The sequence below is a fragment of the Streptococcus sp. oral taxon 061 genome, from assembly GCF_964211575.1.
Lineage (GTDB): Bacteria > Bacillota > Bacilli > Lactobacillales > Streptococcaceae > Streptococcus.
Map to the genome: position 1 here is coordinate 1 of NZ_CAXOQQ010000007.1, position 57671 is coordinate 57671.

52 protein-coding genes and 3 tRNA genes (1 of these 55 running past the window's edge) are annotated in these 57671 nt (G+C 36.6%); 32 read left to right on the forward strand and 23 right to left on the reverse strand.

The features are described 5' to 3' along the window. Positions 1–157: 157 nt before the first annotated feature. The 15 genes from ftsH to AB8E63_RS06220 all read right to left on the reverse strand — a co-directional run bounded on the left by ftsH (position 158) and on the right by AB8E63_RS06220 (position 16507). Complete coding sequence (gene ftsH / locus AB8E63_RS06150) at positions 158–2116, reverse strand: ATP-dependent zinc metalloprotease FtsH (RefSeq protein ID WP_036756480.1); 1959 nt, start codon at positions 2114–2116, stop codon at positions 158–160. 16 nt (positions 2117–2132) lie between these two features. Beyond that, positions 2133–2675 (reverse strand): hypoxanthine phosphoribosyltransferase, encoded by a 543-nt coding sequence (gene hpt / locus AB8E63_RS06155; RefSeq protein ID WP_006149113.1) that lies wholly within the window; start codon positions 2673–2675, stop codon positions 2133–2135. A 4-nt stretch (positions 2676–2679) separates the two neighbouring features. Further along, on the reverse strand, positions 2680–3957 hold the full coding sequence (gene tilS / locus AB8E63_RS06160; protein ID WP_368910425.1) for a tRNA lysidine(34) synthetase TilS: 1278 nt from the start codon (positions 3955–3957) through the stop codon (positions 2680–2682). After that, positions 3954–5222 (reverse strand): serine hydrolase, encoded by a 1269-nt coding sequence (locus tag AB8E63_RS06165; RefSeq protein WP_061863859.1) that lies wholly within the window; start codon positions 5220–5222, stop codon positions 3954–3956. The genes tilS and AB8E63_RS06165 overlap by 4 nt, the downstream gene beginning before the upstream one ends. Next, entirely contained in the window at positions 5215–5337 is a 123-nt protein-coding gene (locus AB8E63_RS06170; protein ID WP_004250924.1) for an SP_0009 family protein, read from the reverse strand. Before AB8E63_RS06170 ends, AB8E63_RS06165 begins: the two co-directional genes overlap by 8 nt. A gap of 6 nt (positions 5338–5343) precedes the next feature. Continuing rightward, entirely contained in the window at positions 5344–5712 is a 369-nt protein-coding gene (locus AB8E63_RS06175) for a septum formation initiator family protein (protein ID WP_368910426.1), read from the reverse strand. Next, on the reverse strand, positions 5705–5971 hold the full coding sequence (locus tag AB8E63_RS06180) for an RNA-binding S4 domain-containing protein (RefSeq protein ID WP_368910427.1): 267 nt from the start codon (positions 5969–5971) through the stop codon (positions 5705–5707). Before AB8E63_RS06180 ends, AB8E63_RS06175 begins: the two co-directional genes overlap by 8 nt. Before the next feature lie 65 nt (positions 5972–6036). Further along, positions 6037–9540 (reverse strand): transcription-repair coupling factor, encoded by a 3504-nt coding sequence (gene mfd / locus AB8E63_RS06185; RefSeq protein WP_368910491.1) that lies wholly within the window; start codon positions 9538–9540, stop codon positions 6037–6039. After that, the gene (gene pth, locus AB8E63_RS06190) at positions 9533–10102 is read right to left on the reverse strand and encodes an aminoacyl-tRNA hydrolase (RefSeq protein WP_004250929.1); all 570 of its coding nucleotides are present in this window, start codon (positions 10100–10102) and stop codon (positions 9533–9535) included. The genes mfd and pth overlap by 8 nt, the downstream gene beginning before the upstream one ends. A 72-nt stretch (positions 10103–10174) precedes the next feature. Then, positions 10175–11290 (reverse strand): redox-regulated ATPase YchF, encoded by a 1116-nt coding sequence (ychF, locus tag AB8E63_RS06195; protein WP_195184356.1) that lies wholly within the window; start codon positions 11288–11290, stop codon positions 10175–10177. 84 nt (positions 11291–11374) lie between these two features. Beyond that, positions 11375–11569, reverse strand: coding sequence for a DUF951 domain-containing protein (locus tag AB8E63_RS06200; protein ID WP_004250933.1), 195 nt, complete (start codon positions 11567–11569; stop codon positions 11375–11377). Positions 11570–11635: 66 nt separating this feature from the next. Beyond that, on the reverse strand, positions 11636–12772 hold the full coding sequence (dnaN, locus tag AB8E63_RS06205) for a DNA polymerase III subunit beta (protein ID WP_368910428.1): 1137 nt from the start codon (positions 12770–12772) through the stop codon (positions 11636–11638). A 158-nt stretch (positions 12773–12930) separates the two neighbouring features. After that, complete coding sequence (dnaA, locus tag AB8E63_RS06210; protein WP_368910429.1) at positions 12931–14289, reverse strand: chromosomal replication initiator protein DnaA; 1359 nt, start codon at positions 14287–14289, stop codon at positions 12931–12933. A gap of 212 nt (positions 14290–14501) precedes the next feature. Next, on the reverse strand, positions 14502–15266 hold the full coding sequence (locus tag AB8E63_RS06215) for a ParB/RepB/Spo0J family partition protein (protein WP_368910430.1): 765 nt from the start codon (positions 15264–15266) through the stop codon (positions 14502–14504). Positions 15267–15322: 56 nt separating this feature from the next. Beyond that, positions 15323–16507 carry a S1C family serine protease gene (locus tag AB8E63_RS06220; RefSeq protein ID WP_368910431.1) on the reverse strand — a complete coding sequence of 395 codons (1185 nt, stop codon included), beginning with the start codon at positions 16505–16507 and terminating at the stop codon, positions 15323–15325. A 184-nt stretch (positions 16508–16691) separates the two neighbouring features. Here AB8E63_RS06220 and rlmH point away from each other — a divergent pair, with 184 nt between their 5' ends. The 7 genes from rlmH (at position 16692) to AB8E63_RS06255 (ending at position 19864) form a co-directional block, all read left to right on the forward strand. Continuing rightward, entirely contained in the window at positions 16692–17171 is a 480-nt protein-coding gene (gene rlmH / locus AB8E63_RS06225) for a 23S rRNA (pseudouridine(1915)-N(3))-methyltransferase RlmH (protein ID WP_368910432.1), read from the forward strand. A gap of 41 nt (positions 17172–17212) precedes the next feature. Further along, a tRNA-Arg gene (locus AB8E63_RS06230) sits at positions 17213–17286 on the forward strand. A gap of 164 nt (positions 17287–17450) precedes the next feature. After that, entirely contained in the window at positions 17451–17576 is a 126-nt protein-coding gene (gene comC / locus AB8E63_RS06235) for a competence-stimulating peptide ComC (protein WP_223334365.1), read from the forward strand. A gap of 17 nt (positions 17577–17593) precedes the next feature. Continuing rightward, entirely contained in the window at positions 17594–18913 is a 1320-nt protein-coding gene (gene comD / locus AB8E63_RS06240) for a competence system sensor histidine kinase ComD (RefSeq protein WP_368910433.1), read from the forward strand. After that, positions 18910–19662: a competence system response regulator transcription factor ComE gene (gene comE / locus AB8E63_RS06245; RefSeq protein WP_178895632.1), complete on the forward strand. Its 753-nt coding sequence runs from the start codon at positions 18910–18912 to the stop codon at positions 19660–19662. Before comD ends, comE begins: the two co-directional genes overlap by 4 nt. Positions 19663–19713: 51 nt before the next feature. Continuing rightward, positions 19714–19785, forward strand: a tRNA-Glu gene (locus AB8E63_RS06250). Between the two features lie 5 nt (positions 19786–19790). Continuing rightward, a tRNA-Asn gene (locus tag AB8E63_RS06255) sits at positions 19791–19864 on the forward strand. Positions 19865–19901: 37 nt separating this feature from the next. Here AB8E63_RS06255 and AB8E63_RS06260 read toward each other — a convergent pair. Further along, positions 19902–20444: a TetR/AcrR family transcriptional regulator C-terminal domain-containing protein gene (locus AB8E63_RS06260; RefSeq protein ID WP_368910434.1), complete on the reverse strand. Its 543-nt coding sequence runs from the start codon at positions 20442–20444 to the stop codon at positions 19902–19904. 127 nt (positions 20445–20571) lie between these two features. Here AB8E63_RS06260 and AB8E63_RS06265 point away from each other — a divergent pair, with 127 nt between their 5' ends. Then, a complete protein-coding gene (locus tag AB8E63_RS06265; RefSeq protein ID WP_368910435.1) occupies positions 20572–23226 on the forward strand; it encodes a YhgE/Pip family protein in 2655 nt (884 codons plus the stop codon). A 91-nt stretch (positions 23227–23317) separates the two neighbouring features. Here AB8E63_RS06265 and AB8E63_RS06270 read toward each other — a convergent pair whose 3' ends face one another. Further along, entirely contained in the window at positions 23318–24940 is a 1623-nt protein-coding gene (locus AB8E63_RS06270; protein ID WP_368910436.1) for an ATP-binding cassette domain-containing protein, read from the reverse strand. A 207-nt stretch (positions 24941–25147) separates the two neighbouring features. Between AB8E63_RS06270 and trpS the strand changes: the two genes are divergently transcribed. After that, positions 25148–26173, forward strand: a complete 1026-nt coding sequence (trpS, locus tag AB8E63_RS06275; RefSeq protein WP_368910437.1) for a tryptophan--tRNA ligase — start codon at positions 25148–25150, stop codon at positions 26171–26173. Between the two features lie 162 nt (positions 26174–26335). Beyond that, entirely contained in the window at positions 26336–27814 is a 1479-nt protein-coding gene (gene guaB / locus AB8E63_RS06280) for an IMP dehydrogenase (protein ID WP_368910438.1), read from the forward strand. Positions 27815–27868: 54 nt separating this feature from the next. On the opposite strand, the gene recF is transcribed toward guaB, so the two are convergent. Beyond that, entirely contained in the window at positions 27869–28960 is a 1092-nt protein-coding gene (gene recF, locus AB8E63_RS06285) for a DNA replication/repair protein RecF (RefSeq protein ID WP_368910439.1), read from the reverse strand. 2 nt (positions 28961–28962) lie between these two features. Next, the gene (yaaA, locus tag AB8E63_RS06290) at positions 28963–29331 is read right to left on the reverse strand and encodes a S4 domain-containing protein YaaA (protein ID WP_368910440.1); all 369 of its coding nucleotides are present in this window, start codon (positions 29329–29331) and stop codon (positions 28963–28965) included. A 159-nt stretch (positions 29332–29490) separates the two neighbouring features. On the opposite strand from yaaA, the gene AB8E63_RS06295 reads away from it, so the two are divergent. The 12 genes from AB8E63_RS06295 (at position 29491) to tsf (ending at position 40688) form a co-directional block, all read left to right on the forward strand. Next, positions 29491–30741: a M16 family metallopeptidase gene (locus AB8E63_RS06295; RefSeq protein WP_368910441.1), complete on the forward strand. Its 1251-nt coding sequence runs from the start codon at positions 29491–29493 to the stop codon at positions 30739–30741. Continuing rightward, positions 30738–32057 carry a M16 family metallopeptidase gene (locus tag AB8E63_RS06300; RefSeq protein ID WP_368910442.1) on the forward strand — a complete coding sequence of 440 codons (1320 nt, stop codon included), beginning with the start codon at positions 30738–30740 and terminating at the stop codon, positions 32055–32057. The genes AB8E63_RS06295 and AB8E63_RS06300 overlap by 4 nt, the downstream gene beginning before the upstream one ends. A gap of 42 nt (positions 32058–32099) precedes the next feature. Further along, positions 32100–32924 (forward strand): cytoskeleton protein RodZ, encoded by an 825-nt coding sequence (gene rodZ, locus AB8E63_RS06305; protein ID WP_223334383.1) that lies wholly within the window; start codon positions 32100–32102, stop codon positions 32922–32924. An 11-nt stretch (positions 32925–32935) separates the two neighbouring features. Next, complete coding sequence (pgsA, locus tag AB8E63_RS06310) at positions 32936–33475, forward strand: CDP-diacylglycerol--glycerol-3-phosphate 3-phosphatidyltransferase (protein WP_004250966.1); 540 nt, start codon at positions 32936–32938, stop codon at positions 33473–33475. A 2-nt stretch (positions 33476–33477) separates the two neighbouring features. Continuing rightward, positions 33478–34305, forward strand: coding sequence for an energy-coupling factor ABC transporter ATP-binding protein (locus AB8E63_RS06315; RefSeq protein WP_368910443.1), 828 nt, complete (start codon positions 33478–33480; stop codon positions 34303–34305). After that, complete coding sequence (locus AB8E63_RS06320) at positions 34290–35129, forward strand: energy-coupling factor transporter ATPase (RefSeq protein WP_006153365.1); 840 nt, start codon at positions 34290–34292, stop codon at positions 35127–35129. Before AB8E63_RS06315 ends, AB8E63_RS06320 begins: the two co-directional genes overlap by 16 nt. Continuing rightward, the gene (locus tag AB8E63_RS06325; protein WP_247913078.1) at positions 35122–35916 is read left to right on the forward strand and encodes an energy-coupling factor transporter transmembrane protein EcfT; all 795 of its coding nucleotides are present in this window, start codon (positions 35122–35124) and stop codon (positions 35914–35916) included. Before AB8E63_RS06320 ends, AB8E63_RS06325 begins: the two co-directional genes overlap by 8 nt. A gap of 31 nt (positions 35917–35947) precedes the next feature. Beyond that, the gene (gene mreC / locus AB8E63_RS06330; RefSeq protein WP_368910444.1) at positions 35948–36769 is read left to right on the forward strand and encodes a rod shape-determining protein MreC; all 822 of its coding nucleotides are present in this window, start codon (positions 35948–35950) and stop codon (positions 36767–36769) included. Then, on the forward strand, positions 36766–37260 hold the full coding sequence (mreD, locus tag AB8E63_RS06335; protein WP_368910445.1) for a rod shape-determining protein MreD: 495 nt from the start codon (positions 36766–36768) through the stop codon (positions 37258–37260). The genes mreC and mreD overlap by 4 nt, the downstream gene beginning before the upstream one ends. A 93-nt stretch (positions 37261–37353) precedes the next feature. After that, the gene (gene pcsB, locus AB8E63_RS06340) at positions 37354–38562 is read left to right on the forward strand and encodes a peptidoglycan hydrolase PcsB (protein WP_223334394.1); all 1209 of its coding nucleotides are present in this window, start codon (positions 37354–37356) and stop codon (positions 38560–38562) included. A gap of 224 nt (positions 38563–38786) precedes the next feature. Then, the gene (gene rpsB, locus AB8E63_RS06345; RefSeq protein WP_045613298.1) at positions 38787–39569 is read left to right on the forward strand and encodes a 30S ribosomal protein S2; all 783 of its coding nucleotides are present in this window, start codon (positions 38787–38789) and stop codon (positions 39567–39569) included. A 78-nt stretch (positions 39570–39647) separates the two neighbouring features. Then, positions 39648–40688, forward strand: coding sequence for a translation elongation factor Ts (gene tsf / locus AB8E63_RS06350; protein ID WP_006149074.1), 1041 nt, complete (start codon positions 39648–39650; stop codon positions 40686–40688). 87 nt (positions 40689–40775) lie between these two features. On the opposite strand, the gene cysK is transcribed toward tsf, so the two are convergent. Continuing rightward, complete coding sequence (gene cysK / locus AB8E63_RS06355) at positions 40776–41702, reverse strand: cysteine synthase A (protein WP_368910446.1); 927 nt, start codon at positions 41700–41702, stop codon at positions 40776–40778. Positions 41703–41857: 155 nt separating this feature from the next. After that, on the reverse strand, positions 41858–42493 hold the full coding sequence (locus AB8E63_RS06360) for a YigZ family protein (protein ID WP_368910447.1): 636 nt from the start codon (positions 42491–42493) through the stop codon (positions 41858–41860). 55 nt (positions 42494–42548) lie between these two features. Here AB8E63_RS06360 and AB8E63_RS06365 point away from each other — a divergent pair, with 55 nt between their 5' ends. The 9 genes from AB8E63_RS06365 (at position 42549) to polA (ending at position 53287) form a co-directional block, all read left to right on the forward strand. After that, entirely contained in the window at positions 42549–43847 is a 1299-nt protein-coding gene (locus tag AB8E63_RS06365; protein ID WP_368910448.1) for a DEAD/DEAH box helicase, read from the forward strand. After that, entirely contained in the window at positions 43844–44506 is a 663-nt protein-coding gene (locus tag AB8E63_RS06370; RefSeq protein WP_223334401.1) for a ComF family protein, read from the forward strand. The genes AB8E63_RS06365 and AB8E63_RS06370 overlap by 4 nt, the downstream gene beginning before the upstream one ends. A 79-nt stretch (positions 44507–44585) precedes the next feature. Beyond that, on the forward strand, positions 44586–45134 hold the full coding sequence (gene raiA, locus AB8E63_RS06375; protein ID WP_004250989.1) for a ribosome-associated translation inhibitor RaiA: 549 nt from the start codon (positions 44586–44588) through the stop codon (positions 45132–45134). A 152-nt stretch (positions 45135–45286) separates the two neighbouring features. Continuing rightward, positions 45287–47260: a DHH family phosphoesterase gene (locus AB8E63_RS06380; protein ID WP_368910449.1), complete on the forward strand. Its 1974-nt coding sequence runs from the start codon at positions 45287–45289 to the stop codon at positions 47258–47260. Beyond that, complete coding sequence (gene rplI, locus AB8E63_RS06385) at positions 47257–47709, forward strand: 50S ribosomal protein L9 (protein WP_004250991.1); 453 nt, start codon at positions 47257–47259, stop codon at positions 47707–47709. The genes AB8E63_RS06380 and rplI overlap by 4 nt, the downstream gene beginning before the upstream one ends. 42 nt (positions 47710–47751) lie before the next feature. Beyond that, positions 47752–49110 (forward strand): replicative DNA helicase, encoded by a 1359-nt coding sequence (gene dnaB / locus AB8E63_RS06390; RefSeq protein WP_368910450.1) that lies wholly within the window; start codon positions 47752–47754, stop codon positions 49108–49110. Next, positions 49107–49373, forward strand: coding sequence for a Veg family protein (locus AB8E63_RS06395; protein ID WP_004250994.1), 267 nt, complete (start codon positions 49107–49109; stop codon positions 49371–49373). Before dnaB ends, AB8E63_RS06395 begins: the two co-directional genes overlap by 4 nt. Before the next feature lie 94 nt (positions 49374–49467). Beyond that, a complete protein-coding gene (locus AB8E63_RS06400; RefSeq protein WP_368910451.1) occupies positions 49468–50589 on the forward strand; it encodes an SH3 domain-containing protein in 1122 nt (373 codons plus the stop codon). A 64-nt stretch (positions 50590–50653) separates the two neighbouring features. Further along, entirely contained in the window at positions 50654–53287 is a 2634-nt protein-coding gene (gene polA / locus AB8E63_RS06405; RefSeq protein ID WP_368910452.1) for a DNA polymerase I, read from the forward strand. A gap of 104 nt (positions 53288–53391) precedes the next feature. Here polA and AB8E63_RS06410 read toward each other — a convergent pair whose 3' ends face one another. Further along, entirely contained in the window at positions 53392–54840 is a 1449-nt protein-coding gene (locus tag AB8E63_RS06410) for an APC family permease (RefSeq protein ID WP_223334414.1), read from the reverse strand. A 428-nt stretch (positions 54841–55268) separates the two neighbouring features. Further along, positions 55269–57353 carry a GH92 family glycosyl hydrolase gene (locus AB8E63_RS06415; RefSeq protein ID WP_368910453.1) on the reverse strand — a complete coding sequence of 695 codons (2085 nt, stop codon included), beginning with the start codon at positions 57351–57353 and terminating at the stop codon, positions 55269–55271. A gap of 169 nt (positions 57354–57522) precedes the next feature. Between AB8E63_RS06415 and AB8E63_RS06420 the strand changes: the two genes are divergently transcribed. Further along, on the forward strand, positions 57523–57671 hold the start of the coding sequence (locus AB8E63_RS06420) for a glycoside hydrolase family 125 protein (RefSeq protein ID WP_368910454.1). The gene runs 1132 nt beyond the window's last position; 149 of the gene's 1281 nt are visible here — the first part of the coding sequence; the start codon lies at positions 57523–57525; its stop codon lies off the right edge, out of view.

The window sequence follows — 57671 nt, forward strand, 5'->3', positions numbered from 1 at the left end:
TTTTTAACTCTTTCTATTATACCTGCTTTTAGAATCTTGTCAACTAGTTTGATTTGTTTTTTCTGAAATTTTTTTACTGCTTTTCATAGATTAGTTTTTATAAATAAGAAAGAGAGGATATAATAGTATCCTCTCTTTTATCTCGTCTACTAATATTTTAGTTTTCTTCAGCCATTTTTGATTTGACTTCATCATATGATAGGGCACGTGATTCCTCTTCTACTGATTCAGGCATTTTCCCTGTTTCGTAAAGAGATTTGATTTGTGTACTATCCAATGTTTCATATTTCAATAAGGCTTCTGCAATTAATTTATGCGTTTCACGATTTGATTGAATAATTTCAGCTGCTTTATTACGTGCTTCATTCAACAATGCTCGAACTTCTTCGTCAATTTCATAAGCTGTACGCTCTGAAATAGATTTTTGTGGAGTTTGAGCACCAAACATTGCATGATTTCCTTCGTATTGAACAGGTCCAAGTTTTTCGCTCATACCATACTCTGTAACCATTGCACGCGCCATTTGTGTAGCTTGCTCAAAGTCGTTTGATGCACCTGTTGTTTGGACATTAAAGATGATTTCTTCAGCAACACGTCCACCCATCAAACCAGCTAATTGTTCTTTCATATCTTCTTTAGATAGCAACATTTGATCTTCTTTTGGAAGAGCAATCATGTAACCACCTGCACGACCACGTGGAACAATTGTTACTTTATGAACGACACGCGCATTTGATAAGACTAACCCTACGATAGTGTGCCCGGCTTCGTGATAAGCAACCATTTCACGTTCTTTTTGGGAAACAGTTTTATCTTTCTTAGAAGGCCCCGCAATAACGCGGTCTTCTGCCTCATCAATATCAGAAGCATCAATGACTGATTTGTTACGACGGGCAGCAACTAATGCCGCTTCGTTCAATACATTTTCTAAATCAGCACCAACAAAACCTGGAGTTTGTTGTGCTACTAACTTCAAATCCACATCTTCTGCTAGAGGTTTATTTCTAGCATGGACTTTCAGAATTGCTTCGCGTCCTTTAACATCTGGACGACCAACCAATACTTTTCTGTCAAAACGACCTGGACGAAGAAGGGCTGGATCTAGAACATCTGAACGGTTCGTTGCCGCAATGACGATGATTCCTTCATTTCCTTCAAAACCATCCATTTCAATCAAGAGTTGGTTCAAGGTTTGTTCACGTTCATCATTACCTCCACCAAGACCGACACCACGTTGACGACCAACGGCATCAATTTCATCAATGAAGATAATAGCTGGTGCAGCTTTTTTAGCGTCCTCAAAGAGTGAACGTACACGGCTGGCACCGACACCGACGAACATTTCTACGAAGTCAGAACCTGAAATACTAAAGAACGGTACTCCAGCTTCTCCTGCTACTGCTTTAGCAAGTAATGTTTTACCAGTTCCCGGAGGTCCTTCTAAGAGAACACCAGCTGGGATACGAGCACCTAATTTTGTAAAGCGTTTTGGATCTTTCAAGAATTCAACAACTTCAACAAGTTCTTGTTTTTCTTCTTCAGCTCCTGCTACATCTGAAAAGCGTACTTTGATATCTTCCTTATTAGCAGCCTTAGCTTTACTGCGTCCAAAGCTCATCGGATTGCGTCCGCTATTTCCTCCCATATTTCCCATCATAGAAAATAGGAAGAAGAATAAAATGGCAAATGGCACTACCGAAACTAGGATGTTAATCCACATACCACTTGAGCTTTCGTGCTTGACTTCAACTTGTGTTTGGTGTTCACCAGCTAGTTTTTGCAAATCTGCTACAGTAGTATCCGATGGAAGAATAATACTTGTAAATTTTTCTACTTTTGTTGCAGAAGGTGTGAAAAACTGAATACCTGTTTCCGGTTTTTCTGTTTTAGCAGTTTTATAGACACCAGACACTTCAATAACACTACCACTTGGTTGATAGGTTATTTCTTTTACATTGTCATTAGTGATTTCCTGCACCAATTCTGAGTATTTAATTTGTTGACTGTGCCCGGCAGCTCTCCCAGCGAAAAAGTACTGGAATCCCGTTACTAGCAAGAAAATCATCAACAAATAAAGAAATGGATTTTTTATAAAACCATTATTTTGTTTTTGCATTCAACAACTTACCCTTCTATTTTGAGTAAACTTCCTCTTTCAATACGCCTACATAAGGAAGGTTACGGTAATTTTCATTATAGTCTAAACCATAGCCTACAACGAATTCATTTGGAATTGTAAAACATGTATAATCTGCTTCAATTTCTACAGTACGTCCTTCTGGTTTATCCAGCATAGTAACAATCTTAACAGACGCTGCTTCTCTCGCAGTAAACATATCTCTCAAGCTTTTTAATGTTTGCCCAGTATCAATAATATCTTCTACAAAGACAATGTGCCTACCTTTAACATCTTGAGTGACATCTTGTTTGATATTAATGACACCACTACTTACAGTTCCACCATGATAACTAGAAACCATCATAAAATCCATTTCAAGATGAGTGTCGATATATTTCACTAATTCTGCCATGAAAGGAATAGATCCTTTTAAAATTCCAACTAAAATTGGATTTTTCCCTTCATAATCTTTTGTTAATTGAGCACCTAATTTCTTAGCAGCTTCTGTAATTTCATCTTGTGAAATCAAAATCTTCTTGATATCTTGTTCTAACATGATTTTACCTATCTATTTTTTCTATATAAAGTACAGTGTTCATTATATCATTTTTCATTTTTATACTCAAATCACTGAGTTCAATTCCTAAAATTAAACAAATTTGTCCGAATTGCTCAACAATAATAGCATTTTCTCGTTTTTCTGTAGGTATTTTTAAATCAATAAAAAGTCGTCTTAATTTTTTCCGATGACCGTTTATTATCAAATAATCACCTGGCTGTCGATGCCGCAAAATCAATGATGTTTCACGGGAAACATTTATTTGTTGAACATTTTCACCTTTTAGAGGAATTCCAAATGAAAATAGAAAACCTTCATAATAAACTTGATTTTGATAGTTTAACACACACTCACTACTTTTTTCATCAGACTTTGGTCTGATTTTACTAATTTGAAAGTGCTGGTATTCTTTTATAAGTTCATAACCATTTTTTATATTATGGCGATATTGACTCTTAGTTTTTAAAATATGATGAATTTCTTGAAATTGTTCTCTTGTTACATTTAAATCAGCAAAACGAATAAGGTATTGTTGTAGTAAAACTCTTTGTGTTGCTTCGGAAAAAGATAAAAACTGAGTTAAATCTTCTACATCAACCGCTTGAGATAATTCAGCCAGAGCAATTTGATAATCAGAAACTTCTTTTCCAAACTCTAAAATTGCTTTTTTCACCTGAACATTTTCTTTTTCTAACTGTGGCAGATAGAGGTTGCGAATACGATTGCGAAGATAGTGATTTTCTTTATTCGTTGGATCTTCAAAATACTCAATTTCAGGAAAATCCTTCTTATAAAAAGACAACAAAGGACGAATCAACTCTCCCTTATCAAACATTTGTCTTTCTTTAATAGCTGATAAATGTTGTAGTCTAACACCTCTAATCAATCGCATAAAGATCGTCTCAACTTGATCATCTGCATGATGAGCTGTTACAAGAGCTGTAGATGAAGTTTTCTCCATCACTTCTCTAAAAAATTCATAGCGAAATTGACGAGCATTCGCTTCTGAAAAATCTCCAGTAAAACAAGCTACATAAATTGGAACTCCAGCTTGTTCAGCTAGTTTTCTTAATTCATTTTCTTCCTGATCTGACTCTGGTCGTTGTTTATGATTTACATGAGCTAAAAACAATTCAATACCAAGTTCTTTTTTATAGGTCAAAAGAAGTTGAAAAAGAAACATCGAATCCAATCCACCAGACAAGGCTAGCACAACTCTTGAATGTCCTTCAAAGTAACCTTTTTCTAGAAAATGATTTAAAAAATCTCGGTCTCTCATTTTAGGACCTCGTAGACATCCTTAGCAATTTTAGAAATAGTGTCGTAATCAGAATTTTTGGTAAAGATTGAAATAACGAAAGGAGAATCTGTATAGACTATTCCCACATCGTGTTTAAATTCATCTGCATCCCCAATTTTATGGGCTACCTTAGCAGAAATATTCTTAGCAATCCGCTGATTATCAAAAGATGTTTGTGAAAGAGATTCTAAAACAAAACCATTCTGATTATAAATAGATTCCATAACTTGACCAGCCGTTTTAGCTGAAGCCATCTTATCTGTCACATCCCATTCTTCACCTGCGATAGTAGCCATTTCTTTTTTAAAGGCTTCATCTGATTTATTCGTAATATAATAAGCAAGAATATTATGAGCTACATTGTCAGATTCTTTTGCAGTTTTTGTGATTAAATCTTTGATTGTGTATTCTTTATTGTCCGCTGTTTTAGGGAGACTTCCGCTTCCTTCCGGTTTATAAGAACCAGGGAAATCATTAACTTCGGAAACATACTTCAATTTCGTGTCAAGTTGGTAATCACCTTGATTGATTTTTTCCTGAACAGAATAAAGATAAGGTAATTTCATAACACTAGCAGCGTACATTTTTTGATTTTCATTAATGCCAGCTTCCTTACCTGTACTCAATTGTTTAATATAAATAGAGAACTGTTCATTTTGATAATTCGCAGATAGCAACTCTTGTACTTTCTGAATACGATTATCATCATCGGAAATATAATCCGTCGAAATCCAGCCCGTTTGCTTGATATGTAAGAATTCACGACCTTCAGCAAAAATAGACATATCTGCTTCAACTTCTTGATAAGGCGCTAAAGTAGACTTTAATTCTTGTTGATCATAAGGACTATTATAAACGACAAATCCTGGTTCTAGCCATACTCGCTTAGAAAAATCGTTTACGATGGAACTATCGTATAAAAGTCGTTTGTCAGCCATTACAAATTGATTATTCGACAATTTAAAGACAGGCTGTCCTTGTTTATTTAATCGCCATTCTAAAACAGATAATTTTGTTTCTGCATTTACTTTACCCGATTCATTAATCAGGTCTTCTGTAGAATAAACTGGCGTCTCACCATAAAATTTTGGAGATTCTATAATATCTTGATAATAAAAATGATATGGAGTATGAGTTAAAGAATAAACTTCTTGTTTTGGAATGATAACTGGATTCTCAGTGCTTACTACTTGAACGCTTTTTAGGAAAATAGGAAGTAGTAATATCACTAAAAATTTACGCATTCTTTTTCCCCTCTTCTTCTTGCAGTCGTAACAGATGATTTTTTTGAGCTAACTCATCTAATTTTTCATCTGACTGACTTAAAAATTTTTCGATAATATCTAATAAATTTTCCATTTCGCATTACCTAGGAAGTAAGTCCGGAATTGTATAAACTTCCTCCCATGTTTTTGAATAATAATATTTTGCACGGGAATATTTAGCCGCATAGGATTCATCTTTTAGCTTAGTTGCTAAACTAGCTTCTTTATCCTTTTCATCGCTCAAGTCCTGATATTGTTTTTTCAAATCAGCTAGTTGCTGGCGACGTGTGAGTAATTGTTGGTAACTTTGTGCTAAATTGTAAGTTGGTAAGATGAATAGCAACATAATCAAAATCAAAACCCAACCCATAAAACGATTACGTTTTTGACGTTCTTCCATCATGTACTTACGTCGTTGGTGTTCATTTTGAATAAAAGAGTTATTCATTTGGATTATTTTTTTATACATCGCCTTCTACCCTTGTTTCACTAATGATTTCATACATTCCAGCTGCATCTTCTTTTTTAGTGCTATCTTTCATTTCAAGCACCTTTACAAGCAACAATTTATTTCCAAAGCGAATTTCAACTTGATCATTGATTCTTAAATCTGTTGAACTTTTAGCAAGGATTCCATTTACCTTGATTCGCCCTTTATCTGCAACTTCCTTAGCCACTGTACGGCGTTTAATAATTCGTGATACTTTTAAATATTTATCTAATCTCATCTTATAATACCTCAAATTATTATTGTACCATTTTTATCCCTTTTATAGAAGAAAAAAGGTAATCCCTAATGTGACTCTTTTAAGTCTTTTATCTTCGCTAACGATTCTCCAAAGGTTAAGAGTCCTTCTAAAATCTCATAGTCTTTTTTATTTCGAATATCAAAAACAACTTCGATTAAACCTTGATTTTCAGAAATATTAGCCTTCAAACTTGTCTGAGAAAGAGCCTGGAAATAATCTTGAGTTAAAAATAGTTGTTGCGATATTTTTTCAAATTGAATGACAAGCTTATTATTTCTTCTTTCAACACGATTGACAAAAACTTTATCAAGATAAGCTTTAGCTAATCCAATTTCTAAGAGGTAAGCAACTACATCTGGATACTCTCCAAAACGGTCAATTAACTCATCTTGTAATTCTTCATAGTTGACACGGTTGTCAATCTGACGAATTCTCTTGTAAATCTCAATTTTATGTCGTTCATCCGAAATATAATCATCTGGAAGATAGGCATCAATTTGTAGAATTAATTCAGCATTACCTTTTTCACGTTTCTTAGCAGTTCCATTTTTCTTAGCAATTGCTTCTTCCAGTAATTGAGAATAGAGTTCAAAACCAACAGAATCGATAAAACCTGACTGCGAACTTCCCAAAAGATTACCCGCTCCACGAATGGATAAATCGCGCATAGCGATTTTGAAACCAGAACCCAATTCAGTGAAACCTTTAATTGCCTCCAATCTCTTCTCAGAAACTTCTGTCAATGATTTATCTGGTCGATACATAAGATAGGCATAAGCAATACGATTACTACGACCAACCCGACCTCTTAATTGATACAAGGTTGACAATCCCATGTGGTCTGCATTTTCTATAAACAAGGTATTGGCATTTGGAATGTCTACCCCTGTTTCAATGATTGTTGTTGTTACTAAAATATCATATTCACCTTCGATAAAGTCAAGTAGTGTATTCTCCAAACGAATTTCACTCATTTGACCATGAACAAAACCAATAGAAGCTTCTGGAATCAGTTCTTGTAACTCTGAAACCTTCTTTTCAATCGTGTCAACTTTATTGTAAAGATAGTAAACCTGACCACCACGATCAATTTCTCTCAATACAGCATCTCGAATGACACGATCATTCTGTTCAAGGACATAGGTTTGTACAGGATATCGATTTGTTGGGGGAGTTTCGATGACAGATAAATCTCGAATACCTAGCATAGACATATGTAGAGTTCGAGGAATTGGTGTAGCTGTTAAAGTTAAGACATCAACCTTCTTTTTTAATTCCTTCAAAGCTTCCTTATGTTTGACACCAAAACGTTGTTCCTCATCGATGATGATTAATCCTAAATCAGCAAATTCAACATCTTTAGATAAAACTCGATGGGTTCCTATCAGGATATCAACATGGCCTTTTTTCAATTTTTCAAGTGTTTCAGTCTGCTCTTTTTTACTTCTAAAACGACTTAAAACATCTATATTGACAGCAAACTGCTCAAATCTTTCCTTGAAATTACTATAATGTTGCTGAGCCAAAACTGTGGTTGGTACTAAAACAACAACCTGTTTATGATTATTGACAGCCTTAAAAGCAGCTCGCATGGCCACCTCAGTCTTACCAAAACCAACATCTCCAACCAAAAGCCTATCCATTGGTTGAGAAGCCTGCATATCCTTTTTGATTTCATCTATACTTCGAAGTTGGTCCTCAGTTTCAACATAAGGGAAAGCCTCATCAAAAGCAACCTGATCTTCATCATCTTTTGAAAATGCAAAACCTTCAAGTTGACTCCTCTCTGCATATAACTTAATTAAGTCATCTGCAATGTCTTCAACTTGATTTTTAACTTTTTGCTTAGCATTTTTAAAACGTCCATCGTTTAATTTGTTTAACTTTGGAGCCTTACCATCACTTGAAACATACTTAGATAAGGTTTGGATTTGTTCTACAGGGATAGAAATACGATCTCCATTTTGATATTGGATACTTACATAATCTCGGTGAATCCCTTTGAGTTCAATCGTTTCGATTCCTAAATATTGACCAATCCCATGAATTTGATGAACAACATAATCTCCTTTTTGGAGTTCACTATAATCCTTTAATCTTTCAGCATTGCTAATATTTTGTCTTCTGTATTTGCGTTTAATCTTCTTTTTGAATATTTCATATTCAGTGATGAATACAAGATTCTCATCCACAAAATGAAAACCATGACGAAGGTTTCCTTCAACAAGATTGACAGTTCCTTTACAGATTTCATTTTGATTACTATTGTCAACTTTAATGCTATATTCATCAAGAATCGTTAACAGTTTTTTTAGTTCTGTTTGGCTACTTGATTGAAGAATAATGGTATACTTTAATTTTTTATAGCGTTCAATTTCTTCTTTCAGAAAAGAAAACTGATTGAAGAATTCTTGCATTGGATATTGATTAAATTGATAAAGATGATCAAATTTTAGATTTCCAAGTCCCTTTTGAAAATTAGAAAAGAAGCTGGCTGGTAAATATTTTTTAAACTGACTTTCTACATCAGCAAAATATTGTAAACCTGATACAGCTTTACTATTGTGTAAATCCTCTGTAAAGTAGCTAGCTGTTTCCTTATCAAAAATATCATACTGATTCATGATTTTTTGAAAATCATCAAAGATAATAGGCGCTTGGTTCAAGTAGTCAATTAAGGTCCACTGTTTTTTATAAAAAACAGACAAAAATTTACGAATATCAGCATGAAGAACTTGCTCTTTTGCACAACTAAAAACTTCTTCTAGGTACGACTTTAATGTAGGTGAAATAGTTTTATCAATCTCATGTTCTAAGAATTGTTGACCACGATTGTAATCCTCAACAGTTAATAAAATGTCACTAGCTGGATATATAGAAATTTCTAACCGACTATCTTTTGATAATTGTGTATCTGCGTCGAATTCTCTAATCCCATCTATTTCATCACCAAAAAATTCTATTCGGTAAGGAGATAGTTGTGAAGTTTCAAAGATATCTAAAATATCCCCTCGAAGACTAAATTCACCTTGACTTTGAACTTGAGTAACTTTTTTATAACCAAGTGAAATCAATTGATTTTTTAATTCTCTTTGTTCACACTCTTCGCCAACTTCAAGTTTTAACACACTGTTATCAAAGATTTGAGGATCTGGTAAGAATAAACGGCTAGCTGCCATGTTACAAACTAATATTCCTTTTTGAGATTTATCTCTTAGAAAACGCAAGGCTTCAACTCTTGAAAAAATCTTTTCTTGAGACGATACTAAAAATTCTACCATTGGTGAATCATCTACTAAAAATGGATAAACCATATCAGTACCCAGGATAGAAATTAAATCATTTACTAGACGCTCAGCTTCTCCATAAGTAGATGTCATTACTAAAATCTTATTCTGATTTTTAACACTACTTGCAATAGCTAAAGACTTTGCTGAACCAGAAAGACCTAGTAGTAATTGTCTCTGCTTGAAAGATAAATGTTCACCCCATAATTGTATCTGCTTGTTCTCTAAAAAGAATTCGATTAATGACATTCCCTTACCCATTGTATTTCTGCATTGTTTTTTCAAAGTTTTTCTCTTGTAAATAATAATTTACAGCATCGTCAACCTTGTCAATAGACTGTAAAATACCTATATAGTCATCCTTGTCAAATTTACTCAAAACGTGGTGAACAACAGACATTCCTTTTTTAGGTCTACCGATACCAATCTTTACACGATTGAAAACCTGTGTACCAATATGTTGAATAATTGACTTGATACCATTATGACCGCCAGCTGATCCTTTAGCGCGAAGTCGAATTTTTCCTACTTCCATGTCAAGATCATCGTAAATAATCAGTAAATCTTCGATATCTAAACCATAGTAGGTTAATAAAGCATGAACTGCTTTCCCACTTTCATTCATAAAAGTTGTTGGTTTCACTAGATAAATTTTTTCACCATTAAGGAAAAATGAAGCTAATTCAGCTTGGAATATTTTATCGTGTGTAAAAGATACATTCTGTTTTTTTGCTAGTTGGTCAATCAACATAAAACCAACATTATGCTTTGTCTCAAAATATTTATCCCCTGGATTTCCCAATCCTACAAGTAATTTTGTCATTTAAATTTCCTTTCAAAAGCCAAAAGGGTTGGAATTTTTTTCCAACCTAATTGACACTATTAAAAATGTTGATTATACGTTAAAGCGGAATTCCATAATATCGCCATCTTGAACGACATATTCTTTTCCTTCTTCACGCAAGCGTCCAGCTTCTTTTACCGCCTTTTCAGAGCCGTATTTAATCAAATCATCATAAGACATAGTCACTGCACGAATAAAGCCTTTTTCGAAGTCAGAGTGGATAATACCAGCTGCTTGAGGAGCTTTCATGCCACGTTTAAAGGTCCAAGCACGAACCTCTTTTTCACCAGCCGTAAAGTAGGTTCCAAGTCCTAATAGATGGTAAGCTGCACGAGTCAACTTATCCACACCTGATTCTGTCAAACCAATAGCTTCAAGAAACTCTTTTTTATCTTCATCGTCTAATTCAGAAATTTCTTCTTCAGCACGCGCCGAAATGACCACTACCTCTGCATTTTCTGTTGCTGCGAATTCACGAATCTGCTTCACATAATCAATAGAGTCTGGGTCTCCAACAACATCCTCATCCACATTCGCTACATAAAGAACTGGTTTCGTTGTCAAGAGGAAAAGACCTTTGACAACCTTTTGCTCTTCATCGGTAAATTCAATAGTACGAGCTGATTTACCGTCTTCAAGGACAGGTTTAATCTTTTGGAGAACGTTAAATTCTGCAACTGATTCCTTATCTTTTTGCGTACGTGCCATCTTTTCCACACGCGCGTAGCGTTTATTAACAGATTCTAAGTCAGCAAGAATCAATTCTAGGTTAATGGTATCAATATCTGCTAATGGATCTACAAAAGCATCTTCACGACCTTGCTCACGCATGACATTTTCATCATCAAAGGCACGAACTACATGGACAATGGCATCCACTTCACGGATATTAGCCAAGAATTTATTACCGAGACCTTCTCCTTTTGATGCACCTTTTACAATCCCTGCAATATCTGTAAATTCAAAGGTTGTTGGGACTGTCTTCTTAGGAGTAATCATTTCAGTCAATTTTTGGAGGCGTTCATCTGGAACTTCTACCATCCCAACATTCGGATCAATGGTTGCAAATGGATAATTTGCAGCCTCTGCTCCTGCTTTTGTAATTGCGTTAAATAGGGTTGATTTACCAACGTTTGGCAAACCCACGATACCTGCTGTTAAAGCCATAGTTTCTCAATCTCCGTTCACATTTCAATCTTCAATATTATAACACAAAAAGGGAAAACTTGCTAACCCTCTAACTACTTGCATTTAGTCGATAATTTTACTCATTTTTCTTTCAAAATCATAGCGACTCATCATGACAACATGATCACAATTACTGCATTTAATTTTGATATCTGCACCTAGACGTGTAATTTCCCAACGATTCGCTTTTTTGCCTGTAGATTTGATTGTACAAGCATGTGGTTTTTTCATTTCAACAAAATTTCCAACTTGATACATACTACTCTCCTTTTCATATTTCTGATTATATCATAAAAGAGGTGAGCTAGGCTCAACCTCTTTAACTTAATTTGTACGAACTGGTGTAATCAGCTGCATGAAATCTTCATCTGTATCAGCTGGTACCAAGGTAAATGGACGAACTGCTGAAATGAAGCTGATTGTTACCTTTTCACTATTCAAGGCTTTTAGTGCTTCAATCAAGTAAGTTGGGTTAAAGCTAATAGTTAAATCTTCACCAGATACAGCAATTGTATCGATTTCTTCGTTCACTTTACCAACTTCTGGAGAATTTACATGAGCTGTAACTACTCCTTGTTTGATTTCTAATTTTACAGTTCCGTTTTGAGTAGCACTTGATAAAAGACGAGCACGTTCCATAGATTGACGTAGATTCACAACATCAAAAGTCACTGTCGTATTAAAATCTGTTGGAATCAGACGATCTGTATCAGGATAATTACCTTCTAAGAGACGTGTATAGAAACTAATATTTTCGCTTCTAAAGAGAATTTGGTTGTTTGCGAAGAAAATCTCTACTGTTTCAATATCGTCCGTAAAAACAGCTGAAAATTCGCGTAGAGAGCGACTTGGGATAACAACATCAAAATTATCACTATTTTTTTCAAGAGTTAATTTTTTCTGGCTGAGACGATGTGAGTCTGTTGCTACTGTTTTTAATTCTTGATGATTACTCAAAACAAAGTGAACACCAGTCAAGATTGGACGACTTTCTTGTAAACTAGCAGCAAAAGCAGTTTCATTGATAATTTTCTTAAGAAGTTTTGTTTCAAGAACTAGAGGATTACTTGCTGAAATTTCCTGAATACGTGGATACTGTTCGCTGTCTTTTCCTTTCAGAGTAATTTCTGATTTTCCACTTGTTAATACAATCTGATGCTGCTCAATCTCTTTGAAATCAAGAGTCACATCTGGAAGACTAGAAACAACATTGATAAAGAAAGAAGCTTCTAAAAGAATTGATCCTAAAGAGTTAATCAAAAGACCTGCATTTTCATCTTTTTGAGAAATGAAATTCTCAATTGAAATTTGACCATTTGATCCAATTAAGGTAATTCCTTCGTTAGTCACATCAATTTTAATAGTTGATAAAACAGGAATAGCATTTTTTGAACTAATAGCACGTTTAGTAATATTTAATGATTGCAGGAATAAATTTTTATTAATAGAAAAATGAATCATGGAATCTCCTTTATTTATTTTTATTATTAGAAGGTTAATAGTAATAGTAGGCTGTGTGAAATCTGTGGAAAACCAAGTTTAGTTTAGAAAAATCAAGAAGTTATACTTGTTTAAAATTTGTGTATAAATCAGTAAAATTTTAAACACTTATCCACAATTTATTTGATTTTCTTTTTGATGGTTTCGATTTCTATACGTAATTTATCATCAGTTTCAATCATAGATTTGATTTTTGCATGAGCATGAATGACGGTTGTATGATCTTTACCACCAAATTCTTTCCCGATTTTTGGAAGACTATTATCAGTTAATTCTCTAGCTAGGTACATAGCAACTTGGCGAGCTAGAACAATATTCTGAACACGTCTAGTTCCCTTCATCTCCTTAACGCTCACATCATAAAATTTTCCGACTTCTTCTTGGATTTTTTCAATCGGAATGACAATCATGGTGCTGACGCTTTGTTTTCGAGCACGTATAGCTTCAGATGCAATATCAACAGTTATAGTGTTGATTTGTTTAACTTTAGCCATAAGACTAATGTCTTTGAGGGCACCTTCTAATTCACGTACATTTGAATCAAACTGGCCAGCCAAATATTCGATTGTGTCAGGTTGAAAATGATAATCTAAATCCTCTGTTTTACTGTTTAAGATAGCGATACGAGTTTCGAAATCAGGTGGAGTAATATCCGTTGTTAATCCCCATGAGAAGCGCGTGACAAGTCGTTCAGGTAGGTTTTCTAGTTGTTCTGGCCTACGGTCACTCGTTAAAACAATCTGTTTATTATTACTGTGAAGTTTGTTAAATGTATTGAAAAATTCATCCTGAGTTTGTACTTTATTTCCACTAAGAGATTGAATGTCATCAATAAGAAGGAGATCTAGACTTCGATAGGTTTTTTTAAAATTATCCATATCATTGAGTCTTAAATGATCTAAAAATTCATTAATAAAACTTTCAGCAGGAATATATTTTACACGCGCATTAGGATTTTTTTTGAGAATTTCATTACCCAAAGCATTGAGCAAGTGAGTTTTCCCTAGACCAGGTCCTCCATATATAAACAGAGGATTATAAGTTAGTCCAGGGTCTTCCGAGACGGCTAAAGCAGCAGACTTAGCCCAAATATTTCCATCACCTTGGATAAAATTATCAAAAGTATAGATGTCTCTTAATCCTGTTTCTGAATAGGGTATAGATTTTTTAATTTCTTCCTGTTGATGATTACTGTTTTCAATATTGCTTGCTATATCGGAGGTATTAGAATCTTCTTTAGTCAATACATATTGAGCTTTTATTTCAGTGTCATAGATTTGAAAACCGACAGCTACAATAATATCATTGAGTTTTGTACTCCAAACCATTTCCATTTCAGATCTTGGCAAAAATATGGTAGCTACATTTCCCTCAATCTTTATTAATTCAGCAGGTGTTGCGTAGAAATCAAACATTGATCGTGTCAATCTCTCTTTAGCTAATTCTAAAATCTGATTCCAAAATTGTTTTTCTTTCAACAACAAACCCCTCCTTTTCTAAATGGTGTAATCTTAAACACTATTTTATCACATAGCAAGCAATTTTTCCACAACTTGTGAAAAACAATCCACAATGTTTAAAAGATTTATCCACAACTTGTGGATAAATTATCTTATTTTTGATTTAATAGACTTTTTCTATGATAATCCAGTGGATAAGTATGTGAGTTGAGAAAAATAAAATAACAGCCTTATCTCAGGCTGTTAATAAAACGTTGGTATTCTTCTTGATTATGAAAAGAGATAGTTATTTTTCCTGCCTCTTTTTTTTGAAGGACGATTTGGACATCTAATCCCAACAATTTTTTCAAATTTTCTTCTTCTTCTTTGATAAAGTGATCTTTTTCTTTGCTTTTCTTCTTCTTATTTTTTTCTTCTTTAAGTAGATATTCCACCTGCCGAACCGATAAATCCTCTGTCTGAATACGATGGAGTAAATTTTTTTGTTCTTTCACAGGTAGTTGGATTAGCAGTCTAGCATGTGCTTGAGACAATTTTCCAGTTTCTACTTCTGTTAAAATAAAATCGGGAAGTGCTAGCAAGCGAACAAGATTAGTAATATAAGGGCGTGATTTCCCCATTTTTGTAGCAATATCTGCGTGAGTATATCCTTTATCAATTAAAGATTGATAAGCTTTTGCTTCTTCAATCGGATTTAAGTCTTCTCGTTGTAAATTTTCAATGATTGAGTGAACCATCATATCCTGATCAGAAATTTTTTTGATGATTACAGGTACTTCTGAAAGTCCAGCTGCTATCGATGCCCGATACCGTCTTTCTCCAGCTAGGATTTCATATCCGATAACTGGAGATTGACGAACGATAATGGGTTGAATTAAACCATTTTCTTTAATAGATTGGGCAAGTTCTTCTATTTTTTCTTTTGAAAATTCTTTACGAGGTTGATAGGGATTTTTTTGAATATCACTGATACGAATTAATTTGAATTCTTCCATATTTCTACAGTATCACATCTTTGATATTCTGTAAAGTAGGTTTACAAATCTGTAAACTATTGATTTAAATCACTTGTACTCTTATCTAGTTTGATTGTAGTTTTTTCTTCTTTACCATTACGGTAATAAGTGACAGTTATTTCATCTCCAATAGAGTGGCTATACAGAGCATTTTGCAATTCAGTAGTAGATGAAATCTTGGTATCATCTACTTTTGTGATGACATCATACTGTTGTAAATGTCCATTTGCAGGCATGTTCTTTTGAACAGAACGAACAGCTACACCAGAAGTAACGTTGTCAGGAAGTTTTAATTTTTGAAGGTCAGCTGTGCTAAGGTTTGTCAAATTAACCATGTGGATACCAAGAGCTGGTCGAGTTACTTTTCCATCTTTTTCCAACTGTTTGATAATATTCTTAACATCATTTGCAGGAATAGCAAAACCAAGACCTTCTACGGATGTTCCACCATTAGAGGCGATTTTACTTGATGTAATACCGATAACTTGTCCCTGGATATTAATCAAAGGACCTCCAGAGTTACCAGGGTTAATAGCTGTGTCTGTTTGGATGGCATTTGTTGAAATAGCTTGACCATCTTCAGATTTCAAAGAAACGTGTCTGTTCAAGCTTGATACAATCCCTTGTGTAACTGTATTTGCATATTCTGAACCCAAAGGACTACCGATTGCGATAGCTGTTTCCCCAACAGATAATTGACTTGAGTCACCAAACTCAGCTACTGTAGAGACCTTTTCTGAAGATATTTTTACTACTGCAATATCAGAATAGGTATCAGAACCAACAATTTCACCTGGTACTTTTGTTCCATCTGCTAAACGAATGTCAAGTTTTTTAGCTCCATTAATAACGTGAGTGTTGGTTACAAGATAAGCATCATCCCCATCTTTTTTATAGATGACACCAGAACCTTCACTGTTGATTTGTTCAGTGTTTGAATCTGTATCAGTATCATCAGTTCCAACAAAACCACTTTGAGAATTTCCTGAATAAGTGATAATCGATACAACTGCATCTTTAACTTTATCTACAGCCTGTGTAGTAGAATTTTCATTTTTCGAAGCTGTCTGAGTGATGGCTGCACTATTTTGTTCTCTGTTTCCTTGTTTTTGGTTGAACTGAAGAACAGTCAAACTTCCTAATAGACCACTAAAAAAACTAATAAGTATAACTAGTAAAAGTTGTCCAATCGTTTTTGAAAACTTGTTTAAGTTTTTCATAGAATCCTCCATATTTGATTAATTAGTGAAAGTATAAGATTATTAACTTAATTCTAACTTAAAAAACTTAAGTTTTCAACAATCTGTGGATAATTGTTGAAAATTTGTGAATTTATTGTGTTTTTCCCCCTTTTTCATTTGTGAATAAGATGTGAATAGAATGCGATTATGATAAAATAGAAGCATGAAAATTAAACTTGTAACAGTTGGAAAACTAAAAGAAAAGTATCTCAAAGATGGAATTGCAGAATATTCTAAAAGAATATCACGATTTGCTGCCGTAGAAATGATTGAATTAGCTGATGAAAAGACACCAGATCGTGCCAGCGATTCAGAAAATGAAAAAATCTTGAATTTAGAAGGAAATCGAATCCTTTCCAAAATTGGGGATAGAGAATTTGTTGTTGTTTTGGCTATTGAAGGGAAGACATTATCTTCTGAAGAATTTAGTAGCCAATTAGAACAAGCTTCTATAAATGGTTATTCAACCTTAACCTTTGTTATCGGTGGAAGTTTAGGATTATCCAATGAAGTGAAAAAACGAGCTAACTTATCAGTAAGTTTTGGCCGTTTAACTCTTCCACATCAATTAATGCGTCTAGTTCTTGTAGAACAGATATACCGAGCATTTACTATCCAACAAGGTTCTCCTTATCATAAATAGGATTGACTATTCTCGATTATTTTGATAAGATAAACTAGTTAGGTCTCATAGCTCAGCTGGATAGAGCATTCGCCTTCTAAGCGAACGGTCGCAGGTTCGAATCCTGCTGGGATCATATACTAGATTTAACGCTGGGGAAACCCAGCGTTTTTTGTAAAAATTGACAGTTCAGGTACAAAAATGTGCAGTTGAGAATGAAATGTTTTAAAACAGACTCCGTTTTGTATAATAAGCTTGTAAGTTAATTTACAAGAAAAAAATAATAAAGGAGAGTTTAATATGGAAAAAACAGTTAAATTAGAGCAGTTCAAAAAACTTACAGAAGAAGAGTTACAGGAAATTCAAGGTGGGGATTGGAGATTTTTAGGCTCAATACGTGAACTTATATTTCCAAAGAAAAAATAAATAAAAGGTAAAGAGTAATGGATTTATTTGGATTATTTATAGCTATTTTCTATTTTTTTATAATTAGCAAAAGTTATAGATGGATATGTAAAGTAACTAGAAAAGAACAATTTATTTTTCTATGTTATACACTTATTTCAGTGTTATTACTTGAGGAATTTATTAGTCTATTAAACTTAGGTGGCTTTGGTATATCTAAATTTTTATTTCCATTACTTATTTCCATTTACCAGATAGAATTAAAGAAATATAATAAGTACAAGGCTATTTTTATCAGTCTACTATTGTCTTTACTATATCATAGTACTCATACTTTTATAGCAGTAATCATATCCTCTATAACAGGTGATTCTTTTGTAACAAAATATGAAGATTTGTTTTTTGTAGTAGTTTTATTGCTGACTTATTTTGTAATAAAAAAAATTATTTTTTATTTTCACTTGGAGCTCAATTATTTTGATAAAGATTACCTCTATTCATTTTTAAAAAAAGTTATACTTGGTCTCTTTGTTTTACATATTCTATCATTCATTTCAGATATGGTAAGTACTCATGCGCATTTTAATAGTTTTGGTAGTATTTTAGCAACAATTGTCTTTATTTGTTTATTACTAATTTTCTTTGCAATGAATGCCAATAAGGTTCAAGTTGAAAAAGAAATTGCCCTAAAACAGAAGAAATTTGAACAAGAACATTTACAGACCTATACAGATGAAATTGTTGGTTTGTACAATGAAATCCGTGGTTTTCGTCATGATTATGCAGGTATGCTTGTCAGTATGCAAATGGCTATTGACAGTAAAGATTTACAGGAAATTGACAGAATTTACAATGAAGTCTTAGTAAAAGCTAATCAAAAATTACGTTCAGATAAGTATACATACTTTGATTTAAACAATATAGAAGACTCAGCTTTACGAAGTTTGATTGCTCAGTCTATTGTATATGCCAGAAATAATGACGTAGAGTTTACACTAGAAGTAAAGGATATTATCACAAGGTTGTCAATTGATTTACTTGATCTTGTGCGTATTATGAGTGTATTATTGAACAATGCTGTTGAAGGTGCTGCAGAAAGTTATTTGAAACAAATAGAAGTTGCTGTGATTAAAATGGATTTGGAAACAGTTATCGTGATTCAAAATTCATGTAAAATTACCATGATACCTTCAGAAGATTTGTTTGAACTAGGTTTTTCTACTAAAGGTAGAAATAGAGGAATTGGACTTAATAATGTCAAAGAGATTTTGGATAAGTATGAAAATATCATTTTAGAAACAGAGATGGAAGATAGTACGTTTAGACAGATTATTAGATTTAAGAGAGAGTTTGAATGAAAGTATTAATTTTAGAAGATGTTATTCAACATCAGGTCAGACTAGAAAGAACCCTAGATGAAATTTCAAAGGAATTAAATATTCCTATTTCTTATAAAACAACAGGTAAAGAACGAGAATTTAAGGAATACATCGAAAATGATGAAGTAAACCAGCTTTATTTTCTAGATATTGATATTCATGGAGTTGAGAAAAAAGGATTTGAGGTAGCACAGTTTATTCGTCGCCACAATCCTTATGCAATTATCGTATTTATCACTAGTAGATCAGAATTTGCTACCTTAACTTACAAATATCAAGTATCCGCCTTGGATTTTGTTGATAAAGATATCAATGATGAATTATTTAAGAAACGTATCGAACAGAGTATCTTATATACCAAAAGTATGCTGCTTGAAAATAAAGATGTTGTGGATTATTTTGACTATAACTACAAGGGAAATGATTTGAAAATTCCCTACCATGATATTTTATATATTGAAACAACAGGAGTATCTCATAAGTTAAGGATTATTGGTAAGAATTTTGCCAAAGAATTTTATGGCACTATGGCGGATATTCAAGAAAAAGATAAAGATACTCAAAGATTTTATTCTGCTCATAAATCATTTCTTGTCAATGTAGGAAATATTAGGGAAATTGATCGAAAAAATTTAGAAGTGGTTTTTTATGAGGAACATCGCTGTCCGATTACCCGTCTCAAGGTTCGGAAATTAAGAGATATTCTGGAGAAAAAATCTAAAAAGTGATTGACAATTAGTAAGAAATTGATATAATGGTTATATCTGCTACAGATAGATGGTCCGTTGGTCAAGGGGTTAAGACACCGCCTTTTCACGGCGGTAACACGGGTTCGAATCCCGTACGGACTATATTATCCGCCATAGCTCAGTTGGTAGTAGCGCATGACTGTTAATCATGATGTCGTAGGTTCGAGTCCTACTGGCGGAGTCAAACAAAAAAGAACACCATTGGTGTTCTTTTTCTTTTAGTTTGCATCGCCTAACATTTTCATAAGAAAGTCTGTCATTTCTTGCGGACTTTCTTTTTTTCCATGAGCAATCCAAGTTTGACACACGCCAAATAGTGCATTTGTTAAATAGATACTACTGTACTCTAATTCAATCTCATTTAAATTTAATTGCATAAAGCGTTTCTGGAGGTCAGTACTAAGCATAATGTGAAGTTTATTTCTCAGGAAGTTTTGTATCTCTTTTGTACCATTTTCAGATAGAAGAGCAGCTAGTAAAGGTTCAGACTCTAAGTATTCAAACACTTCTAGAATAGCATCTCTTTTTTGATGTGCGTGTTTTTGGAAAATGTACTCAAAAGTATGAAATAACTTACTTTGGTAGTGTTCAATCATATCATACTTATCTTTGTAATGAGTATAAAAACTAGAACGACTAATTCCGGCTTTTTCTGCCAGTTTAACAGTAGAAATTTGATCAAATGGTTGTTCCATTAATAATTGAACCATAGCATTCTCGATAGTACGTTTTGTTTTTAAGCGTTTGTTACTCTCTGTCATAGTTCCTCCTTGTGAACAAAAATAGACGTAGTGTCTAAAATATAGTTTTTAACTTGTAATTTAGATTTTTTAATGTATAATCTATTATATCAAAATTTTAGACAATATGTGTAAAAAAGGAGACAATATGTTTAAAGAATGGAAAGCAATTTTTAAAAAACCAACCTTTATCATTGTAATGATAGGGATTTCTCTTATTCCAGCTTTATACAACATCATATTTTTATCATCCATGTGGGATCCGTATGGGCAATTATCAGAGTTGCCTGTAGCGGTTGTTAATAATGATAAAGAAGCGTCTTACAATGGAAATACAATGACTATCGGAAAAGACATGGTGTCTAATTTAGAGCAAAATAAATCATTAGATTTTCATTTTGTCAATGAAGAAGAAGGAAAAAAAGGACTAGAGAATGGCGATTATTATATGGTAGTAACTTTGCCAAGTGATTTGTCTGAAAAGGCTGCTTCTATTCTGTCAGATCACCCAGAACAAATGAATATTCACTATCAAACTTCTAGCGGGCATAGCTTCATTGCAAGTAAGATGAGTGATTCTGCCATGACACAGTTAAAACAGAATGTTTCTGCTAATGTAACCGAAACCTATACGAAAGCTTTATTTCAAAAGATGGGTGATTTAAAATCCGGTTTAACCAAAGCTGCAGATGGAAGTGAACAATTGGCTAACGGGGCCAGTAAGTTAGCTGTAGGAAGTCAGACATTGTCTTCCAATCTTGATACTTTAGCTAGTTCAAGTTTAACCTTTTCTGATGGAACGAATCAATTTACAAAAGGGTTGACAACATATGTCACAGGAGTAAAGCAACTGAATAGTGGCTTAGGAACATTTAATGATGGTTTACAGAGCTATACAAGTGCGGTTTCACAGGTTGACAAAGGGCTTAATCAATTATCTTCCAAGACTCCAGAATTAGTAACAGGTGTCAACCAGTTAAATACAGGGATGAAGTCATATGCTGGTGGAGTTTCGCAACTGAATACAGCTCTCAATCAATTTTCGGTAGGTGTTAATACCTATACAAGCGGTGTTGACAAACTATCTGTTGGTACAAAACAGCTATCAAGTCAATCAGATACATTGAGAGACGGTATTACCGAATTAAATAAAGGTATTAAAGAAATTTCGACTCAATTGAATACTTCATCTCAACAAAAAGAGGAAATCACTCAATTAGCAACTAGTTTAGATGAATTGAATAAAGCACTTCAAGCAGTAACAATCTCAGATAATACGGAACTTAAAAGCACAATATCTAATGATTTAGCGAATATATCTACTCTTGCTCAAACTATTGTGACTAATAGTCAAACAGAGCAAGAGAAAAGTCTTACAAATCTTCAAGCAACAGCAACTTATCAATCTCTCACTGAAACTCAGAAAAAAGAACTGACTGAAGCTGTTTCAAATAATTCTAATTCTACGATAGAATCAGCAAAAGCAATTTTGACAACGGTAGGAGATTTAAAAGAAAATTTGGGAAGTGTAAACCAACCAGTCTCTAATCTTTCTACTTTACAGACTAAAGCAAATCAAATATTACCTGTTGCGTCTAGTTCCTTGACATCTATGTCAAGTGGATTTACACAGTTGCAAAATGCTGTAGACAATCAGTTAGTTCCTGGAAGTCAATCAATTGAAAATGGAGTTAATGCGTATACTAAAGGATTGGATGCTATTTCTTTAGGTGCAAATCAACTAAGTGAAAAGAATACAACTTTAACAACAAGTTTGGATCAATTGGTTTCTGGCTCAACCAAGTTGACAGAAAACTCTTCAACATTGACAACTGGTTTGGATACTCTAGCTGGGAAAACACCAGAATTAGTAACAGGTATTGAAAAACTATCATCTGGTTCTAACCAATTAAATAGCAAGAGTCCGGAATTAATTGCAGGACTTGACAAAATACAGCTTGGTTCAAGTCAATTAACAGATAAATCAGGTCAGTTGCTTTCAGCTAGTACTCAGTTAGGAAATGGAGCAATAAAAATCGCAGATGGCGCTGGAAAATTAGCAGAAGGTGGAGCAACGTTAACTGCTGGTATTGAAAGTTTACAAATAGGAACTACTGACCTAGGACAAGGATTGAGTAACGCAAGCAATCAATTAAAATCAGCATCAACAGAGTCAAAAAATGCAGAAACATTAGCGGAACCCTTAAGTCTTTCAAAGACAGATAATGATCAGGTTCCTGTAAATGGGATTGCAATGGCTCCTTACATGATATCAGTTGCACTTTTTGTTGCAGCATTATCAACAAATATGATTTTTGCTAAGTTACCTTCAGGTCGTCATCCTGAAAGTCGCTGGGCGTGGTTTAAGTCTCGCTTCGAGATAAATGGAGTTATTGCTGTTTTAGCAGCTGTCTTAGTCTATGGTGGAGTTCATCTTATTGGTTTAACTGCAAATCATGAAATGAGAACTTTATTCTTAATTATTATCGCAAGTTTAACATTTATGTCTATGGTGACGGCATTAACAACATGGAATAGTCGATTAGGTGCTTTCTTCTCACTTATTTTGCTATTATTACAATTAGCATCAAGTGCAGGAACTTATCCACTTGCTTTGACAAATGATTTCTTTAAAGCTGTTAATCCTTGGTTGCCAATGAGTTATTCAGTTTCAGGATTGAGACAAACCATTTCTATGACAGGAAATATTCATCATCAGGTAATTTTCCTTCTCGTAACTTTGGTTTTATTCATAGGATTAGGTATGCTAGCTTATCAACCTAAAAAAATGGATGAAGATTAAAAAAAGTTTCACGTGAAACAATGAATGAATTTACAAGTAACAAATAAAAAAACTCAGTTGGTTTAACCAACTGAGTTTTTTAAAGTTATACTTAATCTTTCCAAAGTTCTTTGACTTTTGCTTGAACTTCTTCGTTTTCAAGGAATTCGTCGTAGGTTTCATCGATACGGTCGATTACACCGTTTTTAGATAAGACAATGATGTGGTTAGCCAAAGTTTGAATAAACTCATGGTCATGACTGGCAAAGATGATAGATTCTTTGAAGTTTTTCAATCCATCGTTCAAGCTTGAAATAGATTCCAAATCCAAGTGATTTGTAGGATCATCAAGAACAAGTACGTTTGATTTTAAAAGCATGAGTTTTGAGAGCATCACGCGCACCTTTTCTCCCCCTGACAAGACGTTTACAGGCTTGTTAACCTCGTCTCCAGAAAAGAGCATACGACCCAAGAATCCACGAAGGAAGGTGTTGTCATCTTCTTCTTTACTTGCAAATTGACGAAGCCAGTCAAGGATTGACTCGTCTCCTGCAAAGTCAGCTGAATTATCTTTTGGCAAGTAAGAGCGACTAGTTGTAACTCCCCACTTGACAGTTCCTTCATAGTCAATTTCACCCATAATAGCACGAATCAAGGCAGTTGTTTGGATGTCGTTTTGTCCGATAAGAGCTGTCTTGTCACCTGGACGCAAGATGAAGCTGATGCTGTCAAGAATAGTTTCGCCGTCAATCTTTACAGATAGATTTTCTACTGTCAAGAGGTCGTTTCCAATTTCACGTTCAGCTTTAAAGCTGATGAATGGGTATTTACGACTAGAAGGGACAATTTCCTCTAGCTCAATCTTATCAAGCATTTTTTTACGTGAAGTTGCTTGTCTTGATTTAGAAGCATTAGCAGAGAAACGAGCAACGAATTCTTGAAGTTGTTTAATTTTTTCTTCTGCTTTAGCATTTCGGTCTGCTAGCAATTTAGCAGCAAGCTCAGAAGACTCCTTCCAGAAGTCGTAGTTTCCGACATAGAGTTTGATTTTTCCAAAGTCAAGGTCGGCCATGTGTGTACATACTTTGTTCAAGAAGTGACGGTCATGGGATACGACAATAACTGTGTTGTCAAAATCAATCAAGAAATCTTCTAACCAGGTAATAGATTGAATATCAAGACCGTTGGTAGGCTCGTCTAAAAGAAGGACATCCGGTTTACCAAATAGAGCTTTAGCAAGGAGTACTTTCACTTTGTCTCCATTTGCAAGTTCGCTCATATTTTGGTAATGAAGTTCTTCAGGAATATTCAAATTTTGTAAGAGTTGTGAAGCTTCACTTTCAGCTTCCCAACCACCTAGTTCAGCAAATTCTCCTTCAAGTTCAGCAGCGCGGACACCATCTTCGTCTGAAAAATCTTCCTTCATATAAATGGCGTCTTTTTCTTTCATAATGTTGTAAAGTTTTTCGTTTCCCATGATGACAACATCAATAACACGTTCGTCCTCATAGTCAAAGTGATTCTGACGAAGTACTGAAAGACGTTCGTCTGGTCCAAGAGAGATATGGCCAGTTGTCGGTTCAATATCCCCAGCTAAGATTTTTAAAAAGGTTGATTTTCCAGCACCATTGGCCCCAATCAAACCATAGGTATTTCCTTCTGTAAATTTGATGTTTACATCATCAAAAAGTTTACGATCACTAAAACGTAGTGAAACATCAGATACTGTTAGCAAAGTTTTTCTCCTATTATATGTAATACTCTAATTCTACTAGAAAATCATCAATTATTCAAATTTTTATTTGTCAATTTTTTGTAAACAAAGTTGACAACCCCTTTACGATTGAAAGGGGTAACATCTCTATTGTTTCGATAAAAAAATTATCTGTCTTTTTATCAAAAAAATGCTATAATTGAAAGGACCATATCAAAGGAGAATATTATGAGTAAACCCATTATTTTAACAGGAGATCGTCCAACGGGGAAATTACATATTGGGCACTACGTTGGTAGCTTGAAAAACCGTGTCTTACTACAAGAAGAAAATAAATATGACATGTTTGTTTTTTTAGCTGACCAGCAAGCACTAACAGACCATGCAAAAGATCCACAAACTATTGTAGAGTCTATTGGGAATGTTGCCTTGGACTATCTTGCAGTGGGATTAGATCCTAATAAAGCAACGATTTTCATTCAAAGTCAGATTCCAGAATTGGCAGAGCTGTCTATGTACTATATGAACCTAGTTTCATTAGCTCGCTTGGAACGAAATCCAACCGTAAAGACTGAAATTGCTCAAAAAGGCTTTGGTGAAAGTATTCCAACTGGATTTTTAGTTTATCCAGTTGCGCAAGCAGCAGATATTACAGCATTTAAGGCTAACTTTGTTCCAGTAGGGAATGATCAAAAGCCGATGATTGAACAAACACGTGAAATTGTACGTTCTTTCAACCATGCCTATAACTGTGATGTTTTAGTAGAACCAGAAGGAATTTACCCTGAGCACGAAGGTGCGGGACGTTTACCAGGTCTTGATGGTAATGCCAAAATGTCGAAATCACTTAATAATGGAATTTACCTAGCTGATGATGCAGATACTTTGCGTAAAAAAGTAATGAGTATGTATACAGATCCAGACCATATTCGTGTTGAGGATCCAGGTAAGATTGAAGGAAATATGGTTTTCCATTACTTGGATGTATTCGGTCGACCAGAGGATGCTCAAGAAATTGCTGAAATGAAGGAACATTATCAACGTGGAGGCCTTGGTGATGTTAAGACTAAACGTTACCTACTTGAAATTCTAGAACGTGAACTTGGTCCAATCCGTGAACGTCGCCTAGAATATGCTAAAGATATGGGTGAGGTTTATAATATGCTCCAAAAAGGTAGTGAAAAAGCTCGAGAAGTTGCTGGCCAAACACTATCAGAAGTAAAAGCAGCAATGGGGTTAAATTACTTTCATTAATGGATAAAATATGAACTATAAAACTATTTCTTCTTTAAAATAAGAGGGATAGTTTTTTATTTATTCTCTCATAAATTTAATTGACAAATTTTCATAGAATGGTATGATAGATACAATACAAAAAGCGTTTAGCTCAATAAAGAAAGAAAAGAGGAAACTTCAATGTCTAATTGGGACACTAAATTTTTGAAAAAAGGTTTTACCTTTGATGATGTATTGCTAATTCCAGCAGAGAGTCATGTGTTGCCTAATGATGCGGATTTAACTACAAAATTGGCAGATAATTTGACTTTAAATATCCCAATTATTACCGCTGCGATGGACACTGTAACAGAGAGTCAAATGGCCATTGCTATTGCGCGTGCAGGTGGACTTGGAGTTATCCATAAAAATATGTCTATTGAGCAACAGGCAGATGAAGTTCGTAAGGTAAAACGTTCTGAAAATGGTGTTATCATTGATCCATTCTTCTTGACTCCAGAACATACCATTGCTGAAGCAGATGAACTCATGGGTCGTTACCGTATCAGTGGTGTTCCAGTAGTTGAAACACTTGAAAATCGTAAATTGGTTGGTATTTTAACAAACCGAGACCTTCGTTTTATTTCAGATTACAATCAACCAATTTCAAAACACATGACTAGTGAAAACCTAGTTACTGCTCCTGTGGGTACAGACTTAAAAACTGCAGAGAGTATTCTTCAAGAACACCGTATTGAGAAATTACCTCTAGTTGATGAGGAAGGACGTCTATCAGGTTTAATCACCATTAAAGATATTGAAAAAGTGATTGAGTTCCCAAATGCGGCAAAAGATGAATTTGGTCGTCTTCTAGTCGCTGGTGCGGTAGGTGTTACTTCTGACACATTTGAACGTGCAGAAGCACTTTTTGAAGCAGGTGCAGATGCCATTGTTATCGATACTGCTCACGGTCACTCAGCAGGTGTTCTTCGCAAAATCGCTGAGATTCGAGCTCACTTCCCTGATCGTACACTAATTGCTGGAAATATTGCGACGGCTGAAGGTGCACGTGCCCTTTATGACGCGGGTGTTGACGTTGTTAAAGTTGGTATTGGACCAGGTTCAATCTGTACAACTCGTGTGATTGCTGGTGTTGGAGTTCCTCAAGTTACAGCTATTTACGATGCTGCAGCAGTGGCGCGTGAATATGGCAAAACAATCATTGCTGATGGTGGAATCAAGTATTCTGGAGATATTGTTAAAGCTCTTGCTGCTGGTGGAAATGCAGTAATGCTTGGATCAATGTTTGCAGGAACAGATGAAGCTCCAGGTGAAACTGAAATCTTCCAAGGACGTAAGTTCAAGACATACCGCGGTATGGGTTCAATTGCTGCTATGAAGAAAGGTTCAAGTGACCGTTACTTCCAAGGTTCTGTCAATGAAGCAAACAAACTGGTTCCAGAAGGAATCGAAGGTCGTGTTGCTTATAAAGGTGCAGCAGCCGATATCGTCTTCCAAATGATTGGTGGTATCCGTTCTGGTATGGGTTACTGTGGTGCTGCTAATCTAAAAGAATTACATGACAATGCTCAGTTTATCGAAATGTCAGGTGCTGGTCTAAAAGAAAGCCATCCACACGATGTGCAAATCACTAATGAAGCACCAAACTATTCAATGTAATAAAAAAATCTCCTGTTAAACGGGAGATTTTTTTATTTTACAAAGATGTAAATTTTAATTTACAGTTAATTGACCATTATCTACTGTAAAGACGCTCAGATTATCAGGTAAGTTTTGAAGATGGTCTAAACTAGTAGTTGTAATAAAAGTTTGAATATTATGAGAAATAGTTTCCAATAGTTTAAGTTGACGAGTGTTGTCAAGTTCACTCATGACATCGTCAAGCAAAAGAATGGGAGATTCTTTGGTAATGCTCTCCATCAATTCGATTTCAGCAAGTTTTATAGAAAGTACCAAGCTACGATGTTGCCCTTGACTTCCGAAACTTGCTTCCATTCCATTAATCATGAAAATCATATCATCTCGATGAGGACCAACTCCAGTATTCTTTTTAAATAAATCTCTGGATCTACTTTTTTGAAGAGCTACATAGAAAGATTCAGCCAAATGTTCCTTGTCAATAAAGTTTACAGAAGGTTGATAGTGGATTGACAGTTCTTCTAACTGATCTGAGATGTCAAAATGTTTTTTCTTGCCAAAGACTTCCATTTTCTGGATAAAGTCAGCTCGATGAATCATTACACGACATCCATACTCTACTAGTTGGTCATCAAGAACAGATAGGAAAGTCTCGTCTATGTTTTGTGTAGATTTGAGATAGGTATTTCTCTGTTTAAGGACGTGGTTATAACTTGACAGGTCTGACAAGTAAATTGGTTTAATTTGCCCTAATTCTATGTCAATGAATTTACGACGAATGGCCGGAGCGCCTTTGACAAGTTGTAAATCTTCTGGAGCAAATAAGACAACATTCATATGACCAATATAGTCTGATAGGCGAGCTTGCTTTAAGTGATTTACTTTAGTAATTCGCCCTTTTTGTGTTAGGTCAATTTCGAGTGGAATGCTTGCTGTTTTCTTTTGCAAGGTTCCAGAAACTTGCAGTTGTTCTTCTTCAAATTGAATTAAATTTTTATCAGTCTTTGTTCGATGACTTCTCGTTAAGGCTAAAAAATAAATACTTTCAAGAAGATTGGTTTTTCCTTGAGCGTTTCGGCCAACAAATACATTTAATTTTGGATTAAAATCAATTTCGATATTATGATAGTTACGAAATTGTTTAATGGATAAGTTTTTCAACCACATAATTATCTACCTGGGAAACGTGGTGTAGGTTTTGTTTTTGTTGATTGGTTCTTTTTCGCTGGCTTTTTTTGTACCTTTTTATTCATTTCCTTGACAAGTTTAGTTACACGTTCTTTCTCAAGTTTTTCTAGATGAAACTCCTCTAGTTCTTCTGATGTTGGTTTAACTAGAATAATTTGAGTTTTTAAATCAGGGATTTCAATAGAATCCCCGATTCTAATTTTCTTGCCTCGACGATTTTCTAATTCTCCATTAAAATATACAAGATGGTCCGCCAAAAAAGATTTAATAGCACCGCCACTTTGGATGATCCCAAGGTCTTTCAAAAGAGCTTGGAGAGTAATAAATTCTTCAAATAATTTGTATTCCATAGTTCACCTCAATCTTTGGTATTATACCATATTTTGCTCAAAATAGTTGAGAAGAAACTACTGATATGAAAACGATTTTAATTTCAAAAGAGTCAAAGAGAACAGGAAAAATTTTCGTTTTCATGGTATAATAGAACTCTATGTAAAAGGAGGTAAAAGATGGAGTTATTCCCTGGAATTGCAGTGCATTTTATCCAATCTAAAAAGTTTAAGACAAATAAAATAACCATGCGTTTCACAGCTCCATTATCTCTGGATTTAATTTCTGGTCGCATGCTAAGTGCTAGTATGCTTGAAACTGCTAATAAAGGCTATCCAACTGCTCAGGTTCTTAGAAAACATCTGGCAGCATTGTATGGAGCAGATTTGTCAACTCATGCTTATAGAAGGGGGCAAAGTCACTTAGTAGACGTGAGTTTGACTTATGTTCGAGATGAATTTTTAAGTAAGAAAAACGTATTAACAGCTCAGATTTTAGAATTATTGTATCAAGTCATATTTAATCCATTGTCAAATGAAGATGAATTTGAGAACAATGCCTTTGAAATTGAAAAAAAACAATTGTTGGCGAGACTAGAATCAGAATTAGAGGATCCTTTCTTCTTTGCCCATAAAGAATTGGATCAGTTGTTTTTCCAAGAAGAATCAATGCAGTTAGTTCCTAGAGATTTAATTGCCAGAATTTCCGAAGAGACTTCTAAATCTTGCTATTCAAGTTTTCAAAAAATGCTGAAGGAAGATAGAATTGATTTATTCTTTTTAGGTGATTTTAATGAAATTGAAGTCTTAGAAAACTTGAAGAAATTTAACTTGACAGGTCGTAAAGAAACTGTAAACATTCAATATCAGCAAGGTTATTCAAATATTCTTAGAGAAGGAATTGCTAGGAAAAACCTAGGTCAGTCTATTCTAGAAATGGGTTATCATAACACAATTGGTTATGGAGATGATCAAAAGATGGCCTTGCTTCTCGTGAATGGTTTGCTTGGAGCTTTCCCGCACTCTAAATTGTTTACCCAAGTTAGGGAAAAGGAAGGGTTGGCCTACACTGTTTCTAGTCACTTAGATCTCTTTAGTGGATTTTTAAGATTGTTTGCTGGGATAAATCGTCAAAATCGAAACAAGGTAAGAAAATTGATGAATGATCAATTGTTAGCTATCAAAAATGGTAGATTTACAGATGCTGAAGTTAATCAAACTAAGGAAATGATTCGTAGGACGATGTTGTTGAGTCAGGATAATCAAGATTCGATTATAGATAGAGAATACTTAAGCCTCTTTTTTGGTAAATCGGCTTTAGAACTGGATACTTTGATAGAGAGACTAGAGCAAGTTGACAAGGATGAAATCTGTAGGGCGGCATCTAGTTTGAAATTGCAGGCTATCTATTTTATGGAAGGAGCAGAATGACTAGAGTTACTTTTCAAGAGAAATATTATCCTGCTGTAAAAGAAACTCTTTATCAAGCAAAATTAGAAAACGGATTGACAGTTTCTTTACTTCCTAAAAATGATTTTAACGAAGTTTATGGTGTAGTAACTGTCTATGTTGGTTCGGTTGACATTGAGTTTACAGCTAGAGATAGTAAAAAGAAAACATATCCTAAGGGGATTGCTCATTTTTTAGAACATAAACTTTTTGAAAGAGAAAATTCTGAAGTTTTAGAACATAAACTTTTTGAAAGAGAAAATTCTGAAGATATCATGGCTGCATTTACCAAATTAGGTGCAGATAGTAACGCCTTTACAAGCTTTACAAATACAAGTTATCTTTTTTCAACCTCTGACAATGTCGCTGATTGTTTGGACTTGCTTGACGAGCTTGTTACTAGCTTTAACATTACTGAAGAATCTGTTGAACGAGAAAAGGATATTATTCAGCAAGAACGCGAAATGTATCAGGATGATCCTGATTCTTGCTTGTTCTTTAAAACACTTGCAAATCTATATCCGGAAACTCCACTAGCTTCAGATATTGTTGGGACTGAAGATTCGATAGAAGATATTACTTTAGAGGATCTACGGGACAATTTTGATGAATTTTACACTCCTGTCAATAGCCAAATTTTCCTCGTTGGAAATTTTGATTTAGAGTTGATACAGAATTATTTCTCGCAAATGGATGTTGGAGGTTGTATAGTTCAAAATCAAAAAGAACCCATCGCTTTACACCCTGTAAAGAAGGTTGAGAGCATTCGTATGGATGTTGCATCACCTAAATTAGCAATAGGAGTTCGAACGAATTCTGATATGGGGCATCAGGACTGCTATCGATATAGCGTTCTATTAAGAGCGTTATTTACGATGATGTTTGGTTGGACTTCTAAAAGATTTCAGAGTTTGTATGAAACTGGGAAATTAGATTCTTCATTATCTTTAGAAGTTGAGATCAATCGACGTTTTAACTTTTTGATGCTGACAATGGACACAAAGGAACCTGTTGCTATTTCGCATCAATTCCGAAAGGCAATTCAGAATTTTGCTACAGATTCGGATGTATCAGAGGAACATCTTGATTTGATCAAAAGTGAAATTTATGGAGAATTTATCCATAGTATGAACTCTTTAGAATTTATTGCGACCCAATATCAGTCACATTCTGACGAAACAACCCTGTTTGATTTACCAAAGATTATACAGGAAATGACCTTGGATGATGTTCTTGAGGTAGGACATCATTTTATCGACAATAGTGAAATAGTTGAATTTACAATTTTTCCACTATAGCCATCGAAATATAAAATGAACTAGAAAGAAGGCATGGTAAGTATGAGAAAAAAAACAATTGGTGAAGTGTTACGTTTAGCAAGAATTAATCAAGGTTTGAGTTTAGAGGAATTGCAGCGCAAGACAGACATTCAACTGAATCTGCTTGAGGCTTTAGAATCAGATGATTTCGACCAATTGCCAAGCCCTTTTTATACACGTTCTTTTTTGAGGAAGTATGCTTGGGCAGTTGAGTTGGATGAAAACCTTGTTTTAGACGCATATGATTCAGGGAGTATGATTACCTATGAGGAAGTTGATGTTGATGAGATAGAACTATCAGGTCGTAGACGTTCCAATCGTAAGAAACGTTCTTTGCTTCCGCTGTTTTACTTCATTCTCTTCTCCTTGTCTATTATAATTTTTGTTTCTTATTATGTTTGGAATTACATTCAAACACAACCGACAGAAACAACTTCAGCTAACTATAATGTTGTAACTACTACAAATGCAACAACTAGTGAAACAACAACTAGCAATCAAACCACTAGCCCATCAAGTTCGAGTGACGCATCAACTGTGACTGTTTCAGGCCAGGGAGATGTTATATCGGTAGAATATAAAACTGCTAAAGATACTGCCGAACTTCAACTATCTGTGACGGATGCAACAAGCTGGATTAGTGTTTCAGATACTGACTTGGCTGGAGGGACTACTCTTGAGCCAAATAATAAAACAGCCAAAACAACAGTTTCTAAAGGATCTCCAGTAACTATCACATTAGGCGTTGTCAAAGGCGTGAAAATCAAGATCGATAATCAGGAAATTGATACTTCGAAATTAACTGGTCAAACTGGCTGGATTACACTGAAATTAGGTTCAAATTAAGGAAGGAAAACATGAAAAAAGAGAATATTCCTAACATACTGACGCTTGGTAGAATTTTATTTATTCCGATTTTTGTTCTCCTTCTATCATTTGGACAATCTCCTGTGTTACATAAAATAGCAGCAATTATTTTTGCCATTGCCAGTATCACTGACTATCTAGATGGCTATTTAGCTAGAAAATGGCAAGTAGTTAGCAATTTTGGGAAATTCGCGGATCCGATGGCTGATAAGTTGTTGGTTATGTCAGCCTTTATCATGCTAGTAGGTTTAAATATGGCTCCTGCTTGGGTGGTAGCTGTTATCATTTGTCGTGAACTTGCAGTTACTGGGTTGCGCTTGCTTTTAGTTGAAACCGGAGGGACTGTTTTAGCTGCAGCAATGCCAGGAAAAATCAAAACATTTAGCCAGATGTTTGCGATTATCTTCTTGTTATTCCATTGGAATTTACTTGGTCAGATAACTCTTTATATCGCTTTGTTCTTTACAGTTTATTCGGGTTATGATTACTTCAAGGGAAGCGCGTATTTGTTTAAAGGAACCTTTCGCTAGATATGGAATCGATTATTGAAATTAAGAATCTGTCATTTCGATACCAGGCAGATCAAGAACACTATGATGTTCATAACATTTCGTTTCACGTGAAACGTGGAGAATGGTTGTCTATTGTTGGTCATAATGGTAGTGGAAAATCAACAACTGTTCGCTTGATTGACGGTTTGCTAGAATCGGAATCTGGAGAAATTTGGATAGACGGTGATTGCCTAACTCCGGAAAACGTCTGGGGAAAAAGACGTAAGATTGGTATGGTATTTCAAAATCCTGATAACCAATTCGTGGGGGCAACTGTAGAAGATGATGTTGCTTTTGGACTAGAAAATCAAGGGATTCCACTTGAAGAGATGAAGAAACGAGTTTCTGAAGCTCTGTCATTAGTTGGGATGGCTGAATTTACTAAAAAAGAACCAGCTCGCTTGTCGGGTGGCCAAAAACAGAGAGTGGCTATCGCAGGAGTTGTTGCTCTGCGACCAGACATTTTAATTTTGGATGAAGCTACAAGCATGTTGGATCCAGAGGGGCGTCTAGAGTTGATTAAGATTGTCCAAAAGATTCGTCAAGACCACCATATGACAGTCATATCCATTACACATGACTTAGATGAGGTGGCCATGAGTGACCGTATTTTGGTAATGAAAAAAGGAAAAATCGAATCAACTAGTACTCCTAGAGAACTATTTTCTAGGTCAGATTTAGATCAAATTGGTTTAGATCAACCCTTTGTCAACCAATTAAAAGAATCGCTACGTACTAGTGGCTTGAAATTACCAGAGCACTACCTGACCGAAGAGGAGCTCGAGGAGGCTTTATGGGAATTATTCTAGACAATGTGAGTTATACGTATCAGGAAGGAACACCCTTCGCCTCAGCTGCCTTGTCCGATGTTAATTTGTCAATAGAGGATGGATCTTATACGGCAATTATTGGGCATACAGGAAGCGGGAAATCTACAATTCTTCAACTTTTGAATGGTTTGTTGGTTCCCACAAAGGGAAGTGTTCGTGTCTTTGATACATTAATTACATCAACATCCGTCAATAAGCAAATTCGTCAAATTCGCAAACAAGTGGGTTTAGTCTTTCAGTTTGCAGAAAATCAAATCTTTGAGGAGACTGTCTTAAAAGATGTGGCTTTTGGACCTCAAAATTTTGGAGTTTCTGTAGAAGAGGCAGAAGCTATTGCGCGTGAAAAACTTGCTTTAGTAGGGATTGATGAGTCACTCTTTGGACGTAGTCCCTTTGAGCTTTCAGGCGGACAAATGAGAAGGGTTGCGATTGCTGGTATTTTGGCGATGGAGCCTAGCATTTTGGTCTTAGATGAGCCAACAGCTGGTTTGGATCCAATTGGTCGAAAAGAGTTAATGGCCTTGTTTAAAAAACTTCATCAGGATGGTATCACGATTGTTTTAGTGACCCATCTGATGGATGATGTGGCCGAATTTGCTGACCAAGTTTATGTGATGGAAAAAGGAAAGTTGGTCAAGAGTGGGAAGCCAAGTCTTGTTTTTCAAAATGTCGAATTCATGGAAAAAATCCAATTAGGTGTTCCAAAAATTACAAGATTTGCTCAAAGGCTAGCTGAACGAGGAGTTTCTTTTAAACAATTGCCGATAACGATAGAGGAGTTTAAGGAGTTCATCAATGGATAACATGATTTTAGGTCGTTACATACCAGGAAATTCGATTGTTCATCGTTTGGATCCTCGTAGTAAGTTAGTGGCAATGATTTTATTGATTATGATCGTTTTTTGGGCCAATAATCCAATAACTAATCTGATCCTTTTCGTTGTAACAGGTATATTTGTAGCCTTATCTGAGGTTCCCTTATCCTTTTTCATAAAAGGTTTGCGGTCCATGTTTTTTCTGATTGCTTTTACAACCCTTTTTCAACTTTTCTTTATCTCTGGTGGAGATGTCTTGTTCGAGATGGGGTTTATTAAAATCACGAGTCATGGCATTGAGCAGGCGGGAATCATTTTTTGCCGCTTTGTGTTGATTATCTTTTTCTCAACTTTGCTTACCTTGACAACCATGCCATTAAGCTTGGCTACAGCAGTTGAGTCCTTGCTTGGACCCTTGAAAAGATTTAAGGTTCCTGTTCATGAAATCGGGCTCATGTTGTCTATGAGTTTACGTTTTGTGCCAACCTTAATGGATGATACGATTCGAATTATGAACGCTCAAAAGGCGCGTGGTGTTGATTTTGGAGAAGGAAATATAATCCAAAAAGTTAAGGCTATGATTCCTATTTTGATTCCTTTATTTGCTACGAGTTTGAAAAGAGCGGATTCTCTTGCTACAGCCATGGAGGCTAGAGGATATCAAGGTGGGAACGGACGCAGTCAGTACCGACAGTTGAATTGGATGAATAAAGATAGTGTGGCCTTACTCCTGGTATGTGTGTTGGGTTTGATTCTATTTTTGTTGAAATCCTAAAGTGAAGTATAGAATGAGATAGGGTAGAGGTATGAACCGTTTTAAAAAATCAAAATATATCATTGTTCTATTTGTCATTGTGTTAGTAGTTTCTGCTCTTTTAGTAATGACGAAATCAAGTACAGTTGTGACAAAAGCTGGAGATGGCATTTCTCTGATAGATAGAATTGTGCAAAAACCATTTCAATGGTTAGAATCTACAAAGTCAGATTTAGGAAATTTGACGAGAGCTTATAATGAGAATGAAACTCTCAAAAAAGAATTCTATCAGATGGAAAAGGAAAAGAATGAAGCAGATCGCTTAAAAGAAGAAAATGAACAACTGCGTCAATTACTAGATATGAAGTCAAAATTGAATGCGACTAAGCTAATTGCTGCGGATGTTATCATGAGAACTCCGGCGACTTGGAAACAAGAGTTAACAGTTAATGTTGGTTCGCAACAAGGTGTAACAACTAGTATGCTTGTTGTTTCTGGTGGAGGATTGGTTGGAAGCGTTGAAAACGTAGAAGACAACTCAACTGGGGTCAATTTATTAACAAATGCTGAAAATACAGAGAAAATTTCTGTTAAAATTCAGCATGGATCTAGTAGTATTTATGGTATTATCGTTGGCTATGACAAGGAAAAAGAACTACTGAAAATTAGTCAGCTAAATAATAGTGGAGATATTAGTCAAGGTGATAAAGTGGTAACTGGAGGTTTGGGGAACTTCAATGTCACAGACATTCCTGTAGGAGAAGTCGTATCTGTGACCCCTACCAATGATTATCTGACAAGAGAAGTTATGGTTAAAATGCATGCTGATCCAATGAATCTTAAAGTCGTAGAGTTAGTGGGGAATCCATCATGAGACTTTTTAAGCAAATAGGGATGTTTTTGCTCTTGCCCGTAATCATTTTAATAGATAGCCACTTAGGACAATTTGTAAATAGCTTTTTTCCACATCTTCAAATTGTAAGCCACTTTATCTTCATCTTCTTATTATTCGAAACAATAGAAGTATCAGAATATTTGTTTTTGGCCTATTGCTTGGTTCTAGGACTTATATACGATATCTATTTCTTCCATCTGATAGGGATAGCCAGTCTTCTTTTTGTGATTATTGGAGCAATCGTATATAAAAGCAACTCTGTTATTCTGTTAAATAGATGGACAAGATTATTAGCTATTTTAATGATGACTTTTACATTTGAATTTGGTAGCTTTATCCTAGCACACGTGGTAGGATTGACTGCAGAAAATCTACCTGTTTTTATAGTTTATAGTCTGGGTCCTACTATGATATTGAATTTTATATGGATGTTAGTTTTCCAATATATTTTTGAAAAAATATATCTATAAGAAAGAAACAAAACTGTAATAAAGGCGTAATATTTATTAGGCCTTTTTTTGATATACTAGTATTGTCTTTTTAAAGAAGGAGTATTTACATTTATGAAGAAAAAAATTCTAGCATCACTTTTGTTAAGTACAGTATTGGTTTCACAAGGAGCTGTTCTTTCAAGTGTTAAAGCTAACACAACAGATGAAAAAATTGCAGCTCAAGATAGTAAAATTAGTGAGTTGACAACGCAACAAAAGGAAGCTCAAAAACAAGTTGATGAGATTCAAACTCAAGTTACAGCTATTCAAACAGAACAAGAAAAGTTGCAAACTGAGAATGAAACTCTTCAAGAAGAATCTAAAAAACTTGAAGGTGAAATCACAGAGCTTTCAAAAAATATCGTAGCTCGTAATGAATCGCTTGAAAACCAAGCTCGTAGTGCACAAACTAACGGAACTGCTACAAGCTACATTAATACAATTATTAACTCTAACTCAATCACAGAAGCTATTTCTCGTGTAGCAGCTATGAGTGAAATTGTATCAGCTAACAACAAAATGTTGCAACAACAAAAAGAAGATAAAAAAGCTATTGCTGAGAAACAAGTTGCTAACAATGAAGCAATCAACACAGTTATTGCCAACCAACAAACACTTGCAGATGACGCCCAAGCTTTGACAACAAAACAAGCTGAATTGAAAGTGGCTGAGTTGAATCTTGCAGCAGAAAAAGCTACTGCAGAAGGTGAAAAAGCTACTTTGCTAGAGCAAAAGGCGGCAGCTGAGGCAGAAGCGAAAGCAGCGGCAGAAGCAGAAGCGGCTTACAAAGCTCAACAAACAAGTCAACAACAAACAGTTGCAGCTTCAGCAAACACAACATTTGCAGCACAAGTACAAGCAGCTTCAAGTTCTTCATCTTCATCAGATGATGACTCAAGTTACACACCTGCAGCAACTCCTGTAAGCCATCGTCCTACATATAGTACAAATGCTTCAAGTTATCCAACAGGTGAATGTACATGGGGAGCTAAAACATTAGCACCTTGGGCTGGAGATTACTGGGGTAACGGAGCGCAGTGGGCAACAAGTGCAGCTGCAGCAGGTTTCCGTACTGGTTCTCAACCACAAGTTGGTGCGATTGCATGTTGGAATGATGGTGGCTATGGACACGTAGCGGTTGTTACAGCTGTTTCATCTACAACAAGTATCCAAGTATCAGAATCTAACTACGGTGGAAACCGTACGATCGGTAACAAACGTGGATGGTTCAACCCAACTACAACTTCTGAAGGTTATGTTACTTACATCTATCCAAACTAATGAAAAAATTGGGACTCTTTCCGAGTCTCTTTTCTTGTCTTTAAATTGCAAAGTTCTGCTAAAAAACTATCAAAATAGCTTGATAATATTGAGAAATTATGGTAGAATGAAACTTGTCGTGTGAACGATAATACTCATTCTCGATGAATTGTGAAACTGTTGCCTTTGGGTTGTTTTGCAAGCTGAAATCGAGAAGAGGAAAAAACAAAAAAGGAGAAATACTCATGGCAGTAATTTCAATGAAACAACTTCTTGAGGCTGGTGTACACTTTGGTCATCAAACTCGTCGCTGGAACCCTAAGATGGCTAAGTACATCTTCACTGAGCGTAACGGAATCCACGTTATCGACTTGCAACAAACTGTAAAATACGCTGACCAAGCATACGACTTTATGCGTGATGCAGCAGCTAACGATGCAGTTGTATTGTTTGTTGGTACTAAGAAACAAGCTGCTGACGCTGTTAAAGAAGAAGCAGAACGTTCAGGTCAATACTTCATCAACCACCGTTGGTTGGGTGGTACCCTTACTAACTGGGGAACAATCCAAAAACGTATCGCTCGTTTGAAAGAAATCAAACGCATGGAAGAAGAAGGAATCTTCGACGTTCTTCCTAAGAAAGAAGTTGCACTTCTTAACAAACAACGCGCTCGTCTTGAAAAATTCTTGGGTGGTATCGAAGACATGCCTCGCATCCCAGATGTAATGTACGTAGTTGACCCACATAAAGAGCAAATCGCTGTTAAAGAAGCTAAAAAATTGGGTATCCCAGTTGTAGCGATGGTTGACACAAACACTGATCCAGATGATATCGATGTAATCATCCCAGCTAACGATGACGCTATCCGCGCAGTTAAGTTGATCACAGCTAAATTGGCAGACGCTATCATCGAGGGTCGCCAAGGTGAAGATGCTGTAGCAGCAGTTGAAGCAGAATTTGCAGCTTCAGAAGCTCAAGCAGACTCAATCGAAGAAATCGTTGAAGTTGTTGAAGGCGACAACGCTTAATTCGTATAAATAGTAATTACCTAGGAGGGCGGGGCTTAGCCCGGCTCTCCTATTTTTAAAAAATATAGGAGAATCAAAATGGCAGAAATTACAGCTAAACTTGTTAAAGAGTTGCGTGAAAAATCTGGTGCTGGTGTTATGGACGCTAAAAAAGCACTTGTAGAAACTGACGGTGACATCGAAAAAGCAATCGAATTGCTTCGTGAAAAAGGTATGGCTAAGGCAGCTAAGAAAGCTGACCGTGTTGCTGCTGAAGGTTTGACTGGTGTTTATGTGAACGGTAACGTTGCAGCAGTAGTTGAAGTAAATGCTGAAACTGACTTCGTTGCAAAAAACGCTCAATTCGTTGAATTGGTAAATGCAACTGCAAAAGTAATCGCTGAAGGAAAACCAGCTAACAACGAAGAAGCTCTTGCTTTGACAATGCCTTCAGGTGAAACTCTTGAAGCAGCTTATGTGTCTGCAACAGCGACTATCGGAGAAAAAATCTCATTCCGTCGCTTTGCTTTGATTGAAAAAACAGATGCACAACACTTCGGTGCTTACCAACACAACGGTGGACGTATCGGTGTTATCTCTGTAATCGAAGGTGGAGACGAAGCACTTGCTAAACAAATCTCAATGCATATTGCTGCGATGAAACCAACAGTTCTTTCATACAAAGAATTGGATGAGCAATTTGTTAAAGATGAGTTGGCTCAATTGAACCACGTAATCGACCAAGATAACGAAAGCCGTGCAATGGTTAACAAACCAGCTCTTCCACACTTGAAGTATGGATCAAAAGCACAATTAACTGATGAAGTTATCGCTCAAGCTGAAGCTGACATTAAAGCAGAGTTGGCTGCAGAAGGTAAACCAGAAAAAATCTGGGATAAAATCATTCCAGGTAAAATGGATCGCTTCATGCTTGACAACACTAAAGTTGACCAAGCATACACACTTCTTGCACAAGTCTACATCATGGATGACAGCAAGACAGTTGAAGCATACCTTGAATCAGTTAACGCTTCAGTAGTTGAGTTCGCTCGCTTTGAAGTTGGTGAAGGTATCGAAAAAGCTGCAAATGACTTTGAAGCTGAAGTTGCAGCTACAATGGCAGCAGCTTTGAATAACTAATAATAAAAAGAGGAAGCAGATTTGCTTCCTCTTTCTTATAGAAAAAATTACAAAGCCCTTGTTAAAGGGCTTTGTGTATTTAGGAGACTAGACTTCGAACTCATAGAGCGCTGTAGATAGGTAACGTTCTCCGTTATCTGGTGCAAGCGCAAGGACTTTTTTACCTGCCCCAAGTTTTTTAGCAACTTCGATTGCTGCATAGATAGCTGCGGCAGAAGAAATACCTACCAAGAAGCCTTCTTTTCCACCAATTTCGCGACCAAGTGCAAGAGCATTGTCTGATGTCACGCGAACGATACCATCATAAGCTTCTGTATCAAGTGTTTCTGGGATGAATCCTGCAGAGATACCTTGAATTTTGTGTGGTCCTGGTTTTTCACCTGACAAGATAGCTGACTCGTCTGCCTCAACTGCAAAAACTTGAATGTTTGAGTTAGCAGTTTTAAGAGCATGAGAAACACCTGAAATAGTTCCTCCAGTACCTACACCAGCAACAAAGGCATCTAAACCATCAGCTCCGAAATCAGCTAGAATTTCAGCTCCTGTTGTTCTTTCGTGAACTTCTGGGTTAGCTTGGTTGATAAATTGCAAAGGTAGGAAACCATCACGTTCAGCAGCGATTTCTTCAGCTTTAGCAATAGCGCCTTTCATACCTTCACTTCCTGGAGTTAGAACTAGTTCAGCACCATAAGCTTGGATAATCTTACGGCGTTCAACACTCATTGTTTCAGGCATAACGATGACAACTTTGTAGCCTCTAGCAGCGCCAACCCATGAAAGACCGATACCAGTATTCCCACTTGTTGCTTCAACAATTGTAGAGCCTGGTTTCAGTTTACCCTCTTGTTCTGCTTTTTCAATCATACTAAGAGCGATGCGGTCTTTAACGGATGAACCTGGGTTAAAAGCTTCTAGTTTTACGTAAACGTCTGCTGCACCTTCTGGTACAATGTTATTCAATTTAACAATCGGTGTTTTTCCGATAAGTTCTGTGATATTGTTATAAATAGCCATGTGAATACCTCTTTTTGTAAGTTGTACCTAGTATAACCCTATCTAGATTATTTGTAAAATATAGAAATCCTATCGAAGCGATAGGATTTTTTTATAACAATCAGAAAAATAGTCAGTGTAAATCTAAAAATTGAGGGAAGATATTTAAAAGTGCTTTACACAAGGTTTACAGGAACTTCAACTTCTCGTAAGCCTTGATCTGTTAGGATAACTTTCCCATTAAAAAATTCTATGAGAGCAGCTTTGGTATCCTCTTTATCTTCTTTATCGACAAAGATAATTGTGTCAACTTGATCTGTAAAGTTGGTTTCGAGTTCCATAAGATTATATTCTTTAAGAAAATTCCCATACTCTTGATATTGAGCATAGCTCATTTGAATTTGAATCCCTGCTTGTTCTTTAATTTCAACAATTCCAATTTCTTTGACAGCTAAGGCAACACTACCTGCATAAGCGCGAATAAGACCTCCGGCACCCAGCTTAATACCACCAAAATATCGGGTAACAACTACACAGACATTAGTAAGATTGTGGTTTTCTAGAACTCCTAGCATAGGTACACCAGCAGTTCCACTTGGCTCCCCATCATCACTGGTTCGCTTGATTTCACTGCGCTCACCAATAATAAAAGCAGAGCAGTTGTGGGTAGCCTTATAGTGTTCTTTTTTGATAGCAGTGATAAAGGCACGAGCTTCTTCTTCACTATAGACACGTTTTGCATGACAAATAAATCTTGATTTTTTGATTTCTTCTTGGACTTGTCCGTCCTCTTTTATCGTTCTAAATTCCATGATTTTATTGTACTAAAAAATAGTCTAAAGTTCTAGATTTTACGAATAAAGAAGTATGAAAATAAATCCAAATTATCTTGGTCGACTTTTTACAGAAGAAGAATTAAGCCCTGAAGAACGACAACTGGCGGAGAAGCTGCCAAGCATGAGAAAAGAGAAGGGGAAACTCTTCTGTCAACGATGTGATAGTATGATTCAAGATGAATGGTCTCTACCTATTAATGCTCATTACTGCCGAGAATGTTTGTTGATGAAGCGAGTTAGGAGTGATCAGGCCTTATATTATTTCCCTCAAGAAGATTTTCCTAAACAAGATGTTCTTAAATGGAAGGGACAATTGACTCCATTTCAAGAGAAAGTATCAGAAGGATTACTTCAAGCAGTAGAGAACCAGCAACCGACTTTAGTCCATTCAGTAACTGGCGCTGGGAAGACAGAGATGATTTATAAAGTTGTTGCGAAAGTTATTAATGATGGTGGCACAGTTTGCCTAGCCAGCCCCCGCATAGATGTTTGCTTAGAGTTACAAAAGCGACTACAGAACGATTTTGACTGTGAAATTGCTCTACTGCATGGTGAGTCTGAACCATACTTTCGGACACCACTAGTTGTTGCAACAACACATCAATTATTAAAGTTCTATCACGCTTTTGATTTGCTAATAGTAGATGAAGTAGATGCTTTTCCCTATGTTGACAACAAGATACTTTACAAAGCTGTAAAGAATTGTGTAAAGGAAAATGGACTCAGAATTTTTCTCACTGCAACTTCTACAGATGAGTTGGATAAGAAGGTTCGCTTAGGGGAGCTAAAACGATTAAGCCTGCCAAGGCGGTTCCATGGAAATCCTTTAATTATTCCAAAACCCGTTTGGCTATCTGATCTGGATAAATGTTTGGATAAGTTTCACCTACCACCAAAGCTAAAAAGATATGTTGAAAACCAGAGAAGAACTAGCTACCCCTTACTAATATTTGCATCAGAAATCACAAAGGGAGAGAAGTTGAAGGAAATCTTACAAGAGAAATTTCCAAATGAGAAAATTGGTTTCGTATCCTCAGTTACTGAAGATAGATTAGAGCAAGTTCAAGCTTTTAGGGATAGGGAATTGACCATATTGATAAGCACAACAATATTGGAGCGCGGAGTTACCTTCCCTTGTGTTGATGTCTGTGTCGTAGAAGCAAACCATCGTCTCTTTACAAAATCAAGTCTCATTCAAATTGGAGGACGTGTAGGTCGCAGCATGGATAGACCTACAGGAGATCTAATTTTCTTTCATAATGGATTAAATCGTTCGATTAAGAATGCTATAAAGGAAATTAAACTGATGAACAAGGAGGCAGGCCTATGATTTGTTTACTATGTGCCCAACATTTGAAGAAAAATCTAACCTTTGGAGAGCTTCTTTTTTTGAAAAAGGAGGAGGGCTCACTTTGTTTAGCTTGTTACTCAAGTTTTGAAATGATTGGGGAAGAACATTGCCCAAATTGTTATAAAAAGGGAGTGTCAACTTCATGTCAAGATTGTCAACTTTGGTGTAAAGAAGGGATTGAAGTAAGCCATAAAGCGATTTTTAGTTATAATCAAGCTATGAAAGACTTCTTTAATCGTTACAAATTTGATGGCGATTATATTCTCCGAAAAGTTTTTGCAATGATTTTAAATGAGAATTTAAAAAAATACAAGGATTATCATTTTATTTTAATACCGTTAAGCCCTGAGAGGTATGCAAAAAGAGGTTTTAATCAGGTTGCAGGCCTAATAGAAGCGGCAGGGCTTTCCCATCTGGATATATTAGGAAAAAGAGAAGAAAAAGCCAGTTCTTCTAAAAATCGTTTGGAGCGTTTGGCCACGGAACTTCCGTTTTTTATTAAAGAAGGCAGTAGGATTCCAAAGAAGATTCTATTGATTGATGATATTTATACGACAGGAGCGACTGTTAACCGTGTCAAGAGTATGCTAGAGAATGCAGGAGCAAAAGAGGTTAAAACATTTTCCCTCGTAAGATGAGGAAAAAGATTGCAAAAAGATTATGAAAGCGTTATAATAAATGTAGAAAAACAAATATGTTTAGAAAGAAGGTACTTATATGATTAAATATAGTATCCGTGGTGAAAACCTAGAAGTAACTGAAGCAATTCGTGATTATGTAGTTTCTAAACTCGAAAAGATCGAAAAATACTTCCAAGCAGATCAAGAATTAGATGCGCGTGTCAATTTGAAAGTGTATCGTGAAAAGACTGCTAAGGTAGAAGTAACAATTCCACTTGGATCTATTACTCTTCGTGCAGAAGACGTTTCTCAAGATATGTATGGATCTATTGATTTGGTGACAGATAAGATTGAACGTCAAATCCGTAAAAATAAAACTAAAATTGAACGTAAGAACAGAAATAAAGTTTCTACTAGCCAACTATTTACAGATACCTTGGTAGAAGAGACAGATGCTGCTCAACCTAAAGTTGTTCGTTCAAAACAAATTGATTTAAAACCAATGGACCTTGAAGAAGCACTTCTTCAGATGGACTTATTGGGCCATGATTTCTTCATTTATATCGATGTTGAAGATGAAACAACAAATGTCATTTATCGACGCGAAGATGGAGATATTGGTCTTCTTGAAGTGAAAGAATCATAATCCTTAATATGCTTAGATTAAAAAGGTGGTTTACACTAGTGTAAACCACCTTTTGTGTTCATAAATACTACATTTGAGCACAAGTGCTATTCCTTCTTTAAAGGTCGCTTTTTCAGTGCAAATATGGTATAATATTGCGCAAGAGGTTTGTAATGAAAAAAAATGAAATGAATCCCTTTTTTATATACTTATTTGTTGGGATTGCCTTTATAATCATGACTGTATTGGTTATTTTTCTTCAAAATAACCTAGTCACAATAGCATGCTTATTTTTCTTGATGGTAGCATTTCTTTTGCTATTTTATTTTCAGAAGAAATTTTATCAAAAAACAGAAATTGAACAAATCCAATACGTAAACCATCAGGCGGAAGATAGTTTAAGTTCACTCTTAGAACAGATGCCGGTTGGAGTTGTCAAGCTAAACATGGAAAGTAGTGAGATTGAGTGGTTCAACCCCTACGCAGAGTTAATGTTGACAACGGAAGATGGAGAAATTGACCTTCCTCAAGTTCAAGAAATTATAAAAACATCCATATCTTCTCCTGGAATTTATGCAAATGTGGGGGAAAAACGTTATGCGGTACATCTAGATAGAAATTCTGGCGTGCTCTACTTTTTTGACGTTTCTGGAGAGTACGAAGCCACAGTAGAATTGGTTACAAGTCGTCCTGTTATTGGTATTATTTCGGTAGATAATTACGATGATTTAGAGAACGAAACATCTGAATCAGACATCAGTCATATTAATAGTTTTGTCGCAAATTTTGTATCAGAATTTACTGGAAAATATCAGATGTTTTCTCGTAGAGTGACCATGGATCGTTTTTACTTATTTACCGACTATACGGTATTAGAGCAATTGATGCAAGATAAATTTTCTGTAATTGATACCTTCCGTGAAGAAGCTAAGCATAGAGATTTAGCCTTAACCATGAGTATGGGCTTGTCATACGGTGATGGCGATCATGAGGGTATTGGTAAAGTTGCTTTATCAAATCTCAACCTTGCAGAAGTTCGAGGTGGAGACCAGGTCGTTGTAAAAGAAAATGATGAGACGAAAAATCCAATTTATTTTGGTGGTGGTTCTGCAGCTTCTATTAAGCGAACAAGAACACGTACAAGAGCAATGATGACGGCAATCTCTGAAAAGTTGAGAAGTGTTGACCATGTTTTCGTAGTTGGTCATAAAAACTTAGACATGGATGCTTTAGGCTCTGCTGTTGGTATGCAATTGTTCTCGAGTAACGTCTTGAATGAAAGTTATGTGGTCTATGATGCAGAACAAATGTCTCCGGACATTCATCGTGCCATTCAATTCTTAGAGAATGAGGGAGTAACAAAACTCATCCCTCTAACTCAAGCTATGGGAATGGTCACTAATCGTTCATTACTCGTGATGGTGGACCACTCTAAGACAGCTTTAACCTTGTCAAAAGAGTTTTATGATTTGTTTACACAAACCATCATTATTGACCACCATAGACGAGATCAGGATTTTCCGGAAAATGCTGTTATCACCTATATCGAGAGTGGAGCTAGTAGTGCAAGTGAATTAGTGACTGAGTTAATTCAATTCCAAAACTCTAAGAAAGCACGCTTAAGTCGTATCCAAGCTAGTGTTCTTATGGGCGGTATGATGTTGGATACTAAGAATTTCACCTCTCGTGTAACTAGCCGAACCTTTGACGTGGCAAGTTATCTAAGAACACGTGGTAGTGATAGTATTGTAATTCAAGAACTTGCGGCGACTGACTTTGAAGAGTATCGATTGGTTAATGAGCTAATCTTGCAAGGACAGGCCGTACAACCTTCTATTCTTGTAGCTCAGGCCAAGGATGATAAGGAGTATGATATTGTAGTGATTAGTAAAGCAGCTGATACTATGTTAGCTATGTCAGGTATTGAAGCTAGCTTTGTCATTGCTAAAAACAGCCAAGGGGATATTTCCATTTCTGCACGAAGTCGAAGTAAGATCAATGTGCAACGGATTATGGAAGAATTGGGAGGTGGAGGCCACTTCAACTTGGCAGCTGCCCGACTGACAGATATGACTCTGCAAGAAGCAGGTGATAAACTAAAAACCATTATTTCTAATGAAATTAGAGAAAAGGAGACAGAAGAATGAAAGTAATCTTTTTAGCAGATGTAAAAGGCAAAGGAAAAAAAGGCGAAATCAAGGAAGTGCCAACAGGTTATGCGCAAAACTTTTTGATTAAGAAAAACCTTGCTAAAGAAGCGACTTCACAAGCAATTGGTGAGTTGCGCGGGAAGCAAAAATCTGAAGAAAAAGCACATGCTCAACTTCTTGCAGAAGCACAAGAAATCAAGGCGAAACTTGAAGCAGAAGAAACAATTGTTGAGTTTGTTGAAAAAGTTGGTCCAGATGGAAGAACTTTTGGTTCAATTACTAGCAAGAAAATTGCGGAAGAGCTCCAAAAACAATTTGGAATTAAAATTGATAAACGTCATATTCAAGTTCAATCTCCAATTCGAGCAGTTGGCTTGATTGATGTTCCGGTAAAAATTTATCAGGATGTAACTAGCGTCATCAATCTTCGTGTAAAAGAAGGATAAGCTAGATTTGAGTAATGATTTTGTAAAAGGAAGGAAAGTCTGATGGCAGGAGTAGAGGAACTACGAGTTCAGCCCCAGGATATTTTGGCAGAACAATCTGTATTGGGAGCTATATTTATCGATGAGAGTAAACTCGTATTTGTTCGAGAATATATTGACTCTCGAGACTTCTTTAAGTATGCTCACCGTTTGATTTTTCAGGCCATGGTTGATTTGTCAGATCGAGGCGAAGCCATTGATGCAACGACTGTTCGTACGATATTAGATGATCAAGGTGATTTGCAAAATATTGGTGGCTTGTCCTACCTTGTTGAGATTATCAACTCTGTACCAACCTCTGCAAATGCTGAATACTATGCAAAAATCGTAGCAGAGAAAGCCACGCTTCGTCGTTTGATTGCCAAGTTGACAGAGTATGTAAACCAAGCTTATGAAGCCTCTAGTCCTGCAGATGAAATCATTGCGCGAGCAGAAAAAGGTTTGATCGATGTCAGTGAGAATGCAAATCGTAGTGGTTTTAGAAATATTCGAGACATCCTAAATCTTAACTTTGGAAATTTAGAAGTTCGTTCACAACAAACTTCTGATATTACAGGGATTGCTACTGGTTATCAAGATTTGGATCATATGACAACTGGTTTGCACGAGGAGGAGTTAATCATTCTTGCTGCTCGTCCTGCGGTTGGGAAGACTGCTTTTGCCTTGAATATTGCTCAAAATATCGGAACCAAGCTAGACAAGACCGTTGCAATTTTCTCACTTGAGATGGGTGCTGAGAGTCTGGTCGATCGTATGTTAGCTGCCGAAGGACTAGTAGAGTCTCACTCTATCCGTACAGGGCAATTGACTGAGGAAGAGTGGCGCAAATATACGATTGCTCAAGGTAATCTTGCAAAAGCAAGTATCTATATCGATGATACACCAGGGATTCGAATCACAGAGATTCGTTCTCGTGCGAGAAAATTGTCTCAGGAAACAGGCAATCTTGGTTTAATTTTGATTGACTACCTGCAGCTTATAACAGGAACAGGCAGAGAGAACCGTCAGCAAGAGGTTTCAGAGATTTCACGTCAGTTGAAAATTCTAGCCAAGGAACTGAAGGTGCCTGTTATCGCGCTAAGTCAGCTGTCACGTAGTGTTGAACAACGTCAAGATAAAAGACCGGTGCTATCAGATATTCGTGAGTCTGGATCTATCGAGCAGGATGCGGATATCGTAGCCTTTCTCTATCGAGATGACTATTATGAACGTGGTGGCGAAGAAGAGGAAGGTCTTCCAAATAACAAGGTAGAAGTTATTATTGAGAAGAACCGTAGCGGGGCACGTGGAACGGTAGAATTGATTTTTCAAAAAGAGTATAACAAGTTTTCAAGTATTTCGAAGAGAGAGGAACAAAGATGACAGATGCATTTACAGATGTAGCCAAGATGAAAAAAATCAAAGAAGAAATCAAGGCGCATGAAGGACAAGTCGTGGAAATGACCTTGGAAAATGGTCGTAAACGCCAAAAGAATCGCTTAGGAAGACTTATTGAAGTCTATCCATCACTCTTTATCGTTGAATTTGGGGATGTTGAAGGGGACAAACAGGCTAACGTCTACGTTGAATCCTTCACGTATTCTGATATTTTAACAGAAAAGAATTTGATTCACTATTTGGATTAAGATTGAAAGTGGGAGTTTTCTCACTTTTTTCTTTTTCTTTCGAATGATATAAGTGAGGTCAACCTCAAAAATTTATCTATTCGAAGGAGAATGAATGACATATAGTAAAAAGGGAACTTTTCTTAAGAAAACGACGGTGGGCACAGCTTCCCTACTGTTAGCAGGTGCTTTTTTGTTTGGTGGAGGAGCTGTTCATGCCAATCAGGTAAATAGTGGTTCACTGGCGCGTGGAGATGATTATCCCTATTATTATAAAAATGGAAATCAGGAAATTGATAAATGGCGTCTATACTCTAGACAGTGTACTTCATTTGCTGCCTTTCGACTCAGTAGTGTAAATGGTTTTGAGTTACCTGCTGCGTACGGGAATGCTAAGGATTGGGGTTATCGTGCTAAACGAGAAGGCTATCGTGTAGACAGAACTCCAACAATTGGTTCGATTGCCTGGGACGGAAGCGGAGACTATGGCCACGTTGCATGGGTTTCTAATGTTTTTGGTGATATGATTGAAATCGAAGAGTACAATTATGGCGTTAGAGAGAAGTACAATCGTCGAATTGTGAAGGCAAGTTCTATGACTGGATTCATTCACTTTAAAGATGTCGGACAGGCTAGCACAGGGAATCATCAGTCAACTTTAGTATCTAGTGGAACCCATGTTTTTACAGAAAAAGCTGCTATTATGAACCAGCCATCACAAGCTACTGAGATTATTGACTATTACTACCCTGGAGAAAGTGTTCATTACGATCAAACGTTTGAGAAGGATGGCTACAAATGGATTAGTTATCTATCCCGAACTGGGAATCGCAGATATGTCCAGCTAGCTAAAACAGCAAGTTCTAAGAATGGATGGGAAAAACAGGGGATAACATGGTACTACTATGAAAATGGGAAAGTCACTCTTGGTTGGAAAAAGATAAACGGCAGTTGGTACTATTTTCAAACTAATGGTTCAATGAGAACAGGTTGGTTAAAAGACGGTTCCAAGTGGTACTACTTGAAATCATCTGGAGAAATGCAGACGGGATGGTTAAAGGATAAGGGCATTTGGTATTACCTCGAAAGCTCAGGTGCTATGAAGGCTAGTCAGTGGTTCCAGGTCTCAGGGAAATATTATTACGTGAACGCATCTGGAGAGTTGGCAGTAGATACGACTATCGATGGGTTCCAAGTTGACAGTAATGGTGCGCGAGTAGAAAATCCAGCATCATAAGTGTTATTCAGCATTCGGGCTCTTCCTAATGGTATTTTTCCCTGCTTTCCTTTATAATGGGTGTATGGACAAGAAAAAATTATTATTGATTGACGGTTCTTCAGTTGCTTTTCGCGCTTTTTTTGCACTTTACCAGCAACTAGATCGTTTTAAAAATGACAATGGACTTCATACCAATGCAATCTACGGATTTCATCTGATGTTAAATCATCTACTAGAGCGTGTCCAGCCTAGCCATATCTTAGTTGCTTTTGATGCAGGAAAGACGACTTTCCGCACAGAAATGTATGCAGACTATAAGGGTGGTCGTGCTAAGACGCCAGATGAGTTTCGAGAGCAATTCCCCTTCATTCGTGAGATGCTAGACCATCTTGGAATTCGCCATTATGAGTTGGCTCAGTATGAGGCGGATGATATCATTGGAACTCTTGGTCGCTTGGCTGAAAAGGATTCTTTTGATGTGACCATCGTCAGCGGAGACAAGGACTTGATTCAGTTGACGGATGAGCATACAGTGGTTGAGATTTCTAAGAAAGGTGTCGCCGAGTTTGAGGCCTTTACCCCAGAATATCTCATGGAAAAGATGGGGATTACCCCAGCTCAGTTTATTGATCTTAAGGCACTCATGGGGGATAAGTCTGATAATATCCCTGGTGTCACTAAGATTGGTGAAAAGACTGGGATCAAGCTCTTGTTAGAACACGGCTCGCTGGAAGGTATTTATGAAAATATCGATGGCATGAAGGCTTCCAAGATGAAGGAAAATCTTGTCAATGACAAGGAACAAGCCTTTCTGTCTAAAACACTAGCTACCATCGACACGAAAGCGCCAATCGAGATAGGTCTAGATGATTTGATCTATAGTGGACCAAATGTGGAAAACCTTGGGAAATTCTACGATGAGATGGGCTTTAAACAGCTCAAACAAGCCTTGAATGCTTCTCAGGCGAATCAATCTGAGGCTTTGAATTTCACCATGGTGGACAAAGTGACTGAAGATATGCTGAGTGCCGACTCTATCTTTCACTTTGAACTTTTTGGTGAAAACTACCATACAGATGATTTGGTTGGTTTTGCTTGGTCTTGTGGAGACAAGCTCTATGCTACAGATAAGCTGGAACTTCTGCAGGATCCGATTCTTAAGGATTTTCTAGAAAAAACATCTCTGAAAGTATATGACTTTAAGAAAGCTAAAGTTCTCTTAAATCGTTTTGGCTTGGACTTGCAGGCTCCTGCTTTTGACAGTCGCTTGGCCAAATACCTTCTCTCTACAGTAGAGAATAATGAAATTTCAACCATTGCTAGTCTCTACGGCCAAACTTATTTGGTTGATGATGAGACCTTCTACGGTAAGGGGGTCAAGAAAGCTATCCCTGAGAGAGAAACCTTCTTGGAGCACTTAGCTCGCAAGGTTGCTGTGCTGGTTGAGATTGAGCCTGTATTGCTTGAAAAGTTAAGTGAAAACGGACAATTAGAACTCCTCTATGATATGGAGCAACCTCTGGCCCTTGTTCTTGCTAAGATGGAAATCGCTGGAATCAAGGTTAAAAAAGAAACCCTACTTGAGATGCAGGCTGAAAATGAAGTTGTCGTTGAAAAGCTGACTCAAGAGATTTATGAATTGGCTGGTGAGGAGTTTAACATCAACTCGCCTAAGCAGTTGGGCGAACTACTTTTTGAAAAGCTAGGTCTCCCTATAGAATATACCAAGAAAACCAAGACAGGTTACTCAACAGCAGTGGATGTGTTAGAGCGCTTAGCTCCTATTGCCCCAATCGTCAAGAAAATTTTAGATTATCGTCAGATTGCTAAAATTCAATCGACTTATGTGATTGGTTTACAGGACTGGATTTTAGTGGATGGCAAGATTCACACGCGCTATGTGCAGGATTTGACTCAGACAGGGCGTCTGTCTAGTGTGGATCCAAACTTGCAAAATATTCCTGTTCGTTTGGAACAAGGCCGCCTCATTCGTAAGGCTTTCGTGCCAGAGTGGGAGGATAGTGTCCTTCTTAGCTCTGACTACTCACAGATTGAATTGCGAGTTTTGGCGCATATCTCTAAAGATGAGCACTTAATCAAGGCTTTCCAAGAGGGAGCTGATATCCATACCTCGACAGCCATGCGTGTCTTTGGAATTGAGCGTCCCGAGGATGTGACTCCAAACGACCGTCGTAATGCCAAGGCTGTCAACTTTGGAGTGGTTTACGGAATTTCAGACTTTGGTTTATCCAATAACCTAGGTATCAGCCGTAAAGAGGCTAAAGCATACATCGACACTTACTTTGAACGCTTCCCAGGTATTAAAAATTACATGGATGAAGTCGTTCGTGAGGCGCGTGATAAGGGTTATGTGGAGACTCTCTTCAAACGTCGTCGTGAGTTGCCAGATATCAATTCGCGTAACTTTAACGTTCGTGGTTTTGCAGAGCGTACAGCTATCAACTCACCTATTCAAGGATCGGCTGCAGATATTCTCAAAATCGCCATGATTCAGCTAGATAAGGCCTTGGTTGCAGGTGGTTATCAAACTAAGATGCTGTTACAAGTACACGATGAAATTGTTCTTGAAGTGCCTAAGTCAGAATTGGTAGCTATTAAAAAACTCGTCAAACAAACCATGGAAGAAGCCATTCAACTCAGTGTACCACTGATTGCTGATGAAAATGAAGGCGTGACTTGGTATGAGGCCAAATAAAAAATAGACTATTAGACAAAAAGAATCCCCTTGAACATTATGGTTCAAAGGGATTTTTCTTTCAGGAAAAGACAAAAGTGAAACTATCTAGCTAATAGTAGGATTTATTTGATTTGTTTCTTTTGTTCTTTTTTTGCAAGGATTGGTAGAATAACACCTAAACCAATCAGAATAATTGGGGTCAAGATGTTTGTAAGAAGAGAGAATTGCCAAGCAGTTGGATTCTCAGCATAGCTAATTTTTGGAACCATACCTAGGATACAAGCAAAGGCAGTGAAGAGGAAGCACCAAGTACCGATCACGAAGCCAAGCTTAGGATTGTTAACAAACTTGTATTCCGCATTTTTGTATGTTTTCCAAGCACGGTTGAGCATCATATAGGCAAGGAATACCCAGAGATAGCGCATTGGCATTACGATAGAATTGAGGTTGGTCATCCATTTTACAAGTCCGTCAATTTCTTGGATACCAAAAATTGGAAGGATGATGATAAGGCTAACGAGGACGCCTGTAAGGAGGTAGCCGTTAATGAGGACACCTTTTTCAGTACGTTTACGAAGCCAGCTTGGGATGTAGTTTTCGTCAGCGTTATTGAGTAGGATTTGTAATGGTGCGTCAATAGAGAAGGCAAGTGCCGCGATTTGTCCGACCATATTTGTAAGAGCGTAAATCACAACGAAAAGATTTCCAACTCCCCAAGAATTTCCTAACATTTGGAAGGCTTGATAAGCACCATTACGCATGAGGTCTTCAGGGATGTTATTGCCATCAAATAGCATTCCCATGGCAACTGAACCAAGGATAGCAGAGAGTCCTACCATGATGGCCATGACAATCATACCTTTTGGAAATTCTTTTGCAGGATTGCGAGTTTGATTCACATAAGGGGAAATTTTTTCACAACCACCAACTGCAAAGACCAGTAATGAGATGGTTGTAAAATAAGAAAAATCAAAGTTTGGAATGTAGGTGCTCAGTTGATCCATGTGCGGTGTCGCAAACTGGATGTCTGGCTTAATGAAAGGCAGACCGACAGCCAAAAGCACAAAGAGTAAAGACATAATCAACATGGCACTTCCTGCCAAGCTACCGATGACTTTCAGAGTTGTCAATCCTTTTGTAGAAAGGTAGAGGAAAAGTCCAAAGATTAGCAAGCAGAGAATAACAATCCAGTGGAAGTCAATTTGTTTTAGAAATTGTCCATTACCCTGCAAGGCCCATCCAAGCGGAATCAGGATTCCTTGAGGCTTTTGTGCGAGGTAAGGAATGTGAACAACCCAGTAGGTCCAAGCAGCGAAGTAGGCTAGGCGTTTGGTTGATGTTTTTTCGACCCATTCACTAACACCGCTTCCGCTTTCCTTAAAGGTAGAACCTAGTTGTCCTACAATGAGGGAGTAAGGGATAAAGTAGAGTGCGAGGATTAAAACCCAAGATACGACTACTGAAATTCCCTGTTGAGAGTAGTTGTTGACGACGTTTCCTAGCCCCCAAACCATGTTGAAAGCAATCAGAGAAACCATCAGCCAATTAAGTTGGTGTTGATCTTTTTTCATAATGTCTCCTTTTCTGATAATTTTAGTATATCATGTTTTTTTGAAAGCGCCTAACAAAATTTAAAATTTACTATAAAAAAAGTAAAAGCTAGATAACAGATAGGGATCAGGATTGCTTAGTTGAGAAATACTTATCCACAACCTGTGGATAAGTCGAGTTGAAAACAACAACTGTCTCTTTATAATTTTAATAGGAAAAAGAGAGATGAAATTTATAGAATAGGAAACAAATCAATCTTTTATGAACCTTGTTAGGACAAGGTTTATAGACTTTTTTCTATTGTGAATCCTATGAACTTGGATTGGAAAGATATTTTGGAAAGACTTGAAAATCTTTTCCAAAAAAAAGTTGAAGGTTATTCACAGTTTGTGGATAACTTTATATGGATAAGAAAACCCCTTTGTGCATGACAAAGGGATTTGATCTATTAGTGCTTCGGTAACCAGCTGAGGGTAAAGTCAAGAGTCTTAGCATTGAGCAGTTCCTGATGGCTGATACTTTGTTTTTCTTTTCCGTCCAGTTGACAGTCTTGTATAAAGTGGAAGTGTTCATAATTGTGTTGAGTACGAATATCCAACCACTGATTTTTTTCTGCCAGATAAACACGAAGGTGGTCAAAGAGTGGAATCCCAAGGTCATAACTTGCTTTTCCTGGGCAGGTTGGGTAAAGCCCAAGAGCAGACCAGACATACCAAGCCGAAAGACTACCATTATCCTCATCGCCCGGATAAGCATCCCAGCTAGCTCGGAAGGCTTTTTGACGGAGGGTCTTGATTAAGAGACTAGTATATTGGGGATAATTACTGTAGCGGAACAGATAAGGGATGTGGAAACTTGGTTGGTTGGAAATGGCTAGTTGACCAAATGGTGCTGTTGCCATCTCGCTCATCTCATGTATTTCATAACCATAGCCCGTCGTTTCAAAGAGTGGGAGACTTTGACAAGCTTTCAAAAGATAGTTGCTAAAGGTATCTTTTCCACCCATTAGTTGGCTAAGTCCAGAAATATCGTGTAAGACACCGAGACTGGCTTGAATAGCTGAACACTCAGCGTAGTCACGACCCCAACTGTAGGGAGAAAAGTCAGGACGGAAGTTCCCATCTACATCACGCGCCCTCATGTAACCTGTCTCAGAGTCAAATAGATTCTGATAATTCTTAGCATATTGTGCATAGGTTTGTGCTAGCTCTTCTTGACCTAATTTTTCTGCACAAGTAGAGATACAAAAATCGCTGTAGGCATATTCTAGCGTATGACTGACACTTTCGTGGTGATCTATGGATAAATAGCCCAGTTCTTTGTATTGGCTTAGTCCGTGTCGCCCGTTGATAGCTTTTGGATCTGCCTTAGTAGCAGTTTCAATCATGGCTTTGAGAAATTCTTCTTCAAACTCAGGTGCCATATCCTTGCAGGCACTATCTGCAAGAAGGCCATCAATCAAGGTGCCAGGCATCATTCCTCTTTCGTCAGGAGCAAGCCACTTAGGGAGATACCCGGTATCTCTATAGCTATTGAGGAAACCTTCAAGAAACTGACGATAGTGCTCTGGAATAATCAAGGCAAAGAGTGGGAATGAAGTGCGGAAGGTATCCCAAAAACCATTGTTGGTATAGAGTAGACCAGGCTTGATCGTTCCTGAAGCAAGGTCTATATGAATAGTCTCGCCTTGCTCATTTACCTCATAGAAGGTTTGTGGGAAAAGAAAGAGTCTATAAAGACAGTGATCAAAAAAAGTTCGGTCTACAGAGCCATTTTCCACGACATCAAAACGACCTAGAAGGTCCTCCCAACTTGTTTTAGCATCTGATTTCGTTTCTTCAAAGTCTTTTCTAGGCAGATTAAAGAGGGCCTGTTCTTTAGAAATAAAAGAAGTAGCTAGTTGAACTAGAGCTTCTGCTCCAGCCAAGTCGATACGCCAGTCTTTCCCCACTTGATTGATAGATAGAATATCCGTAGAGAATGTGAGAGCAGTATACATGACGAGGGGACTTTTGTTGGTTTCGGTTAATCCGCTTTGACCAAGGCTGACAGTACGCTCATCTACTTGCTCTAATGATAAATCATCAGCTGCATGCAGATAGAGTGAGAGCTTCTTGCCTTCTATCTGTCTTAGTTGAATTGAAGTCCCATAGCAAGTAGGTGTGAGTTGAGTTTCAATCTGGTAACGTTCAGAAAAAATCTTTAGAAAATGAGGATTGAAAATAGCACGATCAAGGTTATAAGAAGACTGACGATGGAAGAGGGTGTCGCCACTGATTTCTCCTGTAACAGGAGTCAGTAGTAACCAAGAATAATCACCAATCCAAGGGCTAGGCTGATGGGTTAGTCGAACACCCTGAAATATGGGAAGATGGGGATCAAAAAACCAAGACCCTTCCTGGTCACTCGTTTGTGGAACAAAGTAATTCATCCCAAAAGGCACTCCAGTGTATGGTAGTGTATTGCCTCGCGAAAATGCATGTTTACTAGCTGTTCCAAAACGCGTATCAATGGTTTCAAGTATCGTTTTCATAGAATATCCTTTAGTTGTTTTCTACATTATATCAGAAAATTTAGCCTTTATAAAAGGAGTTTCAAATATAACAATTTTGTAGAAAAATGACTATCATTTGTGTATATATTTTCTGGGCTAAAAGCTATATACTGAAAATGAATCTTGTTTGAAAGAGGTAAAATACATTATGGTATATTCAAAAGAAATTGTCAGAGAGTGGCTAGATGAGGTAGCGGAGCGCGCCAAGGAACATCCTGAATGGGTTGATGTCTTTGAACGTTGCTATACAGACACTTTAGACAATACAGTTGAAATCTTAGAAGATGGCTCGACCTT

Coding starts and splice junctions, on each gene's coding strand:
- ftsH (WP_036756480.1), bottom strand. CDS start 2,116: ATGCAAAAACAAAATAATGGTTTTATAAAAAATCCATTTCTTTATTTG.
- hpt (WP_006149113.1), bottom strand. CDS start 2,675: ATGTTAGAACAAGATATCAAGAAGATTTTGATTTCACAAGATGAAATT.
- tilS (WP_368910425.1), bottom strand. CDS start 3,957: ATGAGAGACCGAGATTTTTTAAATCATTTTCTAGAAAAAGGTTACTTT.
- AB8E63_RS06165 (WP_061863859.1), bottom strand. CDS start 5,222: ATGCGTAAATTTTTAGTGATATTACTACTTCCTATTTTCCTAAAAAGC.
- AB8E63_RS06170 (WP_004250924.1), bottom strand. CDS start 5,337: ATGGAAAATTTATTAGATATTATCGAAAAATTTTTAAGTCAGTCAGAT.
- AB8E63_RS06175 (WP_368910426.1), bottom strand. CDS start 5,712: ATGTATAAAAAAATAATCCAAATGAATAACTCTTTTATTCAAAATGAA.
- AB8E63_RS06180 (WP_368910427.1), bottom strand. CDS start 5,971: ATGAGATTAGATAAATATTTAAAAGTATCACGAATTATTAAACGCCGT.
- mfd (WP_368910491.1), bottom strand. CDS start 9,540: ATGGGTAAGGGAATGTCATTAATCGAATTCTTTTTAGAGAACAAGCAG.
- pth (WP_004250929.1), bottom strand. CDS start 10,102: ATGACAAAATTACTTGTAGGATTGGGAAATCCAGGGGATAAATATTTT.
- ychF (WP_195184356.1), bottom strand. CDS start 11,290: ATGGCTTTAACAGCAGGTATCGTGGGTTTGCCAAACGTTGGTAAATCA.
- AB8E63_RS06200 (WP_004250933.1), bottom strand. CDS start 11,569: ATGTATCAAGTTGGAAATTTTGTTGAAATGAAAAAACCACATGCTTGT.
- dnaN (WP_368910428.1), bottom strand. CDS start 12,772: ATGATTCATTTTTCTATTAATAAAAATTTATTCCTGCAATCATTAAAT.
- AB8E63_RS06215 (WP_368910430.1), bottom strand. CDS start 15,266: ATGGAAGAATTCAAATTAATTCGTATCAGTGATATTCAAAAAAATCCC.
- AB8E63_RS06220 (WP_368910431.1), bottom strand. CDS start 16,507: ATGAAAAACTTAAACAAGTTTTCAAAAACGATTGGACAACTTTTACTA.
- rlmH (WP_368910432.1), top strand. CDS start 16,692: ATGAAAATTAAACTTGTAACAGTTGGAAAACTAAAAGAAAAGTATCTC.
- comC (WP_223334365.1), top strand. CDS start 17,451: ATGGAAAAAACAGTTAAATTAGAGCAGTTCAAAAAACTTACAGAAGAA.
- comD (WP_368910433.1), top strand. CDS start 17,594: ATGGATTTATTTGGATTATTTATAGCTATTTTCTATTTTTTTATAATT.
- comE (WP_178895632.1), top strand. CDS start 18,910: ATGAAAGTATTAATTTTAGAAGATGTTATTCAACATCAGGTCAGACTA.
- AB8E63_RS06260 (WP_368910434.1), bottom strand. CDS start 20,444: ATGACAGAGAGTAACAAACGCTTAAAAACAAAACGTACTATCGAGAAT.
- AB8E63_RS06265 (WP_368910435.1), top strand. CDS start 20,572: ATGTTTAAAGAATGGAAAGCAATTTTTAAAAAACCAACCTTTATCATT.
- trpS (WP_368910437.1), top strand. CDS start 25,148: ATGAGTAAACCCATTATTTTAACAGGAGATCGTCCAACGGGGAAATTA.
- guaB (WP_368910438.1), top strand. CDS start 26,336: ATGTCTAATTGGGACACTAAATTTTTGAAAAAAGGTTTTACCTTTGAT.
- recF (WP_368910439.1), bottom strand. CDS start 28,960: ATGTGGTTGAAAAACTTATCCATTAAACAATTTCGTAACTATCATAAT.
- yaaA (WP_368910440.1), bottom strand. CDS start 29,331: ATGGAATACAAATTATTTGAAGAATTTATTACTCTCCAAGCTCTTTTG.
- AB8E63_RS06295 (WP_368910441.1), top strand. CDS start 29,491: ATGGAGTTATTCCCTGGAATTGCAGTGCATTTTATCCAATCTAAAAAG.
- AB8E63_RS06300 (WP_368910442.1), top strand. CDS start 30,738: ATGACTAGAGTTACTTTTCAAGAGAAATATTATCCTGCTGTAAAAGAA.
- rodZ (WP_223334383.1), top strand. CDS start 32,100: ATGAGAAAAAAAACAATTGGTGAAGTGTTACGTTTAGCAAGAATTAAT.
- pgsA (WP_004250966.1), top strand. CDS start 32,936: ATGAAAAAAGAGAATATTCCTAACATACTGACGCTTGGTAGAATTTTA.
- AB8E63_RS06315 (WP_368910443.1), top strand. CDS start 33,478: ATGGAATCGATTATTGAAATTAAGAATCTGTCATTTCGATACCAGGCA.
- AB8E63_RS06320 (WP_006153365.1), top strand. CDS start 34,290: ATGGGAATTATTCTAGACAATGTGAGTTATACGTATCAGGAAGGAACA.
- AB8E63_RS06325 (WP_247913078.1), top strand. CDS start 35,122: ATGGATAACATGATTTTAGGTCGTTACATACCAGGAAATTCGATTGTT.
- mreC (WP_368910444.1), top strand. CDS start 35,948: ATGAACCGTTTTAAAAAATCAAAATATATCATTGTTCTATTTGTCATT.
- mreD (WP_368910445.1), top strand. CDS start 36,766: ATGAGACTTTTTAAGCAAATAGGGATGTTTTTGCTCTTGCCCGTAATC.
- pcsB (WP_223334394.1), top strand. CDS start 37,354: ATGAAGAAAAAAATTCTAGCATCACTTTTGTTAAGTACAGTATTGGTT.
- rpsB (WP_045613298.1), top strand. CDS start 38,787: ATGGCAGTAATTTCAATGAAACAACTTCTTGAGGCTGGTGTACACTTT.
- tsf (WP_006149074.1), top strand. CDS start 39,648: ATGGCAGAAATTACAGCTAAACTTGTTAAAGAGTTGCGTGAAAAATCT.
- cysK (WP_368910446.1), bottom strand. CDS start 41,702: ATGGCTATTTATAACAATATCACAGAACTTATCGGAAAAACACCGATT.
- AB8E63_RS06360 (WP_368910447.1), bottom strand. CDS start 42,493: ATGGAATTTAGAACGATAAAAGAGGACGGACAAGTCCAAGAAGAAATC.
- AB8E63_RS06365 (WP_368910448.1), top strand. CDS start 42,549: ATGAAAATAAATCCAAATTATCTTGGTCGACTTTTTACAGAAGAAGAA.
- AB8E63_RS06370 (WP_223334401.1), top strand. CDS start 43,844: ATGATTTGTTTACTATGTGCCCAACATTTGAAGAAAAATCTAACCTTT.
- raiA (WP_004250989.1), top strand. CDS start 44,586: ATGATTAAATATAGTATCCGTGGTGAAAACCTAGAAGTAACTGAAGCA.
- AB8E63_RS06380 (WP_368910449.1), top strand. CDS start 45,287: ATGAAAAAAAATGAAATGAATCCCTTTTTTATATACTTATTTGTTGGG.
- rplI (WP_004250991.1), top strand. CDS start 47,257: ATGAAAGTAATCTTTTTAGCAGATGTAAAAGGCAAAGGAAAAAAAGGC.
- dnaB (WP_368910450.1), top strand. CDS start 47,752: ATGGCAGGAGTAGAGGAACTACGAGTTCAGCCCCAGGATATTTTGGCA.
- AB8E63_RS06395 (WP_004250994.1), top strand. CDS start 49,107: ATGACAGATGCATTTACAGATGTAGCCAAGATGAAAAAAATCAAAGAA.
- AB8E63_RS06400 (WP_368910451.1), top strand. CDS start 49,468: ATGACATATAGTAAAAAGGGAACTTTTCTTAAGAAAACGACGGTGGGC.
- polA (WP_368910452.1), top strand. CDS start 50,654: ATGGACAAGAAAAAATTATTATTGATTGACGGTTCTTCAGTTGCTTTT.
- AB8E63_RS06410 (WP_223334414.1), bottom strand. CDS start 54,840: ATGAAAAAAGATCAACACCAACTTAATTGGCTGATGGTTTCTCTGATT.
- AB8E63_RS06415 (WP_368910453.1), bottom strand. CDS start 57,353: ATGAAAACGATACTTGAAACCATTGATACGCGTTTTGGAACAGCTAGT.